This is a genomic window from Chlamydia sp. 16-02 (assembly GCF_042235055.1).
Classification (GTDB): Bacteria; Chlamydiota; Chlamydiia; order Chlamydiales; family Chlamydiaceae; genus Chlamydia.
In genome coordinates this window covers 1,094,932-1,152,602 of record NZ_CP114172.1, presented here as the reverse complement: position 1 = coordinate 1,152,602, position 57,671 = coordinate 1,094,932, and the positions used below count along the sequence as shown (strand labels likewise).

The following is a 57,671-nucleotide window of genomic DNA, read 5'->3' as shown; positions in this document are numbered from 1 at the left end:
TTCTCTTCTTTCAAATCCTTTTACATTTTCATTTTCTAAATACATTCTAAATCGTGTATATAACGCTTCAACAAGACTACGTACATCTCGCCAAGTATTGTCTCGTGCATGTTGGCATAGTATGTTGTATTCTTCTTCAGAAGTAAGACGTGCTAATAACCAAACAAAAGGATGAAATGCTGTTTGGTTTATATCTGATAAACCTACTCGATTCACCCAATACACAGTAGGTTCCATATGTTCAGCCTCAGGAAATTCTATAGGACCAAGGTGAATAAACTTATTTATCAAGTATAAAGGACAATTCTTTAAGAGGATCTTCTCTAGATTAGGAAGCATTACACCCTCACAGGCCTTTTGCAAACGCTCAAAACCAAATGATTCTACTCTATTCTTACAGTCTTCAGAGGGGAAATGAAAATTTCCTGAGGATAATCCGGATACAACAGCACGAAACTCTCTAAAGGTAAGAGCTTTCGTAAACACGAGATCGTAAATAATTTGGGGATAAGTTTCTTTTATCAAAGAACGAAACCCAGAAGGAAGAGGATGTTTTAACTCACGCATTGCGTAGCGTAATGCCAAAGCACTTACTATTCCCACAATAACTAAAGATAAAGCTACACCCGTTACAAGTAGGGGATGAGCAAATCCATAGATAACTACCGACAGCAAGCTTACAGCACAGATAAGACAAAATATGCCCGTTATAGTTATAGCATGCTTACACAATGTATCCAATACGCCGCGTGTTTTCTTTCCTAGATTCATTAAGGGTAAACAAGAAGGAGATTGTATATGAGGGAATATGTTGTTTAAAGTCATAACCCACCTAGTTATTTCTAAAGTTTTAGCAATAAAAAAAAATCCGAAGATTTTTAATCACATCCAAAATTAAAAACAACAAGCAAAATCAATCTATCTCGGGATCTTTTATTTCTTAGAACAATCTAAAAAAATTATTAGCTGCAATCAGAGAAATAACAAAAAAATAAATTCAAGACACCTCTTTAGAAAGTATATTACTCGAGTATCCTCATTCCTGTTGTGCTATCTATTGAATAAATAGGAATATGTGGAGGCTCTTTTCTCATTAAAGATTCTCCTCTACGTCCATTTAAGAAGGTAATCGTCCTATCATAGAAACGCCAGTCGCGATTCTCTTTATTTTTCTCATAATCATCAATCCATTCCTCCCAGGTAAGTAGCATAATAGAAGCGTCAAATTCATCATGATCTTCCTGAATATGTGGATATATAGAAAGGATAAGCCTTATTAAATTTGCACCTCCGTTGGCATCATTAAACATGGAAAGGAAGATCATATCCCTACATTCTACCTGTTTAATCAACTGTAGTTGATCCCAAGAAACGCCATGCTTACAGAAGTACAACAACCATTCTAGAGAGAATTGACTAAAACAACGGGATAGCCAAGCTCTATCAATATGAAAATGTTCCACAGGCTCATTTGGTGTACGACCTATAAGTCGGGTTCGCACTTCTTCAACCATAGGAGATGCTTCATCCCAAGTATTATTTCGAGCATGACTTAATAGAGTTTCATATTCAGATTTAGAAACCACTTTAGAAAAAATCCAGATATAGTGATGAAAAGCTGTATCTAAACGGTGTGTTAATCCTGTACGAGATAACCAATAAACTTCAGAATTCATATTTTCAGCTTCTGGAAACTCTCTAGGACCGATCTGAATAAACGTTTTTATAAAATAAAAAGGACAATGTTTTAAAAGTAGGTTTTCTAAATGTGGTAATTGAATTCCCTCACAAGCCTTCTGTAAACGCTCAAGACCAAATCTCCCTATCTTCTCCTGGCACTCTAACGAAGGAAAGGTAAATGTTTTGGAAGATAAACCTGTGAGAATAATACGGAGCTCTTGAAGAGTAAGCTTCTCCTGAACAGTTAAATCGTAAATTGCTTTAGGGAACTCTTGCTTAATTACCGATAGGAATCCCGAGGGAATAGGCAGTTTCTCTCGACATGGAAGGTATAAACGATATAACGATGCAAGCATTACTCCCGAAAGAACTAGAGAAATTATTAAACCTAAAACAATGGAAAAATGGGTCAATCCCATAATAATAAAAGCTGTAAATGTGGCAAGGAAAGCAAGGCTACCTATAGCTACAGCACATTTACGCAACTTTTCGGTTACACAAGGCTTTGTGTCCCCGTCTTTTCTTATCAATATCAAGGAAGCATTAGATCCTGGGAGAGGGGAAGTCTGTATAGGATTCATAATCCACGCCCTACTTAATCCAATAAATTCGAAAAATTATATCAATTTACACGGGTAAAAACAATTAATAAATCCAACTCTTTCTAATCTGTGAATCGAGATAACGGAAGAACATTTAAAAAGAATTTAACTCGTGATTTTCAGCCATCTCTTAAATTTACGATCTCCAGTAATGGAATCATAAGAATAACAGGGAATTTTAAAGACAAGTTGTTTCGTTAAATGGTTTTTACTATGGCTATTTAGAAAGTCTACTATTCTATCATAGCTAGCGTGTTTTTTATCCTCTCTCCACTCATTCCAGGTTAGCAAAGTTATATATGGATCAAATCCTTTTCTATTTTCATTAATATAAGGAGCAACTGTAGCCGCTAATTTCATTAGGTTCATGCCCCCACCTAGCCTATTAATCTTATTTAGGAACTTCACATCATCATAACATATTTCTTTGAACAGCTTTAGTTGCCCCCAGCTAACACCATGTTTACATACATATAATAGCCAGGGCAACTTAATACATGTAAATAACCTCTCTGTTTCCACCCATGACTTATCTAGAAAAATATTCCTCATATGCATACGGATTTTATTGATTACCGTTTCCTCCAAGTCTTTAACTGCAAACCAAGTTCCTTTTTTTGCGTGTAGAAGTAGAGTTTCATATTCATCTTGGGAGATTACCTGAGCAAGAATCCAAATATAAGGATGACATATGGTATCTAGCCTATCTGACAAACCTGTATGAGAGAACCAGTACATAGCAGGAGGTATATTTTCTGATTCAGGGAAATTCTTAGGACCTAGTTGGATAAATTTATTCATAAAATAAAACGGACAGTGCTTTAAAAGCAGATTCTCCAAATCAGGAAGCTCGATCCCCTCACAGGCCTTTTGCAAACGCTCAAGACCAAACCTCTTTACCTTCTCATCGCGTGCTGTCGATGGAAAAGTAAAATATCCCGAATGCAACCCCGATAAAACAACCCGCAACTCTTGAATCGTTATCCCTTTTTCAATAACCAAATCATAAAGTACTTTAGGAAAATGCTTTCTAATTACATAACGAAAACCTTCTGGTATAGGCAACCTTGAATCTCGTGTTGCACAACGATGCAAAATCAATGCTGAAAGCATTCCAGAGAGAATAAAAGATACCGTTAAACATACAATGATTGCGGGCTGAGTCACCCCGAAAGCAATTAATGTCATGAAAACGGTAGAAAGAAATAAACAACAAATACTGCTAATAAGTAGAGAGTTCTTATATAAGATATCTAAGAAAAGACATATTCTACCATCTTGCTTAACCACTGATGGAATGGGGGGAACACCTATCACAGTCATAGTATCGATCAGAACTGTTGTTTAGCTGCTAAAAAATGTAAATACAATAAGACACGTCTGTCATCTATCCACACACCTCTATTATCCTTAAGCAACGAAAGGGATAAAGGAATAAGGTGCACGAATCTTATTCTATTTCTTGATCTTTCCCACTATCGGAAGGATCATAATCAAGGGTTCTTTTACCCGTACGGCTATCTATAGAATAGCTAGGGGTCTCAGGAACTTGGTTGTATTTTAAAACACGCTTACTTTGTTTATTTACAAACTTCGTGGTCCCGTCAAAGAAACGCCATCGACGATTGTTTTTATTATTCTCATATTCGTTGATCCATTCCTCCCAGGTAATTAGAGCAATAAACGGATCGAATTCCTTATTCTCATCAATATAAGAAGCAATGCTGTAAATCAACCTCGTAGTCACCATACTTCTGGATGATACATCGAACATGGATATAAAATTAATATGCCTACACTCAATCTCTCTGAACAACTGTAACTGCTCCCAACAAACTCCATGCTTACATAAATATAGTAACCATGTGAAACCTAAACCACCAACACATAACTTCAGAGATTCTCTTTGCGTATCGAAGTGCTCTACATCCGCCGTGACTATAAGTGCTTCGATTCGATTACGTAGTTCGCCTCTAACAAAAGTTTCTCGAACTTGATCCCAAGTAGAATTTTTCGCATGTATCAATAACATTTCGTATTCTTCTTGAGTCACTACATTAGCTAATAACCAGACATTAGGATCAAAGACCGTGTTGCAAGTAGAGGAAAATCCGGTTCTAGACACCCAATAAAGTACAGGATCCATATTTTCCGCTTCAGGGAATTCCTTAGGACCTAATTGAATGAATTTATTAACGAAATAAAATGGGCAATTCTTTAAAAGAATCTTCTCTAAATCAGGCAATTCGATCCCCTCACAACCCTTTTGCAAACGCTCAAGACCAAATCTCTCTACCTTCTCCTGACATGCTATCGATGGGAAAGTAAATGTCCCAGAAGATAAACCTAAAATAACAGCACGCAGTTCTTGAAGAGTTAGTCTCTCCTGAACTACCAGATCATAGACAGCTGCTGGAAACTCTTTTTTAATTACTGAACGAAAGCCTGAGGGAAGTGAATGGCGCATATCACCGCGTACTATACGATGAATTGCCAAGGCTAACATTACTCCAGCAACAATGATTGATACTAATAAACAAGCAAGAATTATAGGCTGTGTAAATCCACAGGCAACTATAGCCACCATAGCAATAGCAACCGCGGAACAAAAAATACTAGTTATAATTAAAGTATACTTATGTAGCCTACTCCTTACACAAGGTTGGTTATTGTGTTTAATTATTGAAGATCCATTTAAGCCAGAATGTGAAGATATACTTGATGGGTTCATGGCCCTCTAAATTATTAAAAATAAACAAACTAAAAGACGATTATAGCATTTTTAAAATTAAATATCGAGGGAGAGCCGTTTCCTTCGAATTCTCTCTCCAGTAGACTTATTCATGTCATATCTAAAAACCACAGGAAGTCCCTCATTGTCTAATTCTATAAAGATTTTTTTACCACGCTTGTTTAAAAGATCTATAGTACCATTAAAAGGCTTCCAATCGTCTTTATCTCGATTCTTTTCATATTCTTTAATCCATTCCTCTGATGTCAGCAGAGCAATTCCCGGATCAAAATCCTGAGAATCTTCCTTTAAGCGGGAAGAAGTGACAAATAACAATCGCTGGAGATTCAGACCCCTGAATGAATAATCAAAAGCATTCAATAAATTGATACTTTGACTACTTACCTCATTAAATAACTGTAATTGATTCCAACAGACTCCGTGCTTACATAAGCGTAATAGCCACGGAGAACCGACCATGAGACTAGTTCTTTTCACACCAAGTCCGCTAACATCGTATTCCTTCAAACTATTCTTGACGCGGGATTTTATTTCTTTGGTTAAATTACTGACTTCATTCCAAGTATTATTTTGTGCATGACATAGTAGTGTTTCATACTCTTCCTTAGAAATAACTCTTGCAAGAATCCAAATAAAAGGATGTAACGCTATGTCAGGACTATCCGCCAAACCAGTTGGCGACACCCAATACATTTCAGGGTCCATATTTTCCGCTTCAGGGAATTCCTTAGGACCTAATTGAATGAACTTATTAACAAAATAAAATGGACAATTCTTTAAAAGAATCTTCTCTAAATCAGGCAATTCGATCCCCTCACAACCCTTTTGCAAACGCTCAAGACCAAATCTCTCTACCTTCTCCTGACATGCTATCGATGGGAAAGTAAATGTCCCAGAAGATAAACCTAAAATAACAGCACGCAGTTCTTGAAGAGTTAGTCTCTCCTGAACTACCAGATCATAGACAGCTGCTGGAAACTCTTTTTTAATTACTGAACGAAAGCCTGAGGGAAGTGAATGGCGCATATCACCGCGTACTATACGATGAATTGCCAAGGCTAACATTACTCCAGCAACAATGATTGATACTAATAAACAAGCAAGAATTATAGGCTGTGTAAATCCACAAGCTAGCGTAATTGCAAATACCGTGGAAAGGGCTAAACAAAAAACACCTCCTATTAACGCTATATTCTTATATAACTTATTCTTAAAAGAGGCCTGCGCTATCGGCAAAGAAGCGCTGGCATCTGAATGGGGGGGGGCTAGATTCATGATACGATAACTAAATTATAGGGGTAGAAGGCATTATGGATTAAAAAACTTCTTTCCTTTTTCAGAATCTTCTTCCAAAACTCTACTACCAGTATGAGTATTTATATAATATACCGGAGTTATAAAAGATGGTGGATCCTTTAATGTCTTACGGCTGTTCTTACTTAAAAACTTTAAAGTCCTACCGAAAAAGAAATTAGCTCCTTTTATTTGTTCATATTCTCTAATCCATTCTTCCCAAGTAATTAGAGTAATAAACGGATCGAATCCTTCCTTATTCTCATCGATATAGGGAGCAATAACAAGCATTAACCTCATGATATTCAAATTTCTAGCTGCCAAGTCAAATAGAGTAAATAAATTTACGTGTTTGCACTCTATTTCCTTGAACAGTTCCAACTGTTTCCAACAGACTCCGTGTTTACATAATCTTAACAACCACTTTAATATCAGACCTCCCAACAACATATCCCTGTCAATATGAAAACCTTCAACATTTGCAGTTTCTATAAATTTTCTAAGTCGAGGATTTAATTCTTGAGCAATAAAAACCTCGCTAACTTGGTCCCAGGTATTATTTTTTGCATGCATCAATAGCATTTCATACTCTTCCTGAGTGACCACATGAGCTAATACCCATACATCAGGATCAAAAGCGGTATTATACGTAGAATCTAGCCCCGTACGACACACCCAATAAATCTCAGGATCCATATTTTCCGCTTCAGGAAATTCTTTAGGACCTAATTGAATAAATTTATTCACAAAATAAAATGGACAATTCTTCAAAAGAATCTTCTCTAAATCGGGTAATTGAATTCCTTCACAAGCTTTTTGCAAACGCTCAAAACCAAATCTCTCTAGCTTCTTTTGACATTTGCTCGAAGGAAAAGTAAATGTTCCAGAAGATAAACCTGAAAGAACAACACGCAGCTCTTGTAGAGTCAATCTCTCCTGAATAATCAAGTTGTAAAGCGCTTCTGGGTATTCTTTTTTTATTACATTAAGAAAACCTGAGGGAAGTACTGGTCGCATGTCACGGATATGACGGGTCATTAAAACCAACATCACTCCAGCAACAATAAGAGACACTAATAAACAGGCAAGAATTATAGGCTGTATAAATCCACAGGCAACTATAGCTACCATAGCAATAGCAACAGCTGAACAAAAAATACTGGTTGTAACTAAAGCGTACTTACGCAACTTATCTGTTAAGCACGATTGGCTATTTTGTTTAATTATTGGGAATTCATTGGAACCAGAATGTGAAGGTGTACTTATTAAATTCATTAACTCACTCAACTTATTGACAATAATAACATATAAAAAAACCTACAAATCAGATGTCATCAACCCTTACAAGCAACCTATTTCCTGTAAGTTTATCTATGTCATACTGAAAAGCTAAAAGAGTAGCTTCATCATTGTACTTTTGTACGGGATTTATACTCCGTTTATTTAAAAGTGTGATTATCGCATCATAGAAGCTCCAGGGAGGTTTATCCTGATTATGTTTATAATCTTCCCACAACTCATCAAAAGTGAGTAAAGTAATGAATGGATCGAAATTTTTCGGATCATTCTCATCAATATGGGGGAATAGGGCGATTCCCAGCTTCATTAAAACTTTCCCCCTCATAGACATGTCCAAATGATGTATAAGGCACAAGTTTTCACACTCTATATCTTTAGGCATTTTTACATAACTTCTCTGCAAGACAATGAAAAGAAGTTCTTTCTTGCATTAATTTAGACCCTAAGGGGGGGGGGGGGGTTGTCTCCTGCATAAATACCTCACTAAAAAATTCCTCTAAGAGAGAAGGAAGAACTCTCATTTTAACAAAAAACTTGAAATACACTAACCATTTAACATATTAAAGTTCAATAGATTAAGAAATAGTAAAGATTTAATTGATTCCCCTCCCTCTCTTTGTTCTATTTATTGTATAATAAGGAAAACCTTCTTCACGCTCGATTTTATTCAAAAAATCTATAGCACCAGTTAGGATGCCCACTATTTTCCTGACAATCTCGCTCCATTCCTCCCAGGTAAGAGCCATGAAGGAGTCAATCTCTTCATTATCTTCGTGAATATAATTCGATGTAGAGTTGATTATTCGTCCAAGATCTCTACCTTCATCTGATCTTTCTGAATCATAAAGAAATCTAACCGATTTCATGTAGATTTTCTTACAAAGTTTCAGTTGTTCCCAAGTTACACCGTGCTAACATAGATATAGTAGCCCGGGTGTAGCTATTTTACCTCACAAGGGATCTTCTCTTATATGTTCAACACGATCCCAGGTAGCGTTTTTAGCATGCAGTAACAATTGTTCATATTCATTTTGAGAATAGATTGCGCAAACATCCATACGTAGAGAGATGGAATACGGTATCCAAACTATCTGACAAACTTAAACGGCTTAGCGAATAAATTGGCGGATCTAACTCCTCTAACTCAGGAAATTCCCTAGGACCTAATTGGATTAAATAAAAAGGACAATGTATAGGTAAAAGATCTTCTAAATCTAGAAGATCAACTTCCCCACAAGCTATTTGTAAACACTCAAAGCCGAACTTCTCCGGATGGGTCGAAAATAAAATTTCCCGAAATCAACCATAATGAAACATCCCATAATTCATGTAGCTATAATCTTTGTTGAAGAATCAACTTATAAATCACGCTAAGAAAAGCTTGACGAATGACAGAAAGGGAACCTTTAGGAATAGAAGGTTCCCTTCTCAAATATGATGCTATTCCTATAGAAACTAAGAAAATACCAAAGCATAAACTAAAAAGTAGACAAGGACGTAATGCCAAATGAATTATCTCATAAATAATAGGAATAGCCAGTGATAGAAAGAATAATTAAACACAACCTACTGACTAATGGGCAGCCTTATTCAACTTATCTATTAGGTAACGAAGTCAGGTGTTTTCTCCAACTATTGGGAAGACCACATCAGCAATAGAACTGGCCACACTACATTCCCAATCACACAAAAAATCTTATTCTCAGCAATTCCATACTATTTTGAAAATCAAGCTAGAGCCTTTGTTCCTTTATCCCTATCTATTCCAAAAATAAGACTCATGGAATATTCTCATATAATCCTGTATCATTGACATAATAAAATAGCTAAGGCCCTAATATTAAGGAGAGTGTTTTAGATACCCAAAAGAAAATGTATTGCGACAAATTTTTGCATTATGTCCTCAATCAGAAAGTGAATCTAAATATTAGCAATTCAAAAAAAATATAAAATGATCTACTTATTCTTTAAGTATTTATAGACCCTAGATTCTTTACAAACTGACAATTATAACAATCAAGAACTGATACTAAATGAATGTAAAATTAGTTAGCTTAGAGTCCGTCTTTCTCCTGTAGAGAAATCATAAGTATAATATGGCAACCCACTTAACTCTTCGCAATCAAATGAAGTCTCCTTAAGAGAATCTAATTCATTTCGTTTAGCATTTAATAACCTTATGGTTGATTCGTGTGTTCTCCACCTTTCGCCTCTTTTAGTACTCTCAGAATAATCCCTCATCCATTCTTCCCATGTAAATAATGCAATATTTGAATCGAAGTTTTCTTGATTCTCATTGATATATGCGAAAACAGAGACCATATTTCTTGCTAAATGTCCCCCTCGACCTTGCTGTTCAATTTCACAAAGGAAATTCACAGAACGGCTATCTATTTTTCTAAATAACTGTAACTGTTCCCAACTCAATCCGTGTTTAGATAGGTAGAAAAGCCAAGAAGAAGTTCTTAAATCCCACCGAACACTACTCTTCGTGCAAGAAAAGCTTGGATTATATTCACTATCTAAATAGATCATCAAACGATTCTGCAAATCAGAAATTAAATCCTGAGTTTGATTCCATGTATTATTTTTAGCATGATCGAATAACGTCACATATTCTTCTCGAGTTGCTACTCGAGATAAAATCCAAACGGATGGAATGAAAATCGTATCCATTTGACTCACAAACCCTAAACGACTTGTCCAATAAACAGCAGGAGATATTCTCTCTGCTGCAGGCAATTCTCTATTCCCTAATGCAATCAACTTATTGAGAAAATAAAAAGGGCACTCCTTTAGTAAAATTTCATCTAAGAGCTGCAGCTCAATATTATGACAATTAAGTTCTATAATAGATAAACCGAAACTTTGTAATTTTATCCTGAGACTTTCAGGATAATTTTCAAGCCTTCTATTCTCAATCAAGCCTTCTATAAGAAGGCGTAGCTCTTGAACTGTTAAGCTCTCGTCAATACATATCTGATAGATAATTCTAGGATAATTTTTTTCTACTATTTCAAGAAATCCTTGTGGAATAAGCTTTCTTTCATCTACACAGTTTGCAACGTCAACAGCAGCCTCCGTATTGATTGCTAATTGACTATCGTATAACGAACTTAAGTCCATATCTATTTCTAAACTATCTTCCTCTCTAGTAGAGACATCACTAGCAACCAAGGGAGATAAATTAAATGCGGTATTTAAAATAGAAGTCGATTCTTCATCGAAACATTCCTCACGAATAACATTAGAATTTAACATAGATGCGGTAGCATTCTCGGAATATGATTCTGGTGTTTCAGCTAAAACAAAATCGTTATCGGAAGGTTCCACACCATCAATTGTAGAATCTAATGTATCTCTAGAACCAACCTCTACAGAATCCTCAAAAAAAATACTCTCTTCTTCAAAAGATGCCTCATGAACAACATCAGAATCCAATGCAACAATAGAAACAACTTCGGAAAGCAATTCTGAAACAGGATCTATTTCTTCCTGAGAAGATGCTTCAGCAGCAAATTGAGAATCTAATGTAGAGCTAGGACTAACCTCTGTAAAATCCTCAAAAAAAGAACCCTCTTCAGTAGAAGGAGAAATAGAACTACTTATACCAGGATCAATAACAGGCGTTATAATAACATGAGGGCGTCTAGAATAATACAAAGTAGAGATTAATACAGATCCACAAAGCACTAAAGAGATTACTAAACCTAATATTATTATTGGCTCAGAGATTCCACTAAAAACAACAGAAGCCAAGACAAGAGATATGATCGCAAAAAAACGCTAGATATAACTACAGCATGCTTATACAAGCGCTGTGAAATACAAGAATATGAACAATCATCAACTAGAGATGATTTAACACAGAAAAAAAATGTATTGTGACAACTCATTGATCCACGACTATCAAGAATAGTTTTCTTATCCAATGACAGGGGTGCAACAAGTTAAATTAAAAAGCCCTGATATATTAGGGTAAGCAGTCTATTTATAATTAACTAATTAGTGAATCTATATTTTTATCTGTGAAATTATTTTGCAAAACAAAAACAAACTAAGAGATTAATAAACAATATATTAGAGAATTACTTATGAGAGATGTCTGGGTAGAAAAAAAATAAGTTTATCTATGAAAGTTTGAAGAATCTGATCCATCACATAAGAAAAAAATAATCGTAATATCTCTATATCTTGGTAAAGATTGTCAAGAATGTGCATTTATGAATTAATAATGACTTCTTATAACTATTATCTTCTCATGAACGTTACCGATCTTCTTATCTATTTAAACGATCTATTCTCTTCGGAATCATTTCCGGATTATGGCCCTAATGGACTACAAATAGGAAATCTTGACACGAATGTTGAGAAGATAGCTGTTGGGGTAACTGCAGACCTAGCAACCATAGAAGCAGCTGTCAAACTAGGCGCTAATATATTGATTGTTCATCATGGACTGTTTTGGAAAGGAATGCCCTATCCTATTACAGGAATGCTTTATAAGCGTGTACAACTCCTGATCAAGCATAACATACAGTTATTATCTTATCATCTACCCCTAGATGCGCATCCAATCCTTGGAAATAATTGGAAAGTAGCTCGCGATTTACAATGGACAAACTTAAAGCCATTTGGCAGCTCTCTTCCCTATCTAGGAGTTCAAGGATCCTTCACCCCAATATCTATAGATAATTTTGTAGAAAATCTATCTAATTACTACCAGTCTCCAATAAAAGCTCAAGCACTTGGTGGTCCGCAAACCATTTCCTCAGCAGCATTAATTTCCGGCGGAGCTTACAAAGAGCTATCTCAAGCTATTCTTTGTAAAATTGATTGTTTCATCACGGGAAATTTTGATGAACCTGCATGGTCAATGGCCATAGAAAATCATGTGCATTTTCTAGCCTTTGGTCATACGGCAACAGAAAAAGTAGGACCAAAAGCTCTCGCACATTATCTTCAAACAAACCTACAAGTTTCCTCAACATTTATTGATACTGACAATCAGTTTTAATATACAAAAAATGTGTGTGATCGTTCTTGGCTTTTTCTTAGAACTTACTTTATAGTAAGTTCTTTTTTACTATTTCAAAAATCCATAGATCATCATGACCATAGATACAGAAAAACAACAAATAGTTCGTCCAAGAAACGAAATCCCTACCGAAGACTGCTGGAATGTAAGTCCTCTATACCCAAATAGAGCGGACTGGAAAGCAGATTTGGATTCTTTTGGGCTGAAAACGGACGGCTCACTTACCTGGCCAGAACTACAAGCAACGCAATATCAAATTGAGAATTCAGAATCTCTCCTTTCTCTATTAACTAAACTTTTCTCGGTTGAAAGAAAGCTTGACAAACTCTACGTTTATGCTCATCTAGTTCATGATCAAGACATAACAAACCAGGAGGGAATCGCAGATCTAAAATCGATCACACATCTATATACTCTCTTTTCTGAAGAAATCTCTTGGATACAACCTGCTTTAATTAGTTTATCAGAGACTATAATAGCTCAACATTTATCGGTTCCCTGCTTAGCACCTTATAGATTCTATTTAGAGAAAATCTTTAGACTATCTATGCATACAGGCACCCCTGGAGAAGAAAAAATCTTAGCTTCCGCATTTGCTCCTTTTGAAGTGGCTAGCAAGGCATTTTCTTCTTTAAGTGATTCTGAAATTCCTTTTGGTCAAGCTACCGATTCAGAAGGCAATTCTCATCCCCTTTCCCATGCATTAGCATCATTATATATGCAGTCTATGGATAGAGAATTAAGGAAAACAGCTTATCTAGCACAATGCGAAAGATATTATAATTATCGACATACCTTTGCTAATCTCCTTAATGGAAAAGTTCAAGCACATTTATTCTATGCAAAAAACAAAAAATACAGTTCCTGTCTAGAATCAGCATTATATCATAATAATATTCCGACAACGGTTTATACTAATCTCATCGAAATCGTGAAGAAAAATTCTTCACTGATTACAAAATACTACTCTCTAAAACAAAAAGCTCTAAATCTAAAAGATTTCCATTTTTATGATGTATATGCTCCTCTAAGTCAATCCGAAGAAAAAAAATATTCTTATGAAGATGCCGTTGATCTTATCTATAACAGCCTCTCACCACTTGGAACTGAATATGTTGATACTTTAAAACAGGGACTAACTACAGAAGGTTGGGTAGACAAATACGAGAACCTTAACAAACGCTCTGGAGCTTATTCTTCGGGATGTTATGATAGCTACCCCTATATTCTATTAAACTACACGGGAACATTATATGATGTATCTGTAATTGCTCATGAAGGTGGTCACAGCATGCATTCCTATTTCAGTCGGAAGAATCAATCTTTCCATGAAGCACAATACCCTATTTTCCTTGCAGAGATTGCCTCAACGCTAAATGAAATGCTTCTTATGGACTCAATGCTTAAAAAGAGCGATTCTAAAGAAGAGAAAATCACTATTCTTACAAGATGTCTGGATACAATCTTCTCTACACTATTTCGTCAGGTGTTATTTGCATCTTTCGAATATGAAGTGCATTCTGCTGCAGAACAAGGTCTTCCTTTAACCGAAGAGTACCTATCTTCAACTTATAAGAATTTACAAAATGATTTTTATGGAGAAATCGTAACATTCGACACTCTTTCTAACATAGAATGGGCAAGAATTCCTCATTTCTATTACAATTTCTACGTGTACCAATACGCAACAGGTATCATTGCTTCTCTATGCTTTGCAGAAAAAATTCTTAACAAAGAGGACAACGCTCTCAACTCGTATCTGAACTTCTTAAAAAGTGGAGGCTCTGACTTCCCATTAGAAATCTTGAAGAAGTCTGGATTGGATATGATAACAAGTGAGCCAATACATAAGGCCTTTTCCTTTATAGAGAGAAAAATCCAGGAGTTATCATCTTTAATTTGAAATAACTAAAAAAAATAGCACTTGATATTATTAAGTGCTAAAATCATTGCCAAAAACGAGAGACTCTGATATCGTTTTCGAGAAACGGCAAAGTCTCTTAGAACATAAAACACAAGGAGCTTATAACATGTCAGATCAAGCAACGACCCTTAGGATTAAGCCCCTGGGCGATAGAATTTTAGTGAAAAGAGAAGAAGAAGATTCTACAGCGCGCGGCGGCATCATTTTACCTGATACGGCAAAGAAAAAACAAGATCGAGCAGAAGTACTCGCTCTAGGCACAGGAAAACGAGATAAAGATGGTAATACCCTACCTTTCGAGGTTTCAGTAGGTGATACTGTTTTAATAGATAAATACGCGGGACAAGACCTTACCATCGATGGTGAGGAGTACGTCATTGTTCAGGAAAGCGAAGTTATGGCAGTTCTCAAGTAAGATAAATCATTATTTATAGATTGCAAAAAGTTAAGGAGCACAAAAACAATGGCAGCAAAAAATATTAAATATAACGAAGACGCCAGAAAGAAAATCCATAAAGGGGTTAAAACTCTTGCAGAAGCTGTAAAGGTAACCTTAGGTCCTAAAGGACGTCATGTGGTCATCGATAAAAGCTTTGGTTCTCCTCAAGTTACAAAAGACGGTGTAACTGTCGCCAAAGAAATTGAGCTCGAAGATAAACACGAGAATATGGGAGCTCAAATGGTCAAAGAAGTTGCCAGCAAAACTGCAGATAAAGCTGGTGACGGAACTACAACAGCTACTGTTCTCGCTGAAGCTATCTACAGCGAAGGATTGAGAAACGTAACTGCGGGCGCCAATCCTATGGATCTCAAAAGAGGAATCGATAAGGCTGTGAAAGTCGTTGTCGATGAAATCAAAAAAATTAGTAAACCCGTACAACATCACAAAGAAATAGCTCAAGTAGCAACTATTTCTGCAAATAACGATTCTGAAATCGGTAATCTTATCGCCGAAGCCATGGAAAAAGTTGGCAAAAATGGCTCTATTACTGTTGAAGAAGCTAAAGGTTTCGAAACTGTTCTCGACGTTGTCGAAGGTATGAATTTCAACCGTGGATATTTATCTAGCTACTTTTCTACAAATCCTGAAACACAAGAATGTGTTTTGGAAGAAGCTCTTGTGCTTATTTATGACAAAAAAATTTCCGGAATTAAGGATTTCCTACCAGTTTTACAACAAGTAGCAGAATCTGGACGTCCCCTACTTATCATCGCCGAAGATATCGAAGGTGAAGCTTTAGCCACTTTAGTAGTGAACAGGCTACGTGCTGGATTTAGAGTTTGTGCAGTAAAAGCTCCTGGATTTGGCGATAGAAGAAAAGCAATGTTAGAAGACATCGCTATTTTAACTGGTGGTCAGCTCATTAGCGAAGAGCTTGGCATGAAGCTTGAGAATACAACTCTAGCTATGTTAGGAAAAGCTAAAAAAGTAATCGTTTCCAAAGAAGATACGACAATTGTTGAAGGACTTGGAAGTAAAGAAGATATTGAATCTCGATGCGAAAATATCAAAAAACAAATCGAAGACAGCACTTCTGATTACGATAAAGAAAAACTCCAAGAACGGTTAGCTAAACTTTCCGGAGGCGTAGCTGTAATCCGTGTAGGCGCTGCTACAGAAATCGAAATGAAAGAGAAAAAAGACAGAGTAGATGATGCTCAGCATGCAACTCTTGCTGCAGTTGAAGAAGGTATTCTACCTGGTGGTGGTACAGCTTTAGTTCGCTGCATTCCCACTTTAGAAGCTTTCATTCCTATTCTTACAAATGAAGATGAGCAAATCGGAGCACGTATTGTTCTCAAAGCACTATCCGCTCCATTAAAGCAAATTGCAGCAAATGCTGGTAAAGAAGGCGCTATCATCTGTCAACAGGTGCTTTCTCGTTCCTCTAGCGAAGGCTATGATGCTTTACGCGATGCTTACACCGACATGATTGAGGCAGGAATTCTCGATCCAACTAAAGTAACACGTTGTGCTTTAGAAAGTGCAGCTTCTGTAGCTGGACTTCTATTAACAACAGAAGCTTTAATTGCCGATATTCCTGAAGATAAATCCTCTTCTGCTCCCGCAATGCCAGGCGCAGGAATGGATTATTAATCCTTAATTTAGAAGTATTCTTTCTAATGTTACAAGGTCTCCTTTCATCCATATTGAGAAGAAGGGGGGCCTTTTTTTATTTTCTAATATTTCTTTATTCATCTATGTTAGGAACTAAGATAAATAATATTCTCATCATGCATGTTTAAACTTTTAAAGAATTTATTTTTATTAGCATTTTGCATTATCGCTTATTTTTGGATTCGCAAAGAAAGCATTGTTGAGCATTGGTTATCTGCGAAGTTACACACTCAAGTAACTGTAGGAAGAGTATCTCCTAGAACTTCAGGAATGAAAATTCGTTATCTGTGTATTCACAATCCCATGCCCTCGGAGCGCTTTCCTTATGCCATGGAAATTGAATATGTGAACTTACGTTTTTCTCTTATTTCTATGTTTCTATCTAAGAAAATAGAGATCTCTGATCTTCTTGTTCATGGAGCAAACTTCACTATACTTCCCTATGACAATCAATCGTCAAAAACGAACTGGTCATTATTATGGAAAAATTTCACTCCACAAAACCAAGAAACTGTCAGACTTTCTTCATCTCAATCTTTTTCATCAAGATTGGATGACGTCCCTGTATTAATTAAACGTTGTCTATTTGTAAACACTCGCATTCATGGAATAAAATCGAATAATAAAGAAATCCCCTATCTTGCTGTCCCATCCTTAGAGTATCATAGCAATATAAGCAAACAAAGTTCCCTACCTAATCTTGCTACAGCACTTACGTCTATTCTCTACCTAGCAGTAGAGGAAAGTTTATATCATGTAAATATCCCTGGAGATATTGTTAAGGCGCTATCTAAACAATCCCATACATATTTCAGCTCTGCATACCCTATTTTGATAGAAAATGAAGAACCAGAAACCACGGTCGCTCCAAAAAAGTCCACAGATGAAATCGTAGGATTTGTTAGAGAGCTCTTTTTTCATTAAAAAGAGCAATGAATAAAATTCTTAGCCTTGTTCTACTTAGCTTTTCATCTCACGTTAATGATAGCTCTGACTCAAGAACATATTTATACAGAAAACCTATTGACTTTTTTGCTATTTCACTTAGAATTGTCTTCTTTGGATATTCCGGAGTAGCTCAGCGGTAGAGCAGTGGACTGTTAATCCATTGGTCGTTGGTTCGAACCCATCCTCCGGAGTTCTCTTTTTATTAGGTTCGTATGGCGTAGAGGGAAATATAATCTATGACCAAGCCTGTCTCGCAACAAACAATCATACAAAATCAGACCCAAACTAGTTTTCCTCTTTGTTATAACCGATCCATTTCTTCCTCTGCTCTAGGGATCCTTATCAGTGTGTCTGCTATTTTAGCTACAGCATCTGTGATTACCTGTTTAAGCTTAGCTTGTTCATCAGAAATACTTATTGTCATAACTGCATTCATCACAGGGATTCTTATTATTCTCTGTTTTTTACAAATTGTTTTTCATGTTCATGATCAGAAGCAAAAGGCAATAAAGTATCCATCTCACCTACAACCCATACCGATAATATCCAGAACAGTTCCGGCTCTTCCTCAACTTCCTGAAGCTATTTTTAGAGAGCTAGAACAAAAGATATCTTCAGGATCTGAACAAGCAACAATAGAGAATCTCATACACGTCAATCAAGAGGATTTCTTCCCTGATAAGGATGCTTGGATAAAGATTTTTCTAAGAGATCCGCAATTTTTATTGCAAAGCATCCTAGCTTCATGGAAAACCTGTCAAACAGATGGTGAGGAGGTCACTCTTTCTAGAAATCACATAGGATTTAATATCACCCTTACAACTCGTAATTTCGCAGAACTTGAAACAGAATCTGTTATCAATGAACAACCAAAGCGCTGTTACATACATCAGGTTCTTCAAAAGAATTTATCCCGAAATATAGAAAGCCAGGTCATAAGAACGACATTGGGGAATCTAAATTACGTAATTCCTATTCTTCGAGACTCTTTAACACCTAATGAAAATACGGTTATAGAAAGTAAAGAAGATATCGATGAGACCCTTTATAAAATCTTCAAAAGTTTCTTCACGAAGTATTATGTAGCATTAAATGCTAGCGTTTCTAAAGAAAAAATTATTAACCTACAACTACTCAGATCAGGATGTCCCGATATTAGAGTACGTCAAATGGAAATTTTCGCGCTATTTTGTGCTATTGAACAAATGCGCTTCACACGGACACCCGAACTACCAAATCTTCGGAGAAATACAGTTGAGTCGCAACAATTACCGGTATCCATACCAGTACTACAGCCAACATCTAATCTTAAACATGAATCCCCACGTGCCACACCTATAACAACTGCTTACGAGTCCCCTTATAATAAGCTAAGAACATTCGTGCCCAAAAACACAGAATCTCCTAGAACATCCGTATCAATAAATCGCAATCACAACACAAATCCTGAGGTGATTCTACAACAATCTCCCTACGGCCAACTACGAGCAAGAGCGTCTACAGAGACAATCTCCACACCTCAATTTGATGAAATTCAAACTTTCTTAGTTCAGGAGGGACCTCAACAAGACATTTCCACAGATGTAAGCCAAACCTCCGTCTATATTTTATCTCCAGAAGATTATTGGAAGATATTCGTAGAGAAAGATACGACATCATTCCCAAGAGAATGTTCTCCATACGGACTTCTTTCTCATCCTCAAGGAAATCATGGAGATTCAATGCGGAATTTAAATCAGGCACGTTTTATGGAAACAGAAAACCTAGTGATTGCTAACTTAACTGAAGTTGAAATTCAAAATCTCAGCTATCTCTCTAGACGAGAAAATCCAGAACGATCTCGAGATAACGCTCATTAAATCATATCATTACAGACGTTGTTGTATGAAGTAAACGTGATAAAAGGGATACACGATACTGATTCAAAGCTGTAGCGTTTGTTAAAATCTCGCGAGCCTTAACGACGTTATCCTCTAACATCTGACAATACTCAGGAAGATACTCTATATGCAATCCAGAAAGAATGACTAAACCTTTGTCTAAGCGTCGAGAAATAATTGCAGCAGGTTGTTCAGGAAGATCCGCATAACGAGCTTCTACACAAATCCCCGCATAGGTATCTGCGTATTCAAAATACGGACCACCATTAAATAAAGCCCAACTACTCGTATTCAAATTAGAAAAAAATAGTGGTGCAGCACGTACACCTATTGGACTTGTATAAGAGAATAACGAACCGTACGCGGGACCTACAGCACGACCAGGAAAGAAACCTAATCCTCGATCGGCAACATAAAGAGAACCATCGGGCTCATTAAAACTTAAGCTTTTACACGCAAAATAAGCTCCAGCACAAATGCCTAGATAATTCCCACCCTCACGAATATAATTATCTATTCTTGCGGTACCTAAACCTTGCAAAACTTTATGATAAGGACGATCAGCACCTCCGGGGATAATCAGTAGACGTGCTGTAAATTCCCATAAAGGATCGTAAAGAAGAAAATTCCCATCTACGCGACAGATTTCTAGGTTCTCCTCAGAGGGAAGACTATTTTTTAACCAGCGGATCAGATGACGCAAATAATAAGGAGAGACGCCTTCGTCAGAGTAAACAAGTACTTTGGTTCTCATAGAAAATAAACCGAGGATTAATACTTGGATTAGAATCACCCAAGTATTATAAAGTGTTCAATCCATTAAAAATGTTGTTTATGGTAAAATATCTCTTTTATTGCCTATAAAACCATTTAATTCTTTCAAAGGCAGATATGTTTGTTAATGATTCTCAAACAAAACAATCCCGTAGCGTTCCTGTAGGACTATTTCATAGTCTATTAGCTTGTCTCTACTGGGGAATAGTCTTCGTGATTCCTAATTTGTTAGAATCTTTTCAAGAACTTGATATTGTCTTAACCCGTTATACCATTTTCGGGATTTTTTCTCTGTTCCCTATCCTATGGAAAAGACAAAATATCTTTAAAAACATCTCTTTGCATGTTTGGGGTCAAAGCTTCCTCTGGGCCTTTCTTGTAAATATGGTCTACTATTTTGGCATTGCTTTGGCAATTCGTTACGTGGGGGCCGCTATAACTATCATTATCGCCGGATTAGCTCCCATAGCTGTTCTATTTCATTCAAATGTAAAGAAAAAAGAGCTTTCCTACACCCTACTCTCTGCAATTAGCTGCGTGATTTTCTTAGGGGTCGTGCTAACAAATCTCTCCGAATTTCATTCAACAACAGCAGTAAACCCTCTACAGTATTTTATAGGGCTTTCTTGTGTAATCATATCTACGGGTATTTGGGTTGCTTATATTATCTGTAACTACGATTTTTTGTTAAAAAATCCTAATATTTCTCCAGATTTATGGTGTGGGATGCTGGGGGTAGCTTCGTTGGCGATTTGTCTCCCCCTGATTATTATTTTTGATTGTCTAGGTATCACACACATTGCTCATAATTTTATAGCACATACCCCAACATCAGAACGACTGCTCTTTATTCTTCTCTGCTCAGCTATGGGGATATTCTCCTCATCGCGAGCTATCACGTCATGGAATAAGGCTAGCTTACATTTATCTCCTGCTCTTTTAGGAGCCATGTTAATCTTTGAGCCTATTTTTGGGTTGATTTTATCCTATCTTTATGAAAAGACCCTGCCCACCTTACAAGAAGGTGTTGGGATTTTCTTGATGTTGGGAGGCAGTCTTATTTGTTTGATTCTTTTCGGAAGAAAGGCAAATCAAAAGGAACCAGAGGAATCCAAGATTCTTCCTTCTGCAGATTAGCACACAAAATTTCTCGTGATACATTTATAAAACTTGTTTTTAAGAATCCAAGAGCGATTTTTACTTCAGGATGAAAAGTATATCTTTAAAAATACTCATCGAATAAAAAATTTATCTTCAGCTACACTCGCCTTACTATCTTAATCAATGAAACTTGATAAAGATCAAATCAAAATCTCGCGTTTGAAAATATAGAGCGCAATGTATAACGCGAATATCTTGGTGAGAAAAAGAAACTACGTAAGTGTTCTTATGGACACATTGGAAATACTAGTGTATAGGTGTCTTTTGTTGTTACATTTAAGCGCTAGGGAATTTTTCAGTCTCCAATAGATAAAAAGTATTGGAGAAGGGTAATTCGCGTGCCTTAGGAGGCAAGCCACTTGAAAAAGGTTATACTCTCAAATCCTCTAAGCTATAGCTGTGGAAATATGTCAGTTAATTCTCCTATGACACTGATTCCCCTAAATTAGATTTAAGAATTCTATGGAAAAAATTTCCGGAAAATTAGAAAGCGTACTTTTTGAAGATCAGGATTCAAAAGAAACCGCTGCGCACATGAGAATACCCTACAAGGGCACAATCATCGTTATCAAAGGTCAGTTTCCTGATTCTTTTCTACAAATCGGTATGCAGCTACACCTGTATGGAAAATGGTCAGAAAATTCAAATTTAGGAAAATATTTCCAAGTATACAGTTGCGATTCTTCGGAAATGGGCGATAACCGTGGAATAGTCAATTATCTTACATCTAAGCTTGTCAAAGGTATCGGGCCGAAAATCACTGAGAAGATTATCGAAAAATTTCAAAATGAGACTGCTGATATTCTTGATAATCAACCGGAAAGATTAATTGAAATTCCAGGAATTAGCCAAGCCCGCTGTGATAGTTTATGCACACAACTCAGCGAACAAAAAGATCTGAGAACTACTCTTCTTTTCCTACAACAATACAATATCGCTATCCACTATGGCGTAAGAATTTATAAAAAATATAAAGAGCACTCCATAGAGAAAATCTGTGAAGATCCCTTCCTACTCGCTAGAGAAATGGAGGGTATTGGATTTAAAACAGCTGATCTGATCGCCACACGCTTAGGAGTACCCCTAAACTCACAAAGTAGATTATTTGCAGGAATACAGCATGCTCTAGAAGAACTTCAAGAAGATGGCCATACTTGTTATCCCCTACAGGGGCTTGCTCAAGCTGTAGAGAAACTCCTAAATCAGGACATTCCTGAAAAAATTATACAAACTGAAGAGATCATCTCTCAGGTATATAGCATGCGCGAGAAAAATCTTTTGCATATTCAAGAGTTAGAAACCATACCACACGTCTGGGTAAAGCATATTTACTTAGCAGAAAAGACTGTAGTTTCTGATTTAAAACGGATCTTATTTTCCTCTAGGAAAATTCGTTCTATAGATGGAAATAAGGCCATTCAATGGGTTGAGGACAATCTAAGCCTTCACTTAGAGCAAAATCAAAGGGAAGCAGTCCGTGCATGTTTTTTAGAAAAGATTCATATCATTACCGGAGGACCTGGAACAGGAAAAAGCACCATCACAAAGGCTATCCTGAAGATATTTGAGCAGGTTACCTATAAAATCATTCTAGCAGCCCCTACGGGGAAAGCAGCAAAACGCATGACAGAAATTACTGGAAAGCATTCGGTGACTATTCATGCCCTACTACAATATGATTTTAAGACACGTTCATTTCGTAAGAATTATGAAAATCCCATAGATTGCGATCTAATCATAGTCGATGAATCGGGAATGATGGATACATATCTCCTATACCATTTTCTAAAGGCACTTCCTAATCATGTCATTGTTATCCTAATTGGAGATGTACACCAGCTCCCTAGTATTGGCCCTGGAAATATCTTAAAAGATATTATCAATTCTAAAAAAATCACTGTAACCAAGCTAAATAAGATTTTTCGTCAGGTGCATGACTCAAATATCATTATTAATGCTCATAAAGTAAATGAAGGTGAATTCCCTATACTTTATTCTGAATCTGGACGTAAGGATTTCTTATTCTTTCAAAAGGAAGACCCTCAGGAGGCTGTGGACCACATTGTTCACCTAGTTACACAGTTTATCCCTAAGAAATATCATATTTACCCTAAAGATATTCAGATTCTCTCCCCGATGAAAAAAGGTATTTTAGGAATTCATAATCTCAATAAAGTACTAAAATCTGCTTTAAATCCTAAACAAGCAACTCTCCATGGCAAGTTTCACTCCTACGCTATTGGAGATAAAGTTATGCAAATCCGCAATAACTACAGTAAAGAGGTATTCAATGGAGATATTGGCTATATCTCCATGATCAACTTTGAAAATAAACGTGTTATAGTAAATATGGAAGGAAAGTACGTTGTATATTCCTTCTCAGAACTTGACGATCTTGTTTTAGCCTATGCCACTTCGGTACATAAATATCAGGGAAGCGAAAGTCCCTGTATTGTCCTTCCTATACACACATCTCATTTCATGATGCTCTATAGGAATCTTCTCTACACAGCAATTACAAGGGGAAAACAGCTTGTCATTCTAGTAGGAACAAAAAAAGCAATTGCTATAGCCACAAGAAATGATAAGGTACAACATCGCTGCACAGGGCTTGTGCAAGCTCTTGAACAACTTACACAACCCGAACAAGAAACTTTCTCATTTTCATGAGACAAATAAGACACTAATCTACGATTGTAAATAATAGCTGCGGTGTTGTTAAAAAGAAAACCTCGTCTGAGAACTCCAAAAACTCAGCATCCCAAAGGCTTGCCACACGATCTTTATTCTGGTTTTCAAGATCTAGAGATTTTGGAGAAAGCATTTTCCATATCTCCCAAGCTGTCCCCGGAAGAATAGGATATGCAATCAACGCCAATAATTTCTGACAATAACATGCACAAAAAAGTATAGTCTCTACACGATGCGATATTCCTTCTTTAAGAAGCTTCCAAGGTGCCTGATCGTTAAAGTATACATTTCCTAACGCTGCCAACTCCATAATTGCTGAGCAGGCCTTACGCAAGCTATACTTACTATAATATGCCCGAGCTTCCTGAACAATTCTTTGTGCTTCATCCAGAAACTGTCTATCTTTGTCTTCTAACATATCTGCAGAATATGCTAGTTCTCTAAATCCATTTTTCTCTGCAAAAGCAAGTACACGATTAATAAAATTCCCAAACTTACCGACAAGCTCTGAATTACATCGTGTCTTAAAATCTATGAAAGTAAATTCACTATCAGAAGTTTCTGGAGCTGTGGCAGCTAACACATAACGTAATTTATCAAGAGAATACGTATCCAAGAAGGCATCCATATCTACATAATTCCCTTCGGATTTACTGAATTGATAACCCTCGAGAAGATAAAATTCTGAAGATATTAAAGCATCTACCTTCTTATAAGGAAGACTTTGACCTAATTCCATAGCTGGAAATATTGCCGAATGAAAAGGGATATTGTCCTTACCTATAAATTGTACGTAATCTGTAGATTCTTCTAACCAAAAGTCTCTCCATGCATCAGGATTATTCACAGACGCTGCCCAATCCATAGTTGCGCTGATATAACCAATAGGAGCGTCAAACCATACATAAAACACCTTATTTGGGAAGTCAGGAACAGGAATCCCCCAAGATAAATCTCTAGTAATGGCACGTGGACGTAAGTTTTTAATATAATCTACAATAAACTTACGAATATGCTCAGGTAAATATACTTTTTCTATAAACGTTAATAAAGGCTCAACCATACGTTCTAAATGAAAATATGCATGCTCCGTCTCTTTAAGAACTAGTTGAGATCCTGATAACTTAGATCGTGGATTAATTAGATCGGTAGCCTCGTAGTCGGAACCACATTTTTGACATTCATCACCGCGTGCGCCATCAAATCCACATTTTGGACACGTACCCTCTACATAGCGATCAGCAAGAAAACGCTTTTCATCTTCAGAATATAGCTGAAGTGACATCTTATTTTCTACTAAGCCTTTCGATTTTAGATTTAGGTAAAAGTCTTCGACAAGAGCTTTGTGAAAAGGATTCGTTGTACGTGAGAAGAAATCTAACGAGATCCCTAATTTATCGAAAGTATCCTTATGTATCTTATGATACATATTCACATACTCTTGATATCCTAAACCTGCGCGTTCGGCATTTAATGTGATTGCAATGCCATATTCATCAGAACCACAAATATAAAGAACATTATCTCCTAATAATCTACGGAATCTAGCATAGACATCTGCAGGCAAATAGGCTCCAGCTATATGCCCAAAATGTAGAGGTCCGTTCGCATAAGGTAATGCCGAAGTAATTAGAACGCGCTCAGGCATTATTTCACATCACTCCATGTATAAGCTGAAGGATCTTTTCTTCTTCCTGATGTGGTTCCTTCTCTTCTTCTCTCAGTAATTGGAGCAGTAATATTTTCCACATCTTCTTCTGTAAACTCTGCTTGTACACCGTCCCTTTCTAATAAAACCAATGCCTCAATGGCTGCATTAGAAGAACGTACGTCGCCTTTTGTTATTCTAATTTTTGCCTGCTTAATTGCGTAATTAACTAAACTAAACGGGCTTTCAAACAATTGGTTTAACTTTTCATTTGTTAAACGATCTTTGTTGCTCATAATACGTTCCTATGTTCTTCTGCTATAAAAATACTCTTCAAAATCTCGTAAGATTTTTCCAAATCATCATTGATAATGACGTATTCAAATTGGTTCGATGCAGCTTGTTCAACGAGGCTGTGCTGCAACCGTTCTTGTCTTTGAAAATCTTGTTCAGACCCTCTATGTTTTAAACGCCTCTCTAACTCTTTCTGAGAAGGCGCGGAAATAAAAACAGTGACTGTAGGGATCTTATCTTTCAAAGACAAAGCACCTTTTACATCAATCACTGCAACAGCATGTTTCCCCGACTTCCAAATTTCATCAATTTCTAAACGACTCGTCCCGTAATATTCTCCAAAAAGTGAAACCCATTCTAAAAAATCATTACTATCTAACCGTTGTTTAAACTCTTCTTGGGAAACAAACCAATAATCCACACCAGGAACTTCTTCAGGACGAGGGGATCGTGTTGTTAGGGATAAGGTTTTTTGAAAAGAATTGGGAAATTCTTGCGCCAACATACGCACTAGTGTAGTTTTTCCGGCTCCTGCAGGAGCACTAATAGTAAATAGTTTCGGTGCACACAAAGGTTGATCAGGAGAAAAAGGAATACGAACTTTATTTTTCATAAAATATTAGAATACCTGCCTTATGGGAGCAAAACTCTTTCTATGACAATCACAAGGACCAAAAGCCTTCAATGCTGCTAAATGTGCAGCAGTTCCATAACCTTTATGCTTATCAAAGCCATAATCAGGATAGCATTGATGAAGCTCACGCATTATATCATCTCTATATTCTTTAGCTATTATCGATGCTGCGGCTATAGATGCGGACTTCGAATCTCCTTTAATAATCTTCTTACAAGGAATTTTATGGTGTAGATATAAACCATCAACTAAAAGAAAATCAGGATGAATAGGTAGATCTGCTATTGCCTTAGTCATAGCTTCCTTGGTTGCTTCAAGGATATTAATCTCATCTATTCTTTCTACAGAGACAACTCCAATTCCATGATACACATCTGGATCTTTCAATAGAATATCGCGAATTTTGCCTCTTTCCTTAGGTGTCAATTTTTTGCTGTCATTCACTCCAACAAATATTTTCCCTCGAGGGAGAATGCAAGCTCCTGCAACTACAGGTCCTGCTAGAGGACCTCTACCGACCTCGTCTACTCCAGCTATAACAGAAAAACCTTCATTAAAAACTTCTTCTTCAAAGATAGTCTTAGATAGAAACAACCGTTCTTCATCAATAGCTAGTGTCTTCATAGGTCGGTATATCTTAAGTAAAATCAGAAATCAGCTAAATTCAATAGATATAACTAACTATTTCTTAGCAGCTCTAGGACCAATATATTCTTTAACTTTAGCAGCCTTACCTGTCTTACCTTTTAAGTAGTATAGACGAGCTCGAGAAACTTTACCGCGTTTTACTACTTCAATACTTACGATCTTAGGACTATGAAGCAAGAAACTCTTTTCCATACCTTCCCCATAAGCAACGCGATGCAAAGCAACTGTTTCTCCTGCTCCTCCGCCTCTGCGAGCCATCACTGTCCCTTGGAATACCTGTGTACGTTCTTTACCGCCATCTACAATTTTTGTAGCTACACGAATTGTATCACCAACACGAAAATCTGTAAGGGCTTCCGTTCGAAGTTGTTCGTCTTGCAATTCCTTAATTAAATTCCCCATATACTTCACCTAAATTCTCTATTTCTATTTTGCCGTTTTGTAAGAGATTGTCCATTGATGTCCGTCCAAATCACGCACTAATCTCACCGCTCCACGATCGTCAGCTTGTTCTAGAGTCCCTCCAAGCATCTTCCATCGTCCTAAAAAATTAAAAAAATCGTCCTCACAATCCAATCGAAGCGACAAAATGGCTATATTTTTATTTTTTAACCCTACTTCTTGCAAATGTAGAACCATTTGCGTCTTTCCCGGGATTTGTAGTTTATCATTGCCAGGTTGATTTAATCTAAATATCTTAGAATAAAATTTGCGAGATCGCTGTATATCTCCCACCTCTAAAATTACAGCACTCTCCCCTTCTAATGTATACTGTTTTGGATCTTCTTCCTTTGGGAAAGTTTCCTTGCTCTCTCGATCATAAAGATACCGCACATATAAATCAGGGCGCCTTTCTCGGGTTCTATCTAAACTTACTTTCTTTCTCCATCGAGCAATTGCTTGATGGTCTCCTTGAAGAAGCACTTGGGGAACCTCTTTACCCTCAAATACTCGAGGACGTGTATATTGAGGTCCCTCTAACAACCCATTTTCTAGAGAATCTTTTTCCGCACTTTCCTGGTTTCCCAAAACTCCGGGGATAAACCGAGATAAAGCATCGATTACGACTAAAGCAGCAATTCCACCATTAGTTAAAACATAATCTCCGATACTTATCTCTTCATCCACTTCACTTTCTAAAGCTCTTTCATCAATTCCTTCATAGTGCCCACATAAGAATATCAAATGAGAACACTTCGCCAATTCTCGGCTCTTTCGCGCTGTCAAAAGCGTTCCTTGAGGAGAAAGATGTATTACCCTGGTATCACTTCTTTTAATATGTCGTATTGCCTGCACTACAGGCTCTGCCATAAGAAGCATTCCATCATTATTAAATGGGGCATCATCTACTTGCTTCCACTTTCCTAATCCAAAATCTCGTATATCTCTGGATTGAATTTTTAACAGCCCGTTCTTAATAGCCCTGCCCAAAATACTCGAACGTAAGGGACTATCAAAATAGTCTGGGAATAAAGAAAGTATCTCGATCTCCATCCCAACCCTAAAAACTATTTCGCAACAGCTTTTACAGCTTCAGCTCTTTTTGAAGCACGACGATGACGATAAGCGCGACGTTTTTGACATACAGCAGCTTTACGAGCAGTTTGTTTAGCCATCAATTCGCTATAAACTCCAGGAGCACCTTGTTTAATCAAAACAGCGGCTTTTTCTGTAAGTTCAGCACCTTGATTTAACCAATGGAAAATTCTATCACTTTTCAATTGATAGTTAACTGCACTGTGAGGATCGTACCAACCTAATAATTCTATGTATCTACCATCACGAGGAGACTCAACATCAGCAAGTACTAATCTATAGACTACGTGATTTCTTCGTCCTTGTTGTCGTAAACGAATTTTTAACGCCACAGGTTCCCTCCAGACATTTTCTTTTTCATTTGTTCTATTCTCTCTTTACTCATATTTTTAAAAAACTTTTTAGATTGTGCCATACGCTTGCGAAACTGATTTACATCACCTAAAGTCAATCCACAACCGGTAGCTATTCTTTTCATGCGACTCAGGTCTAAATCAACTCCCTCTTTTCTTTCTTCGGGAGTCATAGAAAGAATAATCGCCTCTGTTTTTTTCATATGCTCTTCAGAATCCGCTATATCTTTATCGCTGGGTTTAGCACCGCCAAAACTCGGCATCATCCCCATAAGCTTTCTAAGTGGACCCATTCGTCGAAATGCCTTCATCTGTTTATAATAATCTTCATAAGTGAAGGTCGACTCTATTAATTTTTTCCCAAGCTCTTCATCCTCTTCTTCAGAAATGCATTCGCGCATTTTTTGGACAAAATGCACGGTGTCTCCCATACCTAAAATGCGGTCTGCCATAGATTCGGCATTAAAAAGTCGAAGATCTTGTATTTTCTCACCACAGCCTTCAAATTTTATTGGTTTTCCCAATAAACTTTTCATCGACAATACAGCTCCAGCTCGAGCATCCCCATCTGTCATGGAGATAATCACTCCCGTGAGATCTAAATAATCATCAAACGCTTTGGCTGTGGCAACAGCGTCCTGTCCCATAGCCAAATTCATGACAAATAGCCGTTCACATGATTTGGAGATTTTTTGTATGGAAACTAATTCTTCCATCAACACTTCATCCACGTGCAATCGGCCTGCTGTGTCAATCAAAATAAGATCATGACCATGCTGTTTTGCGTAGTCTAAAGCCTGGGAAACCACTTTCACAGGGTCCTGACCTTCGCTATTATACAGTTCAGCTTGGGTTTTTGAAATCAAGTTTCTTAACTGATCTATTGCTGCAAAGCGTTTTAAATCGCAGGGAACAACTAATACCTTCTTTGCCTTGCGTTCCTCTAGAACATAGGCAGCGAGTTTAGCACATGTCGTAGTTTTTCCCGTTCCTTGCAAACCGCAAAGTAAAATCACCCCAGGATTTCCTGAAGTAATTAAATCGGCCTTCCCGCCAAGTAATTCTGTTAATTCTTCGTGCAAATATCGTATAAACTGCTGTCCGGGGGAAACATGCTTCCATACTTCCTCTCCAAGAATTTTTTCCTTTACCCTAGCAATAAAACTTTTAACGACATGATAATTCACATCGGCGTCTAGTAAAGCTAAGCGAACTTCCCGGATCGCTTCAGAGATATTTTCTTCAGTAATTCTACGAGAGGAAATCAACGAAGAAAAAATTGAGGATAGTTTTTGCGATAAAGAACTGATCATCTACTCAGCAAAAATCAAGAATAATCTCATGAGGATACAGTATCGCTTGCATGATTTTCAAGAAAAAAAAACCTATCGCATCCCGAGAGATCTTGATGTACGCTTCCCGAGATACCATGATTTGCAAAAATTCTTTTTACTGCGATCCCTTGCTTATAGCCAATTTCCAGCCAACCTACACCTCTAGGGGACAAAATACTATTCAGATCATCAGCAATTCGTTCATAAAATTCTAATCCAGAATTGCCTCCAACCAAAGCTTTCCACGGTTCATGACAACGAACCTCAGGATCCGCACGTAAGATCTCATCAAAAGAAAGATAGGGAGGATTACAGACAAAAGCATCTCCAGGACAAGAATATGGAGAAAATAGGTCTCCGTTAAAGATTTCAATATTTAAATTATTTTTAAATGCATTTGCCTTAGCCACAGCGACTGCTTTTGGGCAAATATCTGAAAGAATAACTTTAATATCGGGGCAATATTTTTTTATAGACAATCCCAAACATCCACTTCCACAGCAAACATCATAAAATGTTTGAATATGAGGATGTTTGCTTAAATATTTTACAATCTGTTCAGCCAATAATTCTGTTTCCATTCTCGGGATGAGGACGCGAGAATCCACTTCCAAATGTAGGCCTAAAAAATTCACACTACCATGAATATATGCCGTTGGATAACGACTCGCTCTTTTTTGAATGCGGTCCCAGTAAATTGGAATGAGACCCTCGTCTAATAAAATAGTGGCTAATTGCGTCCTGGAACTGATTCCAAGAAAATCCATTAAAATATCGGCAGCCTCTCTATCAGGAAAAGCTACACCCCGATACTCTAAATATGCAGAAGCCTCCCTAAGAAGTCTCTTCGTTTCCATGTTGCAAGAGCTGATGATAAGCATGACTAACTAAAGCTGAAGTGATAGTATCTAAATCTCCTTCCATAACTTTATCCAAATTATAAAGAGTAAGACCTATCCTATGGTCAGTCACGCGATTTTGTGAAAAATTATACGTGCGAATTCTTTCCGAACGATCTCCACTACCCACTTGCGCCGAACGCATAGCCGAAGCTTCTTTATGACGTCGCTGCATTTCTGCATCACGTATTCTCGCCTTTAAAATACGCATAGCCTTGGCTTTATTCTTATGCTGACTACGCTCGTCTTGACAGGTAACAACAACACCTGTAGGCATATGAGTAATTCGAACTGCAGAGTCGGTAACGTTTACGTGTTGACCTCCAGCTCCAGAAGCTCTAAAGGTATCTATTTTTAAGTCTTTCTCATCAATAAAGACTTCTTCATCGTCTTCTGCCGGTTCTGGCAATACAGCAACAGTAATTGCAGAAGTATGCACACGACCTTGTGTTTCAGTCTCAGGAACTCTTTGCACACGATGCGTTCCCGCTTCATACTGTAGCAAACGTTTTACGCCTGTTCCAGATATACCCATTACATATTCTTTATATCCCCCAATATCAGACTCAGAAGAAGAAAGGACTTCATATTTCCAATCTTTTGAGGATGCATACAAATGATACATGCGGACACAGTCTCCTACAAAAAGAGCTGCTTCATCTCCACCAGTACCTGCACGTAATTCCATAATAACATTTAAATCATCATCTGGGTCTGGCGGGACTAATAGATTCTCTAAAACTTTATACAGTTTATCAATTTCAGCTTTCCCTGATTGAATGCCTTCTTCTAACATAGCAATCATTTCAGGATCTTTTTCTTGAGCTAATGCTTCTCTATCATCATTGAGAACTTTTTCCTGCCCTAAAACCTTATCGTATACATTCTTTAATTCAGAAAGACGTGCATGTTCCTTACTTAAGCTACTATACTCTTTAGGATTTTCAAAAATTTCCGGATTAGAGATTTTAACTTCCACTTCCTCTAGGCGTTTCAAATACTCTAGAATCTTTTTTTCCATGAATTACTTCTCAATCAAGAGTTCCTGACATACTTCTCGAGTTGGATACCGAGGAGCATTTAAGTTAACTTTTCAAATTCTTTACCCATTGAAGTCATGCAAGTTTCTTCATTCAATCACAATTATTGAAAATTAAAGAACAGGTTAACGCTCTGTAGGATATAGAGAACATTATTACCGCAAGAAGATTTTCAATCACCTTGTGGTCAACATCATGAGTCAATGTTTTATCATATCTTGTCAATATGAGTCACTGCAAACGAAAAAAACATTTCAATAGCCGTATGCAGACAAAAATATACGAATACTTCCGAATGAAATATAAATAAAAAAACACGTTTCAATACCTCCTAGAATAAGGAGAATGACAACGTGTTCACAAAAAATTAGAACTTAATAGATAAGACTATTTCTTTTTCTTTACAGGAGCTTTTTTCTTAGCTTTAGTAACAGGCTCTTCTTCTACAGAAACTTGAGCAGGTTGCGCAGGCTTTGCACTGCTGTAACGTTTTAAGAACTTATCTACCCGACCTTCAGCATCCACCAATCTCTTACTTCCTGTGAAGAAAGGGTGTGAAGAAGAGGACACACTGACGTAGCATACAGGATACTCTTGTCCTTCATAAACTTCCGTCTTTTCGCTCTGATATGTAGATCCGCAAACAAATTTATATCCTGTAGAAGAATCTACAAATAAAACTTTGTTATATTCGGGATGAGTGTTCTTTTTCATATTGACAACTCCAAAATCACCGTCTTATGGTATGTGGGAAACAACATCATGAAATACTAAAGGAAAAGTGTACAGAAATACCTTATGAAAAAGCAAGAAAAAATACGCTTATCACCTCTGTTTCAAAGACTTTTTATTTTAGTAATTTTCCTCTATCCATTTTCTGCCTTTACTGAAACTCCTCTCTCTTTAAAACAAAATATTTTTCGTGCACGAACTGGCGACTACGCTGTTTTCAGCAAGGGGGGTCAAAAATTTTTTTTATTTGTAAAATCTGTGTCTTCTAACATTGTATGGATAGAAATGACAGAGTTTCCACATTTATCTCAGCAAGATCGAGCTTTGATACAAAGTACATCGTGGAAAAACTTAATTAACGATTTACATTCCCCTAGAAGAGTTTTTTTAATATCCCTATCAACAAAAAACATGCATATCTTTTGCTTGAATCCAAAAACTCAGCAACTACGTCGCTTGCAATCAGAAGATCTTCCTATTTTCTCTACACTCTTACAACTTTCTTTAAATGAAGCTCCTGATCATTTAATAAAAAGACAAGGGAAAAACCGCGATCCGTGGTCGCCTAGGATTACTATAGAGGGAAGTCACTCTCTTAAAACACCTGCTCAAGCTTGGTGTGCAAACTGGCCTAAAGATTCATCCATCTTATCAGGGAAAAATGTACTTATGTATTTCACAGCTTGTGAAATCTCAGTATTTCCTCTATGGACTAGTATAGAAACTCCGAAAGGCACAGTTGTTTTAAGAGCTATTGATGTGGGACACGAAGCTTCATCTCCCTATTCTTATACTCTTCCCGAGATCAAAGAATAAATCGAACAAGCAAACCTATTTCAATAGCAATTTCTAGGCATCGTTATAGATTAAGTCTTAAAAAATACGAAATTTTTAAACTTATCTAGAAAATATTTTTGATTGAAAAATCTAATACAGTAAAATAGCAGTCAAGGCTTTTGTTAGATGCTCATATTTTAATTTTTAATGTTACAATTAAATAAATTATGCAGCAAAACTTCTGTCTATTTTAGGTGCGCTAAATATAGCCACAATTTCGATTAGGGGAACGCCCTTCTCGAACCCTCATTTAATATGAGGACATTCAAACTCAGAAAGAAATTAAGGGTTTCACTAGGCATCTTCATGAGACATCGGTATTCCTTAAATAAAAGTCGTCAAATACTGCAATCAACTTATAAGTTACTTAAAAGCAAAAAACTTTCTCAACATCCCGACTCTCAAAAAGAATTACAAACATTACTAGAACAACTCGAAGAAGCCGTCTTTCAACAAGATCAGGAAACAGCCAGTCAACTTGCAGAGCAGGCTCAGAAATTCAGTAAACGCTATCCCGCTTCTTTTGCAAAGAAATCTTGGGAGCTTACTAAAGCTATTCTCTTTGCCGCCATAGTTGCGTTTTGTATTCGTCAATTTTGGTTTGAACTTTATGAAGTTCCTACTGGGTCTATGCGCCCAACGATTTTAGAACAAGATCGGATGATTGTTTCCAAAACAACTTTCGGTCTACACTTCCCTTTTGAGAAAAAACCATGGGGATTACGTCCTGAAGCCATTACTCGTGGTGGACTTATAGTTTTCACTGTTGGCGATCTTCCTATTCCAAATTCTGATACAAAGTACTTTGGATTCATTCCGGGGAAAAAACGTTATATTAAGCGTTGTATGGGGAAACCCGGTGATATTCTCTATTTTTACGGAGGAAAAATTTACGGTCTTGATAAAGACGGGGCGGTTATTCATTTCCCTAATGATTTTGGTCTTGAGAATCTCTATCACGTCCCCTACATATCTTTCGACGGCTCTGCAGAAATTATAAATAATGACAAAACTACAGCATTATTTAAACAAATGAACCAACCTTGTGGTAAGATTTCATTACCTCAGGAAGGCCCTTACGGCAAATTTTTTCACAATGGTTCTTGGCATAATGATATCCCTAACGCGTTGAAAACTCCCCATACATCTCCTGTTAGTTATTCCGATCTTTTTGGCATGGGCAACTATGCTATGGTACGTATTCTTACTCATAAACAGGCCAGTCTATGTCATACTATTCCAAATCCAATAGCTCAAACCTATTTAGAAATTTGTCACACTCCAAACGTTTCTTACCCTACGCCTCATCTTCAGCACTATAACAACCAAATAATTCCTACTATACAACCTATGAAGACGCTTCTTCCCCTAAGGCAAGAGCATATTCATCTTATTAGGAATAATCTTAATACATCACGATTTGTTATTTCCGATGGCGTTGCTTACAAGTACCAACCATTTGCGAGAGGATCAGAGGATACGGCAAAACTCTTTGCTCTACCTTTTCCAGGGGTAGATAACGGTTGTTACGAATATTCTAAGGGAGAAGCTTATAAAATAGGTTTTGGAGGTATGCGTTATAAGCTAAAACCAACGCACGCATTAATGCAACTAAATGATAGTCAGGTAATTGATCTATTTAACTGCGGTATTAATTTTAGCTCTTTCTTTATTCCAAAAAATCCCAAATACAACCCTTTGCCAAGTCGTTATGCATTTTATAACCAAGGGAATCTCTATGTCATGGATTCCCCTATCTTCATTAAAAATGATCCCGCCTTACAAAAGTTCATAGAATCTGAAAAAGCAAAACAAGAAGCATCTTCAGAAGATCGCCCCTATATAGGTTTTATTGATAGAGGCCCTCCTCCACAAGATCTAGAACAATTCTCAAGATTCATTCATAATTTTGGAATACAAATTCCTGAAGGTCATGTTTTAGTTTTAGGAGATAATTATCCTATGAGCGCTGATAGTCGTGAATTTGGCTTTGTTCCTATAGACAATCTTTTAGGATCACCCTTATGGATTTTCTGGCCTTTGGGACATTTTGGACATTTAAAAAATGTTCCCGCTCCAACCACATTACCTGGATATTTAGTTAATAGCCTAGCTTTAGGACTCTTCGTTTATATCTTTGGATATATGTATTACCAAAGACATCGCCGTCTATTTCCAAAAAATGACAAGAAGAAATAAAGAAGACTCTCTATTTTGTAGAGAATCTTCTTTGAAGAAATTTCAGAACCTTAGTTTACTTTGGGAGCTAATGTAAGAGCAATACATGTAGGATGTCCATTAATATCCCACTCTTCTCCCTCAACAGTATCTTTAAATTCGAATCGAATAGTCAACGTCTCTTCGCAAATGTAATCTTCATAATGAAGAAATGCCTTTTTAACGTCTTCTGACGTATTTATTTGCAGAAGAATACGATCAGAAACATGCAACTTATGATTGCGACGCATTGTATTAATTTTATTTACTAATTCTCTAGAAATTGCCTCAATAATCAAATCTTCAGTTAACTGACAATCAAGAACCACAGTAAACAAAGAAGAACTTCGAGCAACATATCCTGGATCTGTTTCCCAAGAAATTAATACATCATCTATACCCAAAGTAATTTCTTCCAAACCTAAATTAAGAAGAATAAATTGTTGTTTTAGCAACTGTTGTATTTGCCCTTGAGAAAGAGAGCTCAGTGCTCTTTGCACGTCCTTTATCTTCTCACCAACCTTCCTACCTAGAGAACGAAAATTAGGTTTCACAGTCGTTTTTACAAAGCTTGGCGTCTCTTTATAAAATACGATATTTTTTACATTGAGTTCTTCTGCGATGAGTTGCTCAAAAGAAGTCAACTCATCTAAACGATCTTTAGGACCTACTATATAAAAATTCGCTAAGGGTTGACGTACTTTTAACTTATGTTCCTTACGTAGAGAATGTCCTAGACCTACAATCTCTCGAGCATCGCTCATGCGTTGTTCCAAATCTGGAAATACTTTAGCAAGATCTATATGAGGGAAATCACAAAGATGTACAGACTCTTGAGAATGTTCGGTTCTGATCTGTTGGTAAATATCTTCAGATATAAATGGGATAAAAGGAGCGATTACTCTACAGAAAACAGTAAGCACTTCATAAAGTGTAGCAAAAGCTGCTCTTCTATCTGGAGTATCTTCAGATTCCCAAAAACGTCTACGACAACGACGAATATACCAATTTGTTAGATCGTCAATAAAAGTAACAAAAGGATTTACAGCAGTATTTAAATTATAAGAGCTCATACTCTCACGAACTTTACCAACAACAGTATAGAGATTAGAAAGAATCCATCTATCGATCTCGGTACAGGTTATCTCTTCCTTATCGTAATTATTAGCATCGAAACCATACAGATCTGTATAAGTTTTGAAAAAAGATAACACATTTGTTAAAGGTAGGAGAATTTGTTTAAGAATAGATTCAACACCCTTATCCGAAAACCGCAAATCCTCAGCCTTAACAACAACGCTGTCTAACAAATACAATCTTAGAGCATCAGCCCCGTAGGTATTCATAATTCCCATAGGACTAGGATAGTTATTTAGCCTTTTAGACATCTTATTTCCATCTTCAGCTAAAACAATACCATTAACTATCGCATTTTTAAATGCTGGTTGATCAAATAAGGCAGAAGAAATCACAGTGAGAGTATAAAACCATCCTCGCGTCTGATCTAAACCTTCTGCTATAAAATCTGCAGGAAACCCAGCTTCAGTCTCCTTCTGATTTTCAAAAGGATAATGATTTTGCGCGTAAGGCATAGCGCCTGAATCAAACCAACAGTCAAATACATAAGGAACTCTTTGAAAAGTCTTCCCATCTTTTTCAACTTTTAATTGGTCAATAAAATGACAATGCAAATCAGAAATCTTCTCCCCAGTAAGCTCTTCAAGCTCTTTTACAGAGCCTATAACTAAGATTTCCCCGTCTTTACTTTTCCAAATAGGAATAGGGGTTCCCCAATAACGATTCCTACTAATTGCCCAATCTCTAGCACCGTCTAGCCACTTACCGAAACGCCCTTCCTTGATATGTTCAGGCACCCAATGTATCTTCTGATTAGCTCGCAACATCTTATCCTTGATCTTCTCAACAGAAACAAACCAAGAGTTCACTGTTTTGTAAATTAATGGGGTATCTGTTCTCCAGCAGAAAGGATAACGGTGCATTATAGTCCCGTGATAAAAAACCTTTCCTAGATTTTTTAAAGATCTAATAATTCCTTTATCACAACTCTTAATGTATTGGCCCTGATACTCAGGTATTTCTTCCGTAAAGCATCCGTGATTATCCACAGGACACACTATAGGTACATGGTGTTCTTTACATACAAAGAAGTCCGCTTCACCAAATGCAGGAGCCATGTGTACAACCCCTGTACCTTCACTCTCTTCTACAAATGAACCAGAAAGAATTTTGTAAGCTCCTTCTGCACGTTTATGTTCAAAAAAGCTAAAGGGTGGTTCATAACTTTTTCCTATTAAAGCTGTCCCTAAAAAACTTTCTAAAATTTCATATGAATCTGGATCTGAAAACCATCGGGATAAACATCCTTGGCCTAAGATCCATTCCTCTCTGGAAACCTTATCCGCAACACGTACATAAGTAATTTCGGGCCCTACCGCAGCTGCCATATTGGATACTAATGTCCAAGGCGTTGTTGTCCATACTAATAAAGATGCAGGATCTCCTTGCAAAGCAAACTTGATAACTACGGAAGGATCATCTACTTCTTTATAATTTTGACCTGCTTCAAAGTTAGATAAAGGTGTACCTAGTTTCGTAGAGAAAGGAACCACCTTCACACCTTCATAAACTAGGCCCTGATCATAAAGAGAACGAAATACCCACCAGACACTTTCCATAAATGAAGCATCCATTGTCTTCCATGTAGCAGAAAAGTCTACCCAACGTCCCAAGCGATTTACATAGTGTTCCCACTCATCGACGTAACGAAAAACAATCTTCCGACATTCCTCATTAAACTTGGCAATCCCAAAGTCTTCAATAGCTCCGGGAGTAGTAAGATCTAAAGATTTTTCTACCTCATATTCTACAGGAACACCGTGACAGTCCCATCCAAAACGCCTGGGAACATAATATCCGTCCATAGTAGTGAAACGTCCGACAACATCCTTAATTGTCCCTGCAAGAAGGTGACCATAATGAGGTAGACCCGTAGCAAACGGTGGGCCATCATAAAAAGAATACAGAGTTTTGCCTTTTCTGTTTTTTAACGATTTTTGAAAAATATGGTTTGTTTTCCAAAAATCCAATATTTTCTCTTCTCTGTTAGCAAGACTTTCCTTGCTCCCTTCGCCTTCCGTATTCATGTTTTAGCCGTTAAGTGCGTATAGATGTAAAATCACTCTCAAAATAAAGATTTTTCTGGTTTTCGTCCACATTACCCTAGAATTTGAGAAAAATTCTCCTTCTCTTGACAACATTTAAAATAGAGAGATACTTGAGTTGCACAAAAGCGAAGAAAAATTTAAAATATACTCTGGGGGTGTATAGGTTTCGACTTGGAAATGAAGTGTTAATTGCATGCGGAGGGCGTTGGCTGGCCTCCTAAAAAGCCGACAAAACAATAAATGCCGAACCTAAGGCTGAATGCGAAATTATCAGTTTCTCTGACCTCACTGAGGAAAGATTAGCTGCTTAATTAGCAAAAGTTGTTATTTAGATAACCTCTAGATAACCCGGTGCTCATAGACTCCACCAGAGGTTTGTGAAGTACCGTCATCTATCTGGTTGGAATTTACCTTCTCTAATTCTCAAGAGGGTTTATTCGAGATTATTGAGAGTCGTTGGTTTCCATAGATGTTCTTAGCTGAGGAAATTCAATGTAATACTACTAGGGACTAAGCATGTAGAGGTTAGCAGGGAGTTTACTAAGGACGAGAGTTCGAGTCTCTCCACCTCCATATTTTTAATTTTTCTCAAGCAACATTCCAACTTTAACTCATTCTTTATCAAATCAGTAAATAATTTCTTGAAATGTACGATGATTTCAATCAGTATCTATCCAAAAACTTATTTTTGCATTATAGTTTCTCTCTAAATCCTACAATAGCAAGCTTGAGCAAAGCATGAAAATTACAAAAAACACAGTTTTAATAATAAATCACCAACACACGTCAACTGGTAATTTAGATCATTATTTTGAAAAAAATAAACAACATGTTGTTCAAAATCCGTTATATCGTTCATGTTTTGAATCCCTCCTCAGTTATTTACCAATTTTTAGTACCTTTACGGGATTACGTGCGTTATTAGGAATTTCCGATATTGAAAGTGCCTTGCTTCTTCCAACAGGAGGTTATAGCAAAGTATGTACTATTTCCCCTTGTCTAGAAATCAATGAAGCATTGCCTACAATCCGCAAGGACGCCTGGTTAGAAATTTTTGGGATCAAAGGCCTTCTAACTATTTGCCAAGTAGTTTTGAAAGTTCTTCGAGTGATAGTTAATTACTTTAAAAAAGTCTGCGGTTATGTCGCACCAACATCTGCCGATATTGATCCTAAGAAACAACTCATGTTCCCTCCAAAATCTGCTCAAGAAGAAATCCGTGATTTTCTAGGCTAAACTATAAAATAGTTGCAGCAGCAGCAGCAAGTTCAGAACGTTCCGTACGCGTCATGAACATATGGCCATAAAGAGGTAAATGGTGAAACTTGCCTACTAAATAGGTAAGTCCATTGGAATTTTCATCAAAATATGGACTATCGATTTGCGTGGGATCACCTGTTAGAACAATTTTTGTTCCTTTTCCTGCACGAGAAATAATTGTTTTAATTTCGTGAGGTGTAAGATTCTGCGCTTCATCGATAATCATAAACACTTTTGGCAAAGACCTTCCACGAATATATGTCAGAGCTTCCATCTCTAATTTTTTAGCTTCCATTAAAGATTGTAAGACCTCTGAAAAATCTCCCATACCACTAATATTAAAAAGGAATTCCATATTATCGTAGATAGGCTGCATCCAATGTAGAAGCTTTTCTTCCTTAACTCCAGGAAGAAATCCAATATCTTTTCCCATTGGAATAATAGGACGACTCACTAGCAACTTATTATAATTCCCCTTATCAAATACCTGATGCATAGCTGCAGCTAAAGCTAAAACAGTTTTCCCAGATCCTGCTTGTCCCATAAGGGTAACTAATTTTATATCATCACGCAAAAGAAGATCTAAAGCACACTTTTGTTCGGTATTTAAAGGTTTTATTCCCCAAATTTTATCTGGAAGAGATTTTAAAGAAACAATTCTTCCTTCACCTTCATGATAACGGCCAAGAGCAAAATAATTCTCTCCTCCTGAAATGAAGAAATATTCATTAGGCGATGGAGCTATATCTAAAGGAATATCTAAATATCCATTTGTATAAAAGCTCTCAACATCAGATACAGACACTATTAATTCACGATAACCACGGTATAAAGATCTAAAAGAGAATCTTTTATTTTCATAATCCCGAGCTTCTATTCCCAAGGCTTCAGCACGAACTCTACGTCCTAGACTCTTTGTTACAAAAATCATAGGCTCCCGTTGCGCTATCACTTGAAGTAGCTCTAGTGTGAGAAGTTTTCGACGTTTCTCATCATTAGCTAAGTTAGCAATGGAAGATACTTCTATACGCAATTCACTACCATTAGGAAGCGATATTCCCTCAGCATGATTACCAGAACGTTCAAGTAGCAAACGGATATTACTTAAAGATCGTGAAGCATTTTTTGCTGATTCATCACGATCTTTAGCAAATGCTTCCAACTCCTCAATTACAGTAAAAGGAATGATAATGCGTGTATCCTCAAAAGATGATAGGGCCTCAGGATCATAAATAAACACACTCGTATCAATGACCATTGTTTTCTTCATTCAGCTAACTCCTAATGAAATAGGGCTCCAACCCCAATCAAGACATTTTATATTCGCAAATATCCTTCCTAATAAAATGACGAAAATACTTAAAACAAATACTGAGAAAATCTGTGCTTATATTGACAAAATTTTATTAGAAACTTCTTGACCCTTTTATATAATTCTAAGTAAAAAAAACTCTATTCTTATTCTTATAAAAAGAAAAACTGCTTAACATCTTCAAGAAGTTAAGTTGGATTTAGCAATCAACAACACCAACTGCTAATTCGATTGTCAAAAAAACAGCGCTCCTCTACAATGACGTTAAGCAATAACAGTAGAGTTTACCACTGGAGGTCGCCATGAAAGTGAAAATTAATGACCAATTGATTTGCATTCCTCCCTATATTTCTGCACGATGGAATCAAATAGCTTTTATTGAATCGCAAGAAGGAGAAGTTAAAGGGCAGGCCACCCTCAAACTACATTTGATTGACGGGAAGATCATCTCTATCCCCAATTTAGATCAGTCAATTATTGATATTGCTTTCCAGGAACACCTTCTTCATTTAGAAGCTTCTCAAATAATTCGAGACGAATCCGGTCGAGAAGACGATAAGCTGGGAATGTTAATGAATGTACTTCAGCAATTATCTAAAGATACAGATGTACAAATGTTCTCACATAAAAGTCTGATGTCCCCGTTATTTTCTGGAACTAGTCCCATGGAAATGATCCTACAACATACTCCAGAACACAAGGATCATCCTGATGCACCTGCAGATATTTTAGAAAAAATGGTTATGGTAATTCGTACTCTAGCAGGAAACAATCCAAATCTTCTCCCTAAAGCAGAGCCTCATTGCAATTGTATGCATTGCCAAATCGGTAGAGTAATTAGTGAAGAAGAAGACGCCACTGTATCCGAAGAAGATTTATCTTTCCGTACATGGGATATTAGTCCGAGTGGAAATAAATTATATCTTGTTACCGATCCATTAAATCCAAGTGAGCAGTTTAGTGTATATTTAGGAACACCTATTGGATGTACGTGCGGCAAGTTAAATTGTGAACACGTAAAAGCAGTTCTCTATACTTAAGGCTTAGTTGAGTTTGCTCGATTGGTAAGATAATTGACTTTTTCACTGCAGTCGATATAATTCTTTTTTCTAGGGGTCGCTTCCCCTAGAGGACTAGGTCACATCCTTGTATCGATTTCTAATGTGAACACATTGTAGGAGTAAAGCATGCGAACGCTATCGATTTCTATGCTTTTGTTTACCATCGGGTCAGGAATAAGTTCAGCAAGTTTACATGCTGCGCCTTCCGTATCAAAGACACCTGTTGCGCAAATGGACAAGTCTTCCTTTTCTCCATTTACAGGAGAGATTAAAGGAAATCGTGTACGCTTGCGTCTAGCTCCGCATGTAGATAGCTCTATTATCAAAGAACTTTCCAAAGGCGATTATATTGCTGTTATTGGTGAGAGCAAAGATTATTATATCGTTGCTGCTCCTGAAGGACTCAAAGGCTATGTATTCCGCACATTTGTTTTAGATAATGTGATTGAAGGTGAACAAGTAAATGTACGGTTAGAACCTTCTACATCAGCTCCCGTACTTGTACGTTTATCCCGAGGCACAGAAATTCAAGCAACATCTAGTCAGCCACAAGGAAAATGGTTAGAGATTGCTCTACCCAGTCAATGTGCTTTCTATGTTGCTAAAAATTTTGTTTCTCAAAAAGGTTCTATAGATCTTTATAAACATAGAGAAGGCCAAAAAAAGATTGCTTTAGACTTATTAGACTCTGCTGTGAAATTCGCTCAAAATGAGTTGAAAAAAACATTGGATTCCGTTGACTTAGAAGCAATTTATAAAAAGATCAATCTTGTACAATCTGAAGAATTCAATGATGTCCCCGGTTTGCAGCCATTAATACAAAAAGCTTTAGAGGAGATTCAGGATACTTATCTTTCAAAATCCCTAGCAAATCAAGATAAGGCAATTGGAAAACAACAAGCATCCAGTTCTTCCGATACTTTCTATAGTACAGAAAAACCTGTAACTACCGGATCTTTATTATCGCGACATATCCGTAAGCAAACAGTAATTAAGACCTCTCCAAAAACTCAAGGAAGAGAAAGTCTTGAATATTCCCTATTTAAAATTTGGGCAAGTATGCAGCCGCAAGAAAATGCTAAAAAGCTTACTCAAGATGCTTTCTACGAAGAAGAGAAAAAGAAAAAACAAACTTTTGTTGGAGAACTTGAAGTTTATCCCCATGTTGTAAAAAACAATCCCGGCGATTATTTGCTTAAAGACAAGGAAAATACTGTAGCCTTTGTCTACGCAACAAAAATAGACCTAGAAAAATGGTTAGGAAAGAGAGTTTCCGTAGAATGCTTGCCTCGTCCAAATAACCATTTTGCTTTTCCAGCTTATTATATAATCAATATTAAAGAAGTTATTTCTTAGACTACTCTCTTACTCTTCCGAATTGTCGGCGATCCAAGATGTAGGACAATTTAAAAGCAGAGTTTCTTCTTTTACTCTATAATATTTAATACGCTGATTACCTGAAATATCCTTACCAGTATAGACAATGTGCATATATCCTTGTTTATCTAAATAGGTACAAGGATCCACGCTATAATTCGCATCAATAAGTTTAGGATGATTCCAAGTTAATCCTTCGTTATAAGAAGGAAAACATGTTAGCCCCTCTCCATTCGGAGCACTATTAGCAAAAAGAAATAATCTCCCGCTTCTCCCTGATTGAACAGAAAGACTACTATTATAACTTCGCCAAGGAAGATTTTTCAATTTTGACCAAGAAGTTCCACGAGTTGTTGATGTTGACATGCAAATATAATTCTCTTCTACAGACGCATTTCTACAAAACAGCGCCAGCTTATTTGACCCTAAAGATACAATGGCAGGTTCTATAGGAACTTGGTTTCCTGTCTTTCCTAAAATAGGACCAAAACGTCCTTCCCAAGATCGAGAACAGAAATTATAAATTTCTACCCAGGAAGCTCCTACCAGCCCTTCATCTGTTAGAATCCCATAGATACTGTATGAGGGAATATATATTTGATTTCTTATTCTATCTACGTAAGGAGGATTTCTGGTTGTTCCCTCTAACCCAGGAGGTAAGAGTCTGTGTTCGGACCAATTTTTCCCCGCATTGAAAGAGAAAGCTAGATAGGGACGACTTACGCTCTCTCCAACAAGCTGCTTTCTATAAAACAACCATATTTCTTGAGAGCTAATTCTCACCAATACAGGTTTTGAAAAATTTGCAGATTCCTGAGGAAAAACCTCACTGGGCCCCGACCATACTCCACGATCACAATACCTCCCTATAAGCTTGTTGCTCTCTTGCCAAACAACAAGAAGCTTACCAGAAGTTTCGACAATTGTAGAGGAGCTCGAAATGCTATTTTCAGAAGATAGCCACAACTCCTCATAAGGCTTATATTCTCCAGAACATAAACTCAGCGGAGAAAATATGAGTAAAGAAATCCAGCACTTCCACATAAATGCAACCTAAAAACAAAAAATAGGAAGCATGTTATAAAAATTTTAGAGTTTTTGTAATGAGCAAAAACAAGTCATCTCTAAAACTTCTTAATATACAGAAGGGAAATCGGTTTTCCCTCTGAAAACACGATAGATGTAGACTCCATAAGCTATAATAAATGGTAAACCTACAAGTACGATTACCAAAAGACTCTGTAATGTTTTCGTACTTGCTGCTGTATTATAAATAGTATAGCTATGCTCAGGATCTACAGTAGAAAACAGAATATTCGGAAAAATTAAAGTTACCGTTGATAGGATCAATAGAAGTAAATTCAATGAGGAATAAAGAAAAGCACAGCCGTAGCGTTTTCTAGATACGCAAGTTTTAGTTGCTAGACAACTTCCCAAAGTCATGGCGAGTAATAATATCAACACGGGATATGTAGGAACTCCAGTAAAACTTCCCATCTGAAAAGAATATCCTTTTGTTTGCGGTATCATAGCAAGAGTAGCACCGATTAAAAGGAGATAAATAACTAAAAATGCGGACAAAACATAAGAAAAACGCTTCGTGATCCGCTGTTGTAATTCTCCAGTAGTCTTCATTAAAACAAAAGTAGCTCCATGAATTGCAAAAGCACTAACAACAAGAGCACCGCATAGTAATGTATAAGGACGGAAAAATAATACCCAAGATAAAGAAGAGTATGGAGTTGTAGGAGATATAGGTAGCCCTAAAATCATATTCCCTACTAAAACTCCTAAGAAAAAACTAATAGCTATTCCTGATATACAAAAAACAATATCCCAAAATGCTTTCCACTTTGTAGATTCCGCCTTACTACGAAATTCTAAAGAACATCCTCGGAAGATATAAAGTAAAACTAATGTCCATATTGGCATGTAAAAAATCGATAACAGTGCACCATAAGCTGGTGGAAATCCTGCAAAAAGCCCGCCGAAAATAATAATCAGCCATACTTCATTCCCATCCCAAACGGGCCCTATAGAGTTAAGTAGAGTACGTCGCTCATCATCAACACGAGACATAAAGTAAATTGTACTTAAACCCAAATCAAAACCATCTCCCAAGGAGTAAGCAAACACTGCAACTACTAGTATAACATACCAAGCTATCGGCAACATCGAAGCTAAAGAAAAATCCATGATCATACTTCCACCTCATTAAGATCGTTTTGATCGGGTCCTCGTTGTATTTTCTTCCATAAAAGAAAGAGGAATAAAGATAAGAGACAAACAAACACTAAACTAAATAAAATAAGAGTTTGAACAACCTGACCTCCACGTATTATAGGAGAAACAGCATCGCTAGTTTTTAATAAACCATAAACTACCCAAGGCTGTCTTCCCATTTCTGCAGCAAACCAACCCACTTCATTACATACTTCAGGGCAGAGAATAGAGAATGAGAGTATGGATAAGATGAAGGGTTTTAATGCCCAGCGTCTTTTCTTATAAGCACACCAGGTAATGATGGCGAGAAGCACCATAAATCCCCAAAGCATAACCATTAAGTGATAGAATTGGAAAACTAGCTGCACATTAGGCCACTCATCTTGTGGTATTTGATCTAAACCAACAACGGGAGTTTTAGTATTTCTATGGACTAGGAATGAAAGACCTCCAGGAATAGGCAAGCCTATAACTTTTTGATTCTTCACATCGACATAACCAAACAAATAAATTGGGCTATATTCTTCAGTTTTAAACAAACCTTCAAAAGCCGCTAATTTTGCAGGTTGATTTTTAGCAACGCCACGTGCTGTAACATCTGCAGACCACAATTGCAAAATAAGTACGATAATTCCAGTAATTGCACCTAATTTTAATCCCTGACGGGCAAATTCCACATGACGTTGCTTACGCAAATAATACGCACTAACACTGATTACAAGGAAAATCCCTGACAACCAGGTCCCTAAAACAACGTGAATATAACGATCTATACTTGAAGGAGAGAAAACGACTTGCCAAAATGAAGTCATTGTAGGAACAAGCTGCCCATTATGCATAGCCATTTCATAACCTGAAGGCGTTTGCATCCAAGAATTCGCACATACAATCCAGAAAGCACTCATATGAGCTCCTAAAGCCACCATACAAGTAGAGAAGAAGTGCATTTTCTTGGAAACTTTATGACGTCCAAATAACAAAACGCCTAAAAATCCTGACTCCAAGAAAAAAGCAAAAACACCTTCACTTCCTAAAAGTGTTCCGAAGACATTTCCAGTATACTCAGAAAATCTTGACCAATTTGATCCAAAAGAAAAAATTTGCATGATTCCAGTGACAACACCAACAACAAATGTTAAAGCAAAGACACCGATCCAAAACCAAGTCATCTGTTTATAAATATTCTTCTTCGTAACTAGATACAAGCCTTCCATCAAAACAAGCATCATACTGAGTCCCATACTCAAAGGAACAAACAAGTAGTGAAAAGCAATAAACAAACCAAACTGTATTCTAGATAAAATCACCGTGTCCATATGTCCGCCAGAAATCCGAGAACAAATAAAAAAGCTGTAATGTGAAGTATATAACAAACTATTGCAACTATAAAATACTTTGCTGTTAACCTTTTTCTCTATATGCTACAGTATTATATTACCTTCTTTTAGAAAGCAGTCGCTTGCCTTTAAGGTGAGAATCTCTTCGAGTATTCTATTCTAGGAAACTAGTAAAGCTATGCCCATAGATATTACTTACTATACAACGCCCTTGTTAGAAATTATTCTGATTTGGGTAGTGTTAAATTATCTTCTGAAGTTCTTTTGGGGAACTCGAGCCATGGACGTTGTCTTCGGTTTGCTTGCCTTCCTGTTTCTATTTGTCTTAGCAGATAAGCTTCACTTTCCTATAATCCGACGGCTGATGTTACACGTTGTTAATGTCGCTGCTATCGTTGTTTTTATTATTTTCCAACCAGAAATACGCCTAGCCTTGTCCCGTGTGCGATTTCATGGAAGAAAGTTTGTTATTGATTTACAGGATCAATTTATTGAACATCTTACCTCATGCATCTATCAGATGTCAGAGAGACAAGTTGGAGCTCTTGTCGTTCTTGAAAATAAAGATTCCTTCGATGAATTTTTAAGTTTCTCTTCAGTAAAAATTAACGCAGATTTTTCAGAAGAACTTTTAGAAACAATTTTTGAACCTTCTTCTCCTCTTCATGATGGGGCCGTAATTCTCAGAGCAGAAACGATAGCCTATGCGCGGGTTGTCCTCCCGTTAGCTCATGATACTACACAATTATCACGTTCCATGGGAACACGTCACCGTGCAGCTTTAGGAGCAAGCCAACGTACTGATGCATTAATTATCATTGTATCTGAAGAAAATGGCTACGTGTCATTATCTCGTGATGGGATTTTGACACGCGGAGTGAAAATGGACAGGTTCAAAGCAGTACTGAGAAGTATCCTGACTCTGAAAGAACAGAAACGCAAACCCTTTAGCTCATGGATTTGGAAAAAATGATCGATTTTCTTTCTCGTTTTTTCATGCGCAACTGGCTGAGAAAAGTAGTATCTTTAGGGTTTGCCATCATCATTTGGGTGCTCGTCGGACAAACGGTAACCATTACCCGCACCTTGAATAATGTTCCCGTACGTATTATTGATCTTGATCCCGATCAAACAGTCTTAGGACTACAAAGTAATGGTTTATTAGATAAAAAAGTTTCATTAACCATCACAGGGAATAAAAATACTGTTCATGATCTCCGACCTACGAATCTAGAAGTAGTTATTAGCGCTACAGGGCATACGGAAAGCTGGATAGCTGCTATTGATAAATACAATCTTGTGAGCCTTGACGGTGAAACAAATATTCGTAGAGATATTCAAAGTGTCTCTGCTGATGACATTTTTATTCGCCTGACACAATACGTTACCGAAGATATCACGGTAACCATCACAACTCCTGTAGGAAGTCCTCCTAAAGGCTACGAGTATTTAGACGTTTGGCCTAAGTATCTCATCCAGAAAGTCAGTGGTCCTAAAGAATATGTAAACGCCCTTAAGGAACAAGGATTAGAGCTAACTTTTAACTTGAATAAGGTGTCTTTCGAAGAATTAGAAAGAAATCGTATAGCTCAAGGAAATCATGATGAGATTATTTTCCCTATTCCTGAGGAATGGAAAAAAATTCTCATACCTTTTGGCAACACTAACACTTATGAAAATCTGAATGATCCTCAAGCAGATTTCTTACGTTTACTCTTTTTAAAACAGGAATTTATTCCTTTAAATCTCAATCTTCCTGTTTTACTTTTTTTCCCTGTAAAATATAGCAACACCTTCAATCCTCAGGCCTATACTTTAGAACCTTCCCATCCTATTATTCTTAATCAGGGTATCTATCAAATAGACATTCCCTTATACGCAAAAGATGTCAGTAAGCTTTTCTTAGATGTTGTTAAAAATAACATCGCTCTGGCTATTGTTATGGCTCCACCTCACGGGAATAATTCCGTAAACTGGGCTGTAGAATTTATAGATGAAAAGACTCTTGAAGATACTTTTGTTCAAGCTATCATGGCTCAAGAACATGGAATCCTCCACGACTTCGCTTTAATTGATGAAACTGGAATACGTCATAGATTCCGTGAGTATCTAAGGAAACTATCGTTATTCAGGAAAGATGGGTCTCCATTAAATCTTTCTGCAGAGATTTCCCATAACCAAGTAATTATTCGTTCAAAACCTATAGAAACCTCCAAGCTACATAAAAAAGAATGGTAGGACCTTAGATCCACGCATTAGATATTCACAAATAGAAGTTTGTGTAATTAATAATATAAAAATTATAAAAACAGTTGGAAGAGTTATCGAAGCTATTATAGTTTCGATGATGATAGCTCATTCAACTATGAAAGAGCGCGATCTACCATAAATAAAGAAAAATAGCACATTTGTTCCCAATCTCCTATTATACTGTATGGATTAGGGATCCTGAATCATGTTAAAGAACATACGTCAAGCAAAACAAACTATTTTAGATTTCTTCGTTTATTATTTAGGAATAACGTTAATCGGGATTTTTAAATATATTCCCCGCTCTCTTCTATGTCGTTTTGGAAGAGTTTTAGGAACTATCATTTTCTATACCATCTCTGATTACAGGAAGACAGCACTTACAAATCTCGCTCTTGCTTTTCCTGATAAGCCTTTTAAAGAAAGAAAACAGATTGCTAAGCATTCTATACAGAATGTCATGATCACTGTTTTAGAACTATTAGCAGTAGAAGGCCTGATTGGAAATCTAGATAGTTTAATTTCCATAGCAACTTCGGAAACCCATCCTGAAGGATTCTGTAGCAATGAAGTTCTTACACAAAAAGAATTAGAAGATACATTTTTCAAATTAAGTGAAAACGAGGGAATTATTTTATTTTGTGGCCATCAGGCAAATTGGGAACTTCCTTTTCTTTATATTACCCGAGATTACCCTGGTCTAGCCTTTGCAAAACCGATAAAAAATACTCGATTAAATAAAAAAATTTTTTCTCTAAGGGAGACTTTTAAAGGAAAAATTGTTTCTCCAAAACAAGGGATACATTCTGCTCTTCAAGCTCTTCAACAGGGGCATGTTATTGGTATAGTCGGAGATCAGGCGCTACTCATATCCTCGTATGCTTATCCCTTATTTGGGAATGAAGCTTTTACAACAACATCTCCAGCACTGCTCGCTTATAAAACAGGAAAACCTGTAATGGCTGTATCGGTGTTTCGCAATAAAAATGGATATACAATTGTTCCTAGCAGGAAGTTTTATGCTGATAAGTCTTTACCCATTAAAGAAGCAACTTCCTCGCTTATGAACAATCTTATGGGATTCTTAGAAAAAGGCATTGCCCACAAACCTGAACAATGGATGTGGATGCATAAACGATGGAAACGAAAGCTTTTCAGCAATCTGAAAAAAAGACATGCTTACAGCCACATTCTTGTTATTGCTAATTATGCAGAACTTAAAAACTATAAGACATTTCTTACTGATCTCGCTGATCTCTATTCAGGAGCTCTATTAACATTAGCTTTAGAAAATCCATCCAATGAGAAGTTACTTATAGACTATCTTCCTCAATATACTATAAAAGAATTCTCATCCCCTGAAGCTTTATACAATTTCCCTAACAGTTTCCCTGCTGTTTTCGATCTTGCCGGGCTTCCGACAATCCTACATAAACATTTCAAAACAACAGGCTCTTCGGTTCTTTATACACGAAAAGCACTAGAGAAGAAATTATCCCATCCTCAAGCATCTTTAATTACAGCATTAAGTAATTTCTCAAAAAAATCTTAATAGGAAACGAAAGAAATTTTTTTGATTTTTTTCTTAGTTTAAGAGAAAATGCTCCTTATAATTTTTAAACTAGAAGAATCTTATGTGCTTAACAGGATGTTTAGGATCTACGTTTGAGTGTACTCTTAACTGTATCTGCTTTTGTCAGGACTCTCAGAAGAACAAGCGTATTCTTGCATTGATTTCAGCATTAGCATTTGCCATATTAGCAATAACAGCTATTGTTGTTTTCTCATTAATATGCGCAGGAACTATTCATGTTCCTGATACTCTATGGGGAATCAGCAAGTATATTCTTACGCCAATACTGTTAGCAATAGCACTTGTTACAGCTTCACTGTCTGCCGGATGTTTTAAAGCAAGAAATCGTTTCGTGGCTACTGGATAAAATTAGAGCATCAGCTTATTTAGCTGATGCTGTGATGATGTCATTTACCGTTGTCAATGTAAGGTTATTGGTATCTTTCATTTGAGCACCACGACTCAAAACTAAAATCTTATCATAATTTGATAAAATTCCTCGTTCGATTCCATATACACAAGCCTGATGCCTCCATACTGCGCGATCAGATTCTTCCGTAAGCATAGGATACACTCCCCACTCTAAAGCAAGTCTATAATACACAGATAAGTTTGGAGTGACAGCAATAATCGGAAAACGCGGACGATATTTAGAGAGGAAAATCGGAGATCCTCCCGACTCTGTATACACGATGATGGCTTTAGCATCGGCCTTCTCAGCAATTTGAATTCCTGATAAACCTATAGACTGAAGATAAGGAGATACCTTAACCGCACACTCACTATCATTAAGTTCTAGGAAAGAGATGTAGTTCAGATTTTTTTCCGTCTCTTGAATTACAGAACGCATAATTTTTACAGCCGCCACTGGATAACTCCCTGAGGCTGTTTCTCCTGACAACATTACTGCGGAGGTACCATCATAAATAGCATTGGCAATATCAGAAACCTCAGCACGTGTAGGCAAAACATTACGAATCATGGATTCTAACATTTGTGTGGCAGTAATACAAAAACGTCCTGTTTCACGAGATACTTTGGCCATGAATTTCTGTAGACTAGGAACTTCAACAACAGAGAGCTCGATCCCTAAATCTCCACGAGCAATCATAATCCCATCCGATACTTTAGCAATCTGAGAAAAATTCTCTACTCCCAAGCGATTTTCTATCTTAGCAATAATTGGCATATCCGAACGCCCAGCATCTGCTAAGCACTTCCTCATGCTTTCAATATCCTCAGCATAACGAACAAAAGAAGCAGCAATAACATCCACGTCCTGGGCAACCCCAAACTTAAGATCATTGATATCCTTATCCGTCATAAAAGGAAGAGCTAAATCAATCTCTCTTATACTTAAAGACTTGTGTGATTTCAATTCTCCAGAATTGATAAATTCTAATTCTAATTGATCATCACCAACAGATGTCACGACAGCTTGAATATATCCATCATCTATCAAGACATCAGCACCTTCACGCACATAAGGGAAAACACATTGAGGATGTAGAGTAACTCCATCTTCCGCAGATCCTTCGATCTCTTTTCCTATTAAGGTAATTTTCTGACCTCGAGACACTTTGATTGGCGTGGAAATCTTCCCTAAACGAATTTCCGGACCTTTAGTATCTAACATGATCGCTAAAGGGACTTCTCTCTTCTCTCGTAATTCCTTAAGAAGACGAATTGTCTCTCCATGACTTTCATGAGTACCATGACTAAAATTCAACCTAGCGACATTCATACCCGCATCTAAAAGCTTTTCAAGCATTTCTGGAGTATTTGTTGCTGGACCTATAGTACAAATGATTTTCGTTCTTGCGATCATACTTCCCTAATTTCTCAAACCAATCAAAAACTTACTTACCCTATAGCTAACATGGCTCTCTTAATACAAAAATAATTTACAAAGAATTGAGCAATATCTGACACGCCTCGCTACACAAGATAAGATACATGATTCAATCTTAATTTGTATGTTGAAATACTTAACATTATACTATTTTATGGAAGACATAGCTTATACTGATTTTTTTAATCCTGGGAAACGAGTCGTTTGCTTTTTTTTCTTTCTATAAAGTTAAAAGTGAATCAAACTAGTTCCTACGTAGTTATAATTATTTGTGTAGAATATCTCCCCTTATTTCCTAAATTATTGTGAGATCTATGCCCAACCTGCCTGTTCGTATTTCTGGTATTACAGTTAGAAATCTAAAAAACATCTCCATAGAATTTCTTCCTGGGGAGATTGTCTTACTTACTGGGGTATCGGGATCTGGAAAATCTTCACTAGCCTTTGACACCATTTATGCAGCAGGAAGAAAACGGTATATAGCCACTCTGCCATCATTTTTTGCTACAACTCTATCTTCTCTACCTGATCCTACTGTGGAAAAAATCCAAGGATTATCTCCAACTATTGCTGTTAAGCAAAATCATTTTGCCTACCATGCACATGCTACTGTTGGAAGCACCACAGAACTTTCTCAACATCTTGCTTTATTATTCTCCTTGGATGGAGAGGCTAGAGATCCTCATACAAAACAAGTCCTTCATTTACAAAGCAAGGAAAAGATTCTTGCCATACTTGACAATATCCCTGATGGAACACAGGTAACAATTCTCGCTCCTCTGATAGATAAAAGTATAAATTCTATTCAAGAATGTGTGAGGCAGGGATATACAAAAATCCGTATAAATAATGTCATTTCTTCTATTTATCCCTTTCTCTCTTCTCCTCTTATTGAAGATACCCCTGTAGCTATTGTTATTGACTCTTTCATAAAAAATGAAAGTAATAATGCACGAATGAAAGTTAGTTTATTTTCGGCTCTTGATCTAGGGCAAGGGCACTGTTCTGTAAATACCGAAACATATGAAGAAACCTTTTCGACACAGGTACACATTCCTGAAACCCAACAGACATACACACCATTAACACCACAGTTATTTTCTCCTCATAATCTCGAAGATCGTTGTATGAAGTGCCAGGGATCAGGAATTTATGTCACCATTACAGATCCCTCTCTCATTCAAAATGACTTATCTATTCGGGAAAATTGTTGTAAGTTAGCAGGAAATTGCTCTACTTATTTCTATCATGCTCTCTATCAAGCCCTAGCAGACACTTTGGATTTTAGTTTAGATACTCCATGGAAAGATCTTCCCAATTCTATCCAAAATGCTTTCCTTTATGGTCAAAAACATCTCATTCTTCCTGTACGTCTTTTTGATCCCGCATTAGGAAAAAAATCCCTATCACATAAACTTTGGAGAGGTATTCTTAATGATATTGGAGAGAAAGTTCGTTACGGAGCAAAACCCTCAAAATATATTCCTGAAGGGACAACAGCAACACTATGTCCTACATGTCAAGGAACCGGAATCGGAGAATATGCCTGTGCAGCCATATGGCAAGGAAAGACTTTCGTAGAGTTTCAGAAAATGCCTCTCGATGAGTTTTTTTCTTTTACATCTTCTATAACGACTACATCAAATTCCGTTCGTGAAGTACTAGACGGTCTAAACAACCGCCTTTCTACATTGATCAAATTAGGACTTTCCTACCTTACTTCAGAAAGAACACTAGCAACATTATCAGGAGGAGAGCAAGAACGCACTGCTTTGGCTAAGCATTTAGGAGCTGAGCTATCAGGAATTACCTATATTCTCGATGAACCATCAATAGGGCTACATCCTCGCGATACACATAAACTGATTCAAGTAATTCAAAAATTACGCGATCAGGGAAATACCATTCTTCTTGTCGAGCATGATGAGCAGATGATCTCTTTTTCTGATCGCATTATTGATATTGGTCCACGAGCAGGGATCTTCGGAGGTGAGGTACTATTTAATGGATCTCCTCAAGATTTTTTAAAAACCGGTGATTCATTAACAGCAAACTATCTGCGACATGAACTTACTATAGATATTCCTGTACGACGTCCTAAATCAAAAGCCACGCTTACACTTTCTCATGCCACGATAAATAATTTAAAAAATGTCACTATCACCCTACCTCTAGAAAGAATAACGGCAGTAACGGGAGTTTCCGGATCAGGAAAATCTTCTTTAATTAACGATACACTAGTTCCTTCTATGGAACGCTTTATTCAAGGAGATATAGACTCCCACTTACATATAGAAGGGGGCATCATAGAACGTGTTGTACACATTACTCGCGATCTTCCAGGTCGTTCGCAACGTTCTATTCCTCTAACGTATATTAAAGCTTTTGACGAGCTTCGAGAATTATTTTCCCAACAACCTAAAAGTAAACGCTTGGGATTAACAAAAGGCCATTTTAGTTTTAATCTTTCTTTAGGAGCCTGTACAGAATGTCAAGGTATAGGATCTATAATCCTTGATAATCATACCCAGATTCCCTGTCCTCTCTGTCGTGGAAAACGATTTCAATCTCAAATCTTAGAAGTACATTATCAAGGCAAGAATATTGCTGATATTTTAGAAATGACAGCATATGAAGCTGAAAAATTTTTCATGTCCACTCCTCATATTCATGAAAAAATTCATGCATTATGCTCCTTAGGTCTTGATCATCTTCCTTTAGGAAGACCTTTATCAAGTCTATCAGGAGGAGAAATTCAAAGATTAAAACTCACCTACGAGCTACTCGCTCCTTCTAAAAAATCTACACTTTATATTCTTGATGAGCCGACAACAGGATTGCATACTCACGACATTCATGCTCTTATCCATGTTCTCCAATCTCTCACTCAACAAGGACATACTGTAGTAATCATAGAACACAATATGCATATTGTGAAGATCGCTGACTATGTTATTGAACTCGGTCCTGAAGGAGGAAATCTCGGTGGATATCTTTTGGCCTCATGCACTCCTGAAGAACTGATTTCCCTAAATACACCTACAGCAAAAGCTCTGCAGCCCTATTTTAAAAAGACTAAAGCTCTTCCTAAGCTAACTGAGAAATCTCAAAGTAAGCATCTCCTCAAAGATATTTCCATTCAAGATGCCTATCATCATAATCTTAAACATATTGACATGACTCTTGTTCGCAATGCTCTGACAACAATTTCGGGGCCTTCAGCATCAGGGAAACATTCTTTGGTCTTTGATATTCTTTATGCCGCAGGAAACATTGCTTATGCCGAGTTATTTCCTTATTACGTTCGCCAAGCTCTTATTAAGAAAACCCCTCTACCACAAGTAGAAAGCGTTCGAGGACTATCCCCGGTTGTTGCAATAAAAAAAACAGGAATACGAAAAAACTCAAGACATTCGTTAGCGTCATCTTTAGACATTACCAATGGTCTTGAAAAACTCTTTGCTCTCCTAGGAAAACCTCATTGCCCATTAACAGGTAGGCTCCTTGAAAAAATCACTCCACAAACAATTATAGATGAACTTTTCCAAAAGCATAAAAATTCTTATGCAACAATAACGGCACCTATATCTCCTGAAGAAGACCTGTTCATTGCTTTGGACATGAAGAAAAAAGAGGGGTATTTAAAGCTCTTTGCTAATAATGAGATTTATGATCTTGAGGAACGTCTTCCTGAAATTTTAGAAGATTCGGCAATCGTTATTCAACATACAAAAATTTCTAAAAATCATGAATCCTCTTTGTTATCCTCATTAACTTTAGCTTTCTCACTATCGCCAACAATACGATTACATATTCATGATCAAGGACAAATAAAAGACTCTCTATCTTACACTCTAGGTTGGCAAGATTCCTTAGGAAACAGTTATCCAAATATCACACGAAAACTC

The 57,671-nt window shown here is 36.9% G+C and carries 46 protein-coding genes, 1 tRNA gene, 1 other RNA gene and 1 pseudogene (2 of these 49 only partly in view); 21 read left to right on the top strand and 28 right to left on the bottom strand.

The window, feature by feature from the left end:
- The 9 genes and pseudogenes from O1W70_RS05005 to O1W70_RS04965 form a co-directional block, all read right to left on the bottom strand.
- A protein-coding gene (locus O1W70_RS05005; protein WP_213241130.1) for a DUF1389 domain-containing protein crosses the window boundary here: on the bottom strand, positions 1 to 825 show its 5' portion. 420 nt of this gene lie to the left of the window's left edge; 825 of the gene's 1,245 nt are visible here — the first part of the coding sequence; its start codon is at positions 823 to 825; its stop codon lies beyond the left edge, outside the window.
- A gap of 197 nt (positions 826 to 1,022) precedes the next feature.
- The gene (locus O1W70_RS05000; RefSeq protein WP_213241132.1) at positions 1,023 to 2,261 is read right to left on the bottom strand and encodes a DUF1389 domain-containing protein; all 1,239 of its coding nucleotides are present in this window, start codon (positions 2,259 to 2,261) and stop codon (positions 1,023 to 1,025) included.
- A 126-nt stretch (positions 2,262 to 2,387) separates the two neighbouring features.
- The gene (locus tag O1W70_RS04995) at positions 2,388 to 3,605 is read right to left on the bottom strand and encodes a DUF1389 domain-containing protein (RefSeq protein WP_213241134.1); all 1,218 of its coding nucleotides are present in this window, start codon (positions 3,603 to 3,605) and stop codon (positions 2,388 to 2,390) included.
- A gap of 127 nt (positions 3,606 to 3,732) precedes the next feature.
- The gene (locus O1W70_RS04990) at positions 3,733 to 5,013 is read right to left on the bottom strand and encodes a DUF1389 domain-containing protein (RefSeq protein WP_213241136.1); all 1,281 of its coding nucleotides are present in this window, start codon (positions 5,011 to 5,013) and stop codon (positions 3,733 to 3,735) included.
- A 57-nt stretch (positions 5,014 to 5,070) separates the two neighbouring features.
- The gene (locus O1W70_RS04985; protein WP_375797223.1) at positions 5,071 to 6,309 is read right to left on the bottom strand and encodes a DUF1389 domain-containing protein; all 1,239 of its coding nucleotides are present in this window, start codon (positions 6,307 to 6,309) and stop codon (positions 5,071 to 5,073) included.
- Between the two features lie 33 nt (positions 6,310 to 6,342).
- Positions 6,343 to 7,602 carry a DUF1389 domain-containing protein gene (locus O1W70_RS04980; protein WP_213241139.1) on the bottom strand — a complete coding sequence of 420 codons (1,260 nt, stop codon included), beginning with the start codon at positions 7,600 to 7,602 and terminating at the stop codon, positions 6,343 to 6,345.
- Positions 7,603 to 7,651: 49 nt separating this feature from the next.
- Positions 7,652 to 7,951, bottom strand: coding sequence for a hypothetical protein (locus O1W70_RS04975; RefSeq protein WP_375797222.1), 300 nt, complete (start codon positions 7,949 to 7,951; stop codon positions 7,652 to 7,654).
- 268 nt (positions 7,952 to 8,219) lie between these two features.
- Positions 8,220 to 8,525, bottom strand: a pseudogene (locus O1W70_RS04970) (DUF1389 domain-containing protein); the annotation flags it as partial.
- Positions 8,526 to 8,652: 127 nt separating this feature from the next.
- Positions 8,653 to 8,916 (bottom strand): DUF1389 domain-containing protein, encoded by a 264-nt coding sequence (locus O1W70_RS04965; protein ID WP_213242009.1) that lies wholly within the window; start codon positions 8,914 to 8,916, stop codon positions 8,653 to 8,655.
- Positions 8,917 to 9,014: 98 nt separating this feature from the next.
- Here O1W70_RS04965 and O1W70_RS04960 point away from each other — a divergent pair, with 98 nt between their 5' ends.
- Entirely contained in the window at positions 9,015 to 9,137 is a 123-nt protein-coding gene (locus O1W70_RS04960; protein WP_332381505.1) for a hypothetical protein, read from the top strand.
- 538 nt (positions 9,138 to 9,675) lie between these two features.
- Here O1W70_RS04960 and O1W70_RS04955 read toward each other — a convergent pair.
- Positions 9,676 to 11,319, bottom strand: coding sequence for a DUF1389 domain-containing protein (locus O1W70_RS04955; RefSeq protein ID WP_213241145.1), 1,644 nt, complete (start codon positions 11,317 to 11,319; stop codon positions 9,676 to 9,678).
- Positions 11,320 to 11,887: 568 nt separating this feature from the next.
- Here O1W70_RS04955 and O1W70_RS04950 point away from each other — a divergent pair.
- The 7 genes from O1W70_RS04950 (at position 11,888) to O1W70_RS04920 (ending at position 19,514) form a co-directional block, all read left to right on the top strand.
- On the top strand, positions 11,888 to 12,643 hold the full coding sequence (locus O1W70_RS04950; protein WP_213242011.1) for a Nif3-like dinuclear metal center hexameric protein: 756 nt from the start codon (positions 11,888 to 11,890) through the stop codon (positions 12,641 to 12,643).
- Between the two features lie 94 nt (positions 12,644 to 12,737).
- On the top strand, positions 12,738 to 14,567 hold the full coding sequence (gene pepF / locus O1W70_RS04945) for an oligoendopeptidase F (RefSeq protein ID WP_213241147.1): 1,830 nt from the start codon (positions 12,738 to 12,740) through the stop codon (positions 14,565 to 14,567).
- Between the two features lie 127 nt (positions 14,568 to 14,694).
- Positions 14,695 to 15,003, top strand: coding sequence for a co-chaperone GroES (locus O1W70_RS04940; protein WP_213241149.1), 309 nt, complete (start codon positions 14,695 to 14,697; stop codon positions 15,001 to 15,003).
- Between the two features lie 48 nt (positions 15,004 to 15,051).
- A complete protein-coding gene (groL, locus tag O1W70_RS04935) occupies positions 15,052 to 16,686 on the top strand; it encodes a chaperonin GroEL (RefSeq protein WP_213241151.1) in 1,635 nt (544 codons plus the stop codon).
- A gap of 141 nt (positions 16,687 to 16,827) precedes the next feature.
- Positions 16,828 to 17,631, top strand: coding sequence for a hypothetical protein (locus O1W70_RS04930; RefSeq protein WP_213241153.1), 804 nt, complete (start codon positions 16,828 to 16,830; stop codon positions 17,629 to 17,631).
- Between the two features lie 143 nt (positions 17,632 to 17,774).
- Positions 17,775 to 17,846 (top strand) — tRNA-Asn (locus tag O1W70_RS04925).
- Between the two features lie 45 nt (positions 17,847 to 17,891).
- Positions 17,892 to 19,514: a hypothetical protein gene (locus O1W70_RS04920; protein ID WP_213241155.1), complete on the top strand. Its 1,623-nt coding sequence runs from the start codon at positions 17,892 to 17,894 to the stop codon at positions 19,512 to 19,514.
- A gap of 1 nt (position 19,515) precedes the next feature.
- Here O1W70_RS04920 and O1W70_RS04915 read toward each other — a convergent pair whose 3' ends face one another.
- The gene (locus O1W70_RS04915) at positions 19,516 to 20,289 is read right to left on the bottom strand and encodes a BPL-N domain-containing protein (RefSeq protein ID WP_213241157.1); all 774 of its coding nucleotides are present in this window, start codon (positions 20,287 to 20,289) and stop codon (positions 19,516 to 19,518) included.
- A 137-nt stretch (positions 20,290 to 20,426) separates the two neighbouring features.
- Between O1W70_RS04915 and O1W70_RS04910 the strand changes: the two genes are divergently transcribed.
- On the top strand, positions 20,427 to 21,446 hold the full coding sequence (locus O1W70_RS04910; RefSeq protein WP_213241159.1) for a DMT family transporter: 1,020 nt from the start codon (positions 20,427 to 20,429) through the stop codon (positions 21,444 to 21,446).
- 486 nt (positions 21,447 to 21,932) lie between these two features.
- On the top strand, positions 21,933 to 24,140 hold the full coding sequence (locus tag O1W70_RS04905; RefSeq protein ID WP_332381506.1) for an ATP-dependent RecD-like DNA helicase: 2,208 nt from the start codon (positions 21,933 to 21,935) through the stop codon (positions 24,138 to 24,140).
- A gap of 13 nt (positions 24,141 to 24,153) precedes the next feature.
- On the opposite strand, the gene metG is transcribed toward O1W70_RS04905, so the two are convergent.
- From metG to O1W70_RS04850, 11 genes are all read right to left on the bottom strand, one after another.
- The gene (metG, locus tag O1W70_RS04900; RefSeq protein WP_332381507.1) at positions 24,154 to 25,809 is read right to left on the bottom strand and encodes a methionine--tRNA ligase; all 1,656 of its coding nucleotides are present in this window, start codon (positions 25,807 to 25,809) and stop codon (positions 24,154 to 24,156) included.
- Positions 25,809 to 26,105 carry a hypothetical protein gene (locus O1W70_RS04895; RefSeq protein ID WP_332381508.1) on the bottom strand — a complete coding sequence of 99 codons (297 nt, stop codon included), beginning with the start codon at positions 26,103 to 26,105 and terminating at the stop codon, positions 25,809 to 25,811. Before O1W70_RS04895 ends, metG begins: the two co-directional genes overlap by 1 nt.
- Positions 26,102 to 26,716 carry a guanylate kinase gene (gmk, locus tag O1W70_RS04890; protein ID WP_332381509.1) on the bottom strand — a complete coding sequence of 205 codons (615 nt, stop codon included), beginning with the start codon at positions 26,714 to 26,716 and terminating at the stop codon, positions 26,102 to 26,104. The genes O1W70_RS04895 and gmk overlap by 4 nt, the downstream gene beginning before the upstream one ends.
- 6 nt (positions 26,717 to 26,722) lie before the next feature.
- Complete coding sequence (locus O1W70_RS04885; RefSeq protein ID WP_332381510.1) at positions 26,723 to 27,361, bottom strand: ribonuclease HII; 639 nt, start codon at positions 27,359 to 27,361, stop codon at positions 26,723 to 26,725.
- 57 nt (positions 27,362 to 27,418) lie between these two features.
- A complete protein-coding gene (gene rplS, locus O1W70_RS04880) occupies positions 27,419 to 27,787 on the bottom strand; it encodes a 50S ribosomal protein L19 (protein ID WP_117274420.1) in 369 nt (122 codons plus the stop codon).
- Positions 27,788 to 27,811: 24 nt separating this feature from the next.
- Positions 27,812 to 28,879, bottom strand: a complete 1,068-nt coding sequence (gene trmD, locus O1W70_RS04875; RefSeq protein ID WP_332381511.1) for a tRNA (guanosine(37)-N1)-methyltransferase TrmD — start codon at positions 28,877 to 28,879, stop codon at positions 27,812 to 27,814.
- Positions 28,880 to 28,893: 14 nt separating this feature from the next.
- On the bottom strand, positions 28,894 to 29,253 hold the full coding sequence (locus O1W70_RS04870; RefSeq protein WP_332381512.1) for a 30S ribosomal protein S16: 360 nt from the start codon (positions 29,251 to 29,253) through the stop codon (positions 28,894 to 28,896).
- On the bottom strand, positions 29,244 to 30,587 hold the full coding sequence (gene ffh / locus O1W70_RS04865) for a signal recognition particle protein (protein WP_332381513.1): 1,344 nt from the start codon (positions 30,585 to 30,587) through the stop codon (positions 29,244 to 29,246). Before ffh ends, O1W70_RS04870 begins: the two co-directional genes overlap by 10 nt.
- A gap of 26 nt (positions 30,588 to 30,613) precedes the next feature.
- Positions 30,614 to 31,465 (bottom strand): peptide chain release factor N(5)-glutamine methyltransferase, encoded by an 852-nt coding sequence (prmC, locus tag O1W70_RS04860; RefSeq protein WP_332381514.1) that lies wholly within the window; start codon positions 31,463 to 31,465, stop codon positions 30,614 to 30,616.
- Complete coding sequence (gene prfA, locus O1W70_RS04855) at positions 31,443 to 32,528, bottom strand: peptide chain release factor 1 (RefSeq protein WP_332381515.1); 1,086 nt, start codon at positions 32,526 to 32,528, stop codon at positions 31,443 to 31,445. Before prfA ends, prmC begins: the two co-directional genes overlap by 23 nt.
- Positions 32,529 to 32,934: 406 nt before the next feature.
- Entirely contained in the window at positions 32,935 to 33,261 is a 327-nt protein-coding gene (locus tag O1W70_RS04850) for a type B 50S ribosomal protein L31 (RefSeq protein ID WP_332381516.1), read from the bottom strand.
- Positions 33,262 to 33,345: 84 nt separating this feature from the next.
- On the opposite strand from O1W70_RS04850, the gene O1W70_RS04845 reads away from it, so the two are divergent.
- Together O1W70_RS04845 and lepB are read left to right on the top strand one after the other, a co-directional pair.
- Entirely contained in the window at positions 33,346 to 34,095 is a 750-nt protein-coding gene (locus O1W70_RS04845) for a hypothetical protein (protein WP_332381517.1), read from the top strand.
- A gap of 327 nt (positions 34,096 to 34,422) precedes the next feature.
- Complete coding sequence (gene lepB / locus O1W70_RS04840; RefSeq protein ID WP_375797221.1) at positions 34,423 to 36,315, top strand: signal peptidase I; 1,893 nt, start codon at positions 34,423 to 34,425, stop codon at positions 36,313 to 36,315.
- A 50-nt stretch (positions 36,316 to 36,365) separates the two neighbouring features.
- Here lepB and ileS read toward each other — a convergent pair whose 3' ends face one another.
- Positions 36,366 to 39,497 (bottom strand): isoleucine--tRNA ligase, encoded by a 3,132-nt coding sequence (ileS, locus tag O1W70_RS04835; protein ID WP_332381519.1) that lies wholly within the window; start codon positions 39,495 to 39,497, stop codon positions 36,366 to 36,368.
- 172 nt (positions 39,498 to 39,669) lie between these two features.
- On the opposite strand from ileS, the gene ssrA reads away from it, so the two are divergent.
- Positions 39,670 to 40,094, top strand: a transfer-messenger RNA (tmRNA) gene (gene ssrA / locus O1W70_RS04830).
- 162 nt (positions 40,095 to 40,256) lie between these two features.
- A complete protein-coding gene (locus tag O1W70_RS04825) occupies positions 40,257 to 40,754 on the top strand; it encodes a hypothetical protein (protein ID WP_332381520.1) in 498 nt (165 codons plus the stop codon).
- Between the two features lies 1 nt (position 40,755).
- On the opposite strand, the gene O1W70_RS04820 is transcribed toward O1W70_RS04825, so the two are convergent.
- The gene (locus O1W70_RS04820; protein ID WP_332381521.1) at positions 40,756 to 42,048 is read right to left on the bottom strand and encodes a PhoH family protein; all 1,293 of its coding nucleotides are present in this window, start codon (positions 42,046 to 42,048) and stop codon (positions 40,756 to 40,758) included.
- A gap of 344 nt (positions 42,049 to 42,392) precedes the next feature.
- On the opposite strand from O1W70_RS04820, the gene O1W70_RS04815 reads away from it, so the two are divergent.
- Complete coding sequence (locus tag O1W70_RS04815; protein WP_332381522.1) at positions 42,393 to 43,130, top strand: hypothetical protein; 738 nt, start codon at positions 42,393 to 42,395, stop codon at positions 43,128 to 43,130.
- A gap of 147 nt (positions 43,131 to 43,277) precedes the next feature.
- On the top strand, positions 43,278 to 44,507 hold the full coding sequence (locus O1W70_RS04810) for an SH3 domain-containing protein (RefSeq protein WP_332381523.1): 1,230 nt from the start codon (positions 43,278 to 43,280) through the stop codon (positions 44,505 to 44,507).
- 9 nt (positions 44,508 to 44,516) lie between these two features.
- Here O1W70_RS04810 and O1W70_RS04805 read toward each other — a convergent pair whose 3' ends face one another.
- From O1W70_RS04805 to O1W70_RS04795, 3 genes are all read right to left on the bottom strand, one after another.
- Complete coding sequence (locus tag O1W70_RS04805) at positions 44,517 to 45,572, bottom strand: exo-alpha-sialidase (protein WP_332381524.1); 1,056 nt, start codon at positions 45,570 to 45,572, stop codon at positions 44,517 to 44,519.
- Between the two features lie 90 nt (positions 45,573 to 45,662).
- On the bottom strand, positions 45,663 to 46,724 hold the full coding sequence (cydB, locus tag O1W70_RS04800; RefSeq protein WP_332381683.1) for a cytochrome d ubiquinol oxidase subunit II: 1,062 nt from the start codon (positions 46,722 to 46,724) through the stop codon (positions 45,663 to 45,665).
- Positions 46,725 to 46,726: 2 nt separating this feature from the next.
- Positions 46,727 to 48,067, bottom strand: coding sequence for a cytochrome ubiquinol oxidase subunit I (locus O1W70_RS04795; protein ID WP_332381525.1), 1,341 nt, complete (start codon positions 48,065 to 48,067; stop codon positions 46,727 to 46,729).
- A 199-nt stretch (positions 48,068 to 48,266) separates the two neighbouring features.
- Between O1W70_RS04795 and cdaA the strand changes: the two genes are divergently transcribed.
- The 4 genes from cdaA to O1W70_RS04775 all read left to right on the top strand — a co-directional run bounded on the left by cdaA (position 48,267) and on the right by O1W70_RS04775 (position 52,278).
- Positions 48,267 to 49,061, top strand: coding sequence for a diadenylate cyclase CdaA (gene cdaA, locus O1W70_RS04790; protein WP_332381526.1), 795 nt, complete (start codon positions 48,267 to 48,269; stop codon positions 49,059 to 49,061).
- Positions 49,043 to 50,326 (top strand): hypothetical protein, encoded by a 1,284-nt coding sequence (locus O1W70_RS04785; RefSeq protein ID WP_332381528.1) that lies wholly within the window; start codon positions 49,043 to 49,045, stop codon positions 50,324 to 50,326. The genes cdaA and O1W70_RS04785 overlap by 19 nt, the downstream gene beginning before the upstream one ends.
- A 217-nt stretch (positions 50,327 to 50,543) precedes the next feature.
- Entirely contained in the window at positions 50,544 to 51,890 is a 1,347-nt protein-coding gene (locus O1W70_RS04780; protein WP_332381529.1) for a lipid A biosynthesis lauroyl acyltransferase, read from the top strand.
- A gap of 82 nt (positions 51,891 to 51,972) precedes the next feature.
- A complete protein-coding gene (locus O1W70_RS04775; RefSeq protein WP_332381531.1) occupies positions 51,973 to 52,278 on the top strand; it encodes a hypothetical protein in 306 nt (101 codons plus the stop codon).
- A 15-nt stretch (positions 52,279 to 52,293) separates the two neighbouring features.
- Here the strand turns inward: O1W70_RS04775 and pyk are convergent, their stop codons facing one another.
- Positions 52,294 to 53,739 carry a pyruvate kinase gene (gene pyk, locus O1W70_RS04770; protein ID WP_375797220.1) on the bottom strand — a complete coding sequence of 482 codons (1,446 nt, stop codon included), beginning with the start codon at positions 53,737 to 53,739 and terminating at the stop codon, positions 52,294 to 52,296.
- Between the two features lie 338 nt (positions 53,740 to 54,077).
- On the opposite strand from pyk, the gene uvrA reads away from it, so the two are divergent.
- Positions 54,078 to 57,671, top strand: partial view of an excinuclease ABC subunit UvrA gene (gene uvrA / locus O1W70_RS04765; RefSeq protein ID WP_375797219.1) — the 5' portion only. Its footprint extends 1,827 nt past the window's final position; the window shows 3,594 of its 5,421 coding nt (coding positions 1-3,594); it begins with the start codon at positions 54,078 to 54,080; its stop codon lies beyond the right edge, outside the window.

What these genes read in the sequence shown, in the direction of transcription:
- O1W70_RS04980 (WP_213241139.1), bottom strand. Translation starts at nt 7,602, where the DNA reads ATGAATTTAATAAGTACACCTTCACATTCTGGTTCCAATGAATTCCCA.
- cdaA (WP_332381526.1), top strand. Translation starts at nt 48,267, where the DNA reads ATGCCCATAGATATTACTTACTATACAACGCCCTTGTTAGAAATTATT.
- cydB (WP_332381683.1), bottom strand. Translation starts at nt 46,724, where the DNA reads ATGGATTTTTCTTTAGCTTCGATGTTGCCGATAGCTTGGTATGTTATA.
- O1W70_RS04905 (WP_332381506.1), top strand. Translation starts at nt 21,933, where the DNA reads ATGGAAAAAATTTCCGGAAAATTAGAAAGCGTACTTTTTGAAGATCAG.
- O1W70_RS04780 (WP_332381529.1), top strand. Translation starts at nt 50,544, where the DNA reads ATGTTAAAGAACATACGTCAAGCAAAACAAACTATTTTAGATTTCTTC.
- lepB (WP_375797221.1), top strand. Translation starts at nt 34,423, where the DNA reads ATGAGACATCGGTATTCCTTAAATAAAAGTCGTCAAATACTGCAATCA.
- rplS (WP_117274420.1), bottom strand. Translation starts at nt 27,787, where the DNA reads ATGGGGAATTTAATTAAGGAATTGCAAGACGAACAACTTCGAACGGAA.
- O1W70_RS04910 (WP_213241159.1), top strand. Translation starts at nt 20,427, where the DNA reads ATGTTTGTTAATGATTCTCAAACAAAACAATCCCGTAGCGTTCCTGTA.
- O1W70_RS04820 (WP_332381521.1), bottom strand. Translation starts at nt 42,048, where the DNA reads ATGAAGAAAACAATGGTCATTGATACGAGTGTGTTTATTTATGATCCT.
- gmk (WP_332381509.1), bottom strand. Translation starts at nt 26,716, where the DNA reads ATGAAAAATAAAGTTCGTATTCCTTTTTCTCCTGATCAACCTTTGTGT.
- O1W70_RS04785 (WP_332381528.1), top strand. Translation starts at nt 49,043, where the DNA reads ATGGATTTGGAAAAAATGATCGATTTTCTTTCTCGTTTTTTCATGCGC.
- O1W70_RS04940 (WP_213241149.1), top strand. Translation starts at nt 14,695, where the DNA reads ATGTCAGATCAAGCAACGACCCTTAGGATTAAGCCCCTGGGCGATAGA.
- pepF (WP_213241147.1), top strand. Translation starts at nt 12,738, where the DNA reads ATGACCATAGATACAGAAAAACAACAAATAGTTCGTCCAAGAAACGAA.
- metG (WP_332381507.1), bottom strand. Translation starts at nt 25,809, where the DNA reads ATGCCTGAGCGCGTTCTAATTACTTCGGCATTACCTTATGCGAACGGA.
- O1W70_RS04810 (WP_332381523.1), top strand. Translation starts at nt 43,278, where the DNA reads ATGCGAACGCTATCGATTTCTATGCTTTTGTTTACCATCGGGTCAGGA.
- O1W70_RS04815 (WP_332381522.1), top strand. Translation starts at nt 42,393, where the DNA reads ATGAAAGTGAAAATTAATGACCAATTGATTTGCATTCCTCCCTATATT.
- groL (WP_213241151.1), top strand. Translation starts at nt 15,052, where the DNA reads ATGGCAGCAAAAAATATTAAATATAACGAAGACGCCAGAAAGAAAATC.
- O1W70_RS04995 (WP_213241134.1), bottom strand. Translation starts at nt 3,605, where the DNA reads ATGACTGTGATAGGTGTTCCCCCCATTCCATCAGTGGTTAAGCAAGAT.
- O1W70_RS04775 (WP_332381531.1), top strand. Translation starts at nt 51,973, where the DNA reads ATGTGCTTAACAGGATGTTTAGGATCTACGTTTGAGTGTACTCTTAAC.
- O1W70_RS04920 (WP_213241155.1), top strand. Translation starts at nt 17,892, where the DNA reads ATGACCAAGCCTGTCTCGCAACAAACAATCATACAAAATCAGACCCAA.
- ffh (WP_332381513.1), bottom strand. Translation starts at nt 30,587, where the DNA reads ATGATCAGTTCTTTATCGCAAAAACTATCCTCAATTTTTTCTTCGTTG.
- O1W70_RS05000 (WP_213241132.1), bottom strand. Translation starts at nt 2,261, where the DNA reads ATGAATCCTATACAGACTTCCCCTCTCCCAGGATCTAATGCTTCCTTG.
- O1W70_RS04960 (WP_332381505.1), top strand. Translation starts at nt 9,015, where the DNA reads ATGACAGAAAGGGAACCTTTAGGAATAGAAGGTTCCCTTCTCAAATAT.
- O1W70_RS04930 (WP_213241153.1), top strand. Translation starts at nt 16,828, where the DNA reads ATGTTTAAACTTTTAAAGAATTTATTTTTATTAGCATTTTGCATTATC.
- O1W70_RS04985 (WP_375797223.1), bottom strand. Translation starts at nt 6,309, where the DNA reads ATGAATCTAGCCCCCCCCCATTCAGATGCCAGCGCTTCTTTGCCGATA.
- O1W70_RS04895 (WP_332381508.1), bottom strand. Translation starts at nt 26,105, where the DNA reads ATGAGCAACAAAGATCGTTTAACAAATGAAAAGTTAAACCAATTGTTT.
- trmD (WP_332381511.1), bottom strand. Translation starts at nt 28,879, where the DNA reads ATGGAGATCGAGATACTTTCTTTATTCCCAGACTATTTTGATAGTCCC.
- pyk (WP_375797220.1), bottom strand. Translation starts at nt 53,739, where the DNA reads ATGATCGCAAGAACGAAAATCATTTGTACTATAGGTCCAGCAACAAAT.
- O1W70_RS04950 (WP_213242011.1), top strand. Translation starts at nt 11,888, where the DNA reads ATGAACGTTACCGATCTTCTTATCTATTTAAACGATCTATTCTCTTCG.
- O1W70_RS04850 (WP_332381516.1), bottom strand. Translation starts at nt 33,261, where the DNA reads ATGAAAAAGAACACTCATCCCGAATATAACAAAGTTTTATTTGTAGAT.
- O1W70_RS04825 (WP_332381520.1), top strand. Translation starts at nt 40,257, where the DNA reads ATGAAAATTACAAAAAACACAGTTTTAATAATAAATCACCAACACACG.
- O1W70_RS04845 (WP_332381517.1), top strand. Translation starts at nt 33,346, where the DNA reads ATGAAAAAGCAAGAAAAAATACGCTTATCACCTCTGTTTCAAAGACTT.
- O1W70_RS04975 (WP_375797222.1), bottom strand. Translation starts at nt 7,951, where the DNA reads ATGAGGGGGAAAGTTTTAATGAAGCTGGGAATCGCCCTATTCCCCCAT.
- O1W70_RS04915 (WP_213241157.1), bottom strand. Translation starts at nt 20,289, where the DNA reads ATGAGAACCAAAGTACTTGTTTACTCTGACGAAGGCGTCTCTCCTTAT.
- O1W70_RS04795 (WP_332381525.1), bottom strand. Translation starts at nt 48,067, where the DNA reads ATGGACACGGTGATTTTATCTAGAATACAGTTTGGTTTGTTTATTGCT.
- prmC (WP_332381514.1), bottom strand. Translation starts at nt 31,465, where the DNA reads ATGGAAACGAAGAGACTTCTTAGGGAGGCTTCTGCATATTTAGAGTAT.
- prfA (WP_332381515.1), bottom strand. Translation starts at nt 32,528, where the DNA reads ATGGAAAAAAAGATTCTAGAGTATTTGAAACGCCTAGAGGAAGTGGAA.
- O1W70_RS04990 (WP_213241136.1), bottom strand. Translation starts at nt 5,013, where the DNA reads ATGAACCCATCAAGTATATCTTCACATTCTGGCTTAAATGGATCTTCA.
- O1W70_RS04885 (WP_332381510.1), bottom strand. Translation starts at nt 27,361, where the DNA reads ATGAAGACACTAGCTATTGATGAAGAACGGTTGTTTCTATCTAAGACT.
- O1W70_RS04805 (WP_332381524.1), bottom strand. Translation starts at nt 45,572, where the DNA reads ATGTGGAAGTGCTGGATTTCTTTACTCATATTTTCTCCGCTGAGTTTA.
- ileS (WP_332381519.1), bottom strand. Translation starts at nt 39,497, where the DNA reads ATGAATACGGAAGGCGAAGGGAGCAAGGAAAGTCTTGCTAACAGAGAA.